This is a genomic window from Haloarchaeobius lipolyticus (assembly GCF_051208015.1).
GTDB lineage: Archaea > Halobacteriota > Halobacteria > Halobacteriales > Natrialbaceae > Haloarchaeobius.
On record NZ_JBPKGF010000002.1, the window covers coordinates 886,886 to 942,032 of the forward strand.

53 protein-coding genes (2 of these 53 cut by a window edge) are annotated in these 55,147 nt (G+C 66.9%); 34 read left to right on the plus strand and 19 right to left on the minus strand.

The features are described from left to right. From ACSC1Y_RS07485 to ACSC1Y_RS07495, 3 genes are all read left to right on the plus strand, one after another. Positions 1–55, plus strand: partial view of a methyl-accepting chemotaxis protein gene (locus tag ACSC1Y_RS07485; RefSeq protein ID WP_435334122.1) — the 3' end only. It extends 2,375 nt beyond the left edge of the window; the window shows 55 of its 2,430 coding nt (coding positions 2,376–2,430); its start codon lies off the left edge, out of view; its stop codon occupies positions 53–55. A gap of 45 nt (positions 56–100) precedes the next feature. Beyond that, complete coding sequence (locus tag ACSC1Y_RS07490) at positions 101–943, plus strand: polyprenyl synthetase family protein (RefSeq protein WP_435334123.1); 843 nt, start codon at positions 101–103, stop codon at positions 941–943. Between the two features lie 362 nt (positions 944–1,305). Continuing rightward, entirely contained in the window at positions 1,306–1,782 is a 477-nt protein-coding gene (locus tag ACSC1Y_RS07495) for a hypothetical protein (protein WP_435334124.1), read from the plus strand. Positions 1,783–1,788: 6 nt separating this feature from the next. On the opposite strand, the gene ACSC1Y_RS07500 is transcribed toward ACSC1Y_RS07495, so the two are convergent. Beyond that, a complete protein-coding gene (locus tag ACSC1Y_RS07500) occupies positions 1,789–2,877 on the minus strand; it encodes a DUF373 family protein (protein ID WP_435334125.1) in 1,089 nt (362 codons plus the stop codon). A 419-nt stretch (positions 2,878–3,296) separates the two neighbouring features. Here ACSC1Y_RS07500 and rio1 point away from each other — a divergent pair, with 419 nt between their 5' ends. Further along, complete coding sequence (rio1, locus tag ACSC1Y_RS07505) at positions 3,297–4,190, plus strand: serine/threonine-protein kinase Rio1 (RefSeq protein WP_435334126.1); 894 nt, start codon at positions 3,297–3,299, stop codon at positions 4,188–4,190. A 38-nt stretch (positions 4,191–4,228) separates the two neighbouring features. Here rio1 and ACSC1Y_RS07510 read toward each other — a convergent pair whose 3' ends face one another. Continuing rightward, positions 4,229–5,665, minus strand: a complete 1,437-nt coding sequence (locus ACSC1Y_RS07510; protein ID WP_435334127.1) for a DUF7282 domain-containing protein — start codon at positions 5,663–5,665, stop codon at positions 4,229–4,231. A gap of 345 nt (positions 5,666–6,010) precedes the next feature. On the opposite strand from ACSC1Y_RS07510, the gene ACSC1Y_RS07515 reads away from it, so the two are divergent. From ACSC1Y_RS07515 to ACSC1Y_RS07525, 3 genes are all read left to right on the plus strand, one after another. Beyond that, the gene (locus tag ACSC1Y_RS07515) at positions 6,011–7,246 is read left to right on the plus strand and encodes a tryptophan--tRNA ligase (protein WP_435334128.1); all 1,236 of its coding nucleotides are present in this window, start codon (positions 6,011–6,013) and stop codon (positions 7,244–7,246) included. A 59-nt stretch (positions 7,247–7,305) separates the two neighbouring features. Beyond that, a complete protein-coding gene (locus tag ACSC1Y_RS07520) occupies positions 7,306–8,211 on the plus strand; it encodes an ArsR/SmtB family transcription factor (RefSeq protein WP_435334129.1) in 906 nt (301 codons plus the stop codon). A 95-nt stretch (positions 8,212–8,306) separates the two neighbouring features. Next, complete coding sequence (locus tag ACSC1Y_RS07525; protein ID WP_435334130.1) at positions 8,307–9,668, plus strand: MFS transporter; 1,362 nt, start codon at positions 8,307–8,309, stop codon at positions 9,666–9,668. An 82-nt stretch (positions 9,669–9,750) separates the two neighbouring features. Here the strand turns inward: ACSC1Y_RS07525 and eif1A are convergent, their stop codons facing one another. Then, positions 9,751–10,041 (minus strand): translation initiation factor eIF-1A, encoded by a 291-nt coding sequence (eif1A, locus tag ACSC1Y_RS07530; RefSeq protein WP_435334131.1) that lies wholly within the window; start codon positions 10,039–10,041, stop codon positions 9,751–9,753. Positions 10,042–10,132: 91 nt separating this feature from the next. Between eif1A and ACSC1Y_RS07535 the strand changes: the two genes are divergently transcribed. After that, positions 10,133–10,366 carry a DUF7470 family protein gene (locus tag ACSC1Y_RS07535; RefSeq protein WP_435334133.1) on the plus strand — a complete coding sequence of 78 codons (234 nt, stop codon included), beginning with the start codon at positions 10,133–10,135 and terminating at the stop codon, positions 10,364–10,366. 75 nt (positions 10,367–10,441) lie between these two features. Here ACSC1Y_RS07535 and ACSC1Y_RS07540 read toward each other — a convergent pair whose 3' ends face one another. Beyond that, the gene (locus ACSC1Y_RS07540) at positions 10,442–12,424 is read right to left on the minus strand and encodes a DUF460 domain-containing protein (protein WP_435334134.1); all 1,983 of its coding nucleotides are present in this window, start codon (positions 12,422–12,424) and stop codon (positions 10,442–10,444) included. A 571-nt stretch (positions 12,425–12,995) separates the two neighbouring features. On the opposite strand from ACSC1Y_RS07540, the gene ACSC1Y_RS07545 reads away from it, so the two are divergent. Next, on the plus strand, positions 12,996–13,463 hold the full coding sequence (locus ACSC1Y_RS07545) for a rhodanese-like domain-containing protein (RefSeq protein ID WP_435334135.1): 468 nt from the start codon (positions 12,996–12,998) through the stop codon (positions 13,461–13,463). A gap of 36 nt (positions 13,464–13,499) precedes the next feature. Here ACSC1Y_RS07545 and rnz read toward each other — a convergent pair whose 3' ends face one another. Next, the gene (gene rnz, locus ACSC1Y_RS07550) at positions 13,500–14,429 is read right to left on the minus strand and encodes a ribonuclease Z (protein ID WP_435334136.1); all 930 of its coding nucleotides are present in this window, start codon (positions 14,427–14,429) and stop codon (positions 13,500–13,502) included. A 183-nt stretch (positions 14,430–14,612) separates the two neighbouring features. On the opposite strand from rnz, the gene ACSC1Y_RS07555 reads away from it, so the two are divergent. The 3 genes from ACSC1Y_RS07555 (at position 14,613) to ACSC1Y_RS07565 (ending at position 17,582) form a co-directional block, all read left to right on the plus strand. Further along, positions 14,613–15,860, plus strand: coding sequence for a DUF4382 domain-containing protein (locus ACSC1Y_RS07555; protein WP_435334137.1), 1,248 nt, complete (start codon positions 14,613–14,615; stop codon positions 15,858–15,860). A 248-nt stretch (positions 15,861–16,108) separates the two neighbouring features. Beyond that, positions 16,109–16,489, plus strand: a complete 381-nt coding sequence (locus ACSC1Y_RS07560) for a hypothetical protein (protein WP_435334138.1) — start codon at positions 16,109–16,111, stop codon at positions 16,487–16,489. Between the two features lie 85 nt (positions 16,490–16,574). Beyond that, on the plus strand, positions 16,575–17,582 hold the full coding sequence (locus tag ACSC1Y_RS07565) for an AAA family ATPase (RefSeq protein ID WP_435334140.1): 1,008 nt from the start codon (positions 16,575–16,577) through the stop codon (positions 17,580–17,582). A 249-nt stretch (positions 17,583–17,831) separates the two neighbouring features. Here the strand turns inward: ACSC1Y_RS07565 and ACSC1Y_RS07570 are convergent, their stop codons facing one another. Further along, positions 17,832–18,203, minus strand: coding sequence for a DUF7473 family protein (locus ACSC1Y_RS07570; RefSeq protein ID WP_435334141.1), 372 nt, complete (start codon positions 18,201–18,203; stop codon positions 17,832–17,834). A gap of 34 nt (positions 18,204–18,237) precedes the next feature. Further along, a complete protein-coding gene (locus tag ACSC1Y_RS07575; RefSeq protein ID WP_435334142.1) occupies positions 18,238–18,798 on the minus strand; it encodes a TATA-box-binding protein in 561 nt (186 codons plus the stop codon). A 248-nt stretch (positions 18,799–19,046) separates the two neighbouring features. Between ACSC1Y_RS07575 and ACSC1Y_RS07580 the strand changes: the two genes are divergently transcribed. Beyond that, the gene (locus ACSC1Y_RS07580; protein WP_435334144.1) at positions 19,047–20,105 is read left to right on the plus strand and encodes a methyltransferase domain-containing protein; all 1,059 of its coding nucleotides are present in this window, start codon (positions 19,047–19,049) and stop codon (positions 20,103–20,105) included. Between the two features lie 4 nt (positions 20,106–20,109). Here the strand turns inward: ACSC1Y_RS07580 and ACSC1Y_RS07585 are convergent, their stop codons facing one another. Continuing rightward, positions 20,110–20,553 (minus strand): acyl-CoA thioesterase, encoded by a 444-nt coding sequence (locus tag ACSC1Y_RS07585; RefSeq protein WP_435334145.1) that lies wholly within the window; start codon positions 20,551–20,553, stop codon positions 20,110–20,112. A 120-nt stretch (positions 20,554–20,673) separates the two neighbouring features. On the opposite strand from ACSC1Y_RS07585, the gene ACSC1Y_RS07590 reads away from it, so the two are divergent. Continuing rightward, on the plus strand, positions 20,674–20,997 hold the full coding sequence (locus ACSC1Y_RS07590; protein WP_435334146.1) for a hypothetical protein: 324 nt from the start codon (positions 20,674–20,676) through the stop codon (positions 20,995–20,997). Positions 20,998–21,002: 5 nt separating this feature from the next. Here ACSC1Y_RS07590 and hisG read toward each other — a convergent pair whose 3' ends face one another. Next, positions 21,003–21,848, minus strand: a complete 846-nt coding sequence (gene hisG / locus ACSC1Y_RS07595; protein ID WP_435334148.1) for an ATP phosphoribosyltransferase — start codon at positions 21,846–21,848, stop codon at positions 21,003–21,005. A gap of 68 nt (positions 21,849–21,916) precedes the next feature. Then, complete coding sequence (locus ACSC1Y_RS07600) at positions 21,917–22,597, minus strand: stage II sporulation protein M (protein ID WP_435334149.1); 681 nt, start codon at positions 22,595–22,597, stop codon at positions 21,917–21,919. A 401-nt stretch (positions 22,598–22,998) separates the two neighbouring features. Between ACSC1Y_RS07600 and ACSC1Y_RS07605 the strand changes: the two genes are divergently transcribed. Continuing rightward, positions 22,999–24,282, plus strand: a complete 1,284-nt coding sequence (locus ACSC1Y_RS07605) for an amidohydrolase (RefSeq protein ID WP_435334150.1) — start codon at positions 22,999–23,001, stop codon at positions 24,280–24,282. Positions 24,283–24,731: 449 nt separating this feature from the next. Here ACSC1Y_RS07605 and ACSC1Y_RS07610 read toward each other — a convergent pair whose 3' ends face one another. After that, complete coding sequence (locus ACSC1Y_RS07610) at positions 24,732–27,122, minus strand: PAS domain S-box protein (protein ID WP_435334151.1); 2,391 nt, start codon at positions 27,120–27,122, stop codon at positions 24,732–24,734. Positions 27,123–27,472: 350 nt separating this feature from the next. Between ACSC1Y_RS07610 and ACSC1Y_RS07615 the strand changes: the two genes are divergently transcribed. Together ACSC1Y_RS07615 and ACSC1Y_RS07620 are read left to right on the plus strand one after the other, a co-directional pair. Next, positions 27,473–28,756 carry an adenosylhomocysteinase gene (locus ACSC1Y_RS07615; protein ID WP_435334152.1) on the plus strand — a complete coding sequence of 428 codons (1,284 nt, stop codon included), beginning with the start codon at positions 27,473–27,475 and terminating at the stop codon, positions 28,754–28,756. 292 nt (positions 28,757–29,048) lie between these two features. Further along, a complete protein-coding gene (locus ACSC1Y_RS07620; protein ID WP_435334153.1) occupies positions 29,049–31,148 on the plus strand; it encodes a hypothetical protein in 2,100 nt (699 codons plus the stop codon). Between the two features lie 15 nt (positions 31,149–31,163). Here ACSC1Y_RS07620 and ACSC1Y_RS07625 read toward each other — a convergent pair whose 3' ends face one another. Then, positions 31,164–31,970, minus strand: coding sequence for a formate/nitrite transporter family protein (locus ACSC1Y_RS07625; RefSeq protein WP_435334154.1), 807 nt, complete (start codon positions 31,968–31,970; stop codon positions 31,164–31,166). A 106-nt stretch (positions 31,971–32,076) separates the two neighbouring features. Between ACSC1Y_RS07625 and hjc the strand changes: the two genes are divergently transcribed. Then, on the plus strand, positions 32,077–32,505 hold the full coding sequence (gene hjc / locus ACSC1Y_RS07630; RefSeq protein ID WP_435334155.1) for a Holliday junction resolvase Hjc: 429 nt from the start codon (positions 32,077–32,079) through the stop codon (positions 32,503–32,505). Positions 32,506–32,828: 323 nt separating this feature from the next. On the opposite strand, the gene ACSC1Y_RS07635 is transcribed toward hjc, so the two are convergent. Continuing rightward, positions 32,829–34,910 (minus strand): DUF5059 domain-containing protein, encoded by a 2,082-nt coding sequence (locus tag ACSC1Y_RS07635; RefSeq protein ID WP_435334156.1) that lies wholly within the window; start codon positions 34,908–34,910, stop codon positions 32,829–32,831. A gap of 183 nt (positions 34,911–35,093) precedes the next feature. Continuing rightward, the gene (locus ACSC1Y_RS07640; RefSeq protein WP_435334157.1) at positions 35,094–35,630 is read right to left on the minus strand and encodes an SWIM zinc finger family protein; all 537 of its coding nucleotides are present in this window, start codon (positions 35,628–35,630) and stop codon (positions 35,094–35,096) included. Between the two features lie 301 nt (positions 35,631–35,931). On the opposite strand from ACSC1Y_RS07640, the gene ACSC1Y_RS07645 reads away from it, so the two are divergent. From ACSC1Y_RS07645 to ACSC1Y_RS07665, 5 genes are all read left to right on the plus strand, one after another. Then, on the plus strand, positions 35,932–36,279 hold the full coding sequence (locus ACSC1Y_RS07645; RefSeq protein ID WP_435334158.1) for a DUF7471 family protein: 348 nt from the start codon (positions 35,932–35,934) through the stop codon (positions 36,277–36,279). After that, positions 36,272–36,784, plus strand: coding sequence for a winged helix-turn-helix transcriptional regulator (locus tag ACSC1Y_RS07650; RefSeq protein WP_435334160.1), 513 nt, complete (start codon positions 36,272–36,274; stop codon positions 36,782–36,784). The genes ACSC1Y_RS07645 and ACSC1Y_RS07650 overlap by 8 nt, the downstream gene beginning before the upstream one ends. Positions 36,785–37,024: 240 nt before the next feature. Further along, a complete protein-coding gene (locus ACSC1Y_RS07655; RefSeq protein ID WP_435334161.1) occupies positions 37,025–38,326 on the plus strand; it encodes a DUF7405 family protein in 1,302 nt (433 codons plus the stop codon). A 126-nt stretch (positions 38,327–38,452) separates the two neighbouring features. Continuing rightward, positions 38,453–39,505 carry a DUF7350 domain-containing protein gene (locus tag ACSC1Y_RS07660; RefSeq protein ID WP_435334162.1) on the plus strand — a complete coding sequence of 351 codons (1,053 nt, stop codon included), beginning with the start codon at positions 38,453–38,455 and terminating at the stop codon, positions 39,503–39,505. Between the two features lie 46 nt (positions 39,506–39,551). After that, positions 39,552–39,767, plus strand: coding sequence for a DUF7472 family protein (locus ACSC1Y_RS07665; protein WP_435334163.1), 216 nt, complete (start codon positions 39,552–39,554; stop codon positions 39,765–39,767). Between the two features lie 57 nt (positions 39,768–39,824). On the opposite strand, the gene ACSC1Y_RS07670 is transcribed toward ACSC1Y_RS07665, so the two are convergent. Together ACSC1Y_RS07670 and ACSC1Y_RS07675 are read right to left on the minus strand one after the other, a co-directional pair. Next, positions 39,825–40,871 carry a DNA primase regulatory subunit PriL gene (locus ACSC1Y_RS07670; protein ID WP_435334164.1) on the minus strand — a complete coding sequence of 349 codons (1,047 nt, stop codon included), beginning with the start codon at positions 40,869–40,871 and terminating at the stop codon, positions 39,825–39,827. Between the two features lie 80 nt (positions 40,872–40,951). Then, positions 40,952–41,407 carry a MaoC family dehydratase gene (locus tag ACSC1Y_RS07675; RefSeq protein WP_435334165.1) on the minus strand — a complete coding sequence of 152 codons (456 nt, stop codon included), beginning with the start codon at positions 41,405–41,407 and terminating at the stop codon, positions 40,952–40,954. A gap of 190 nt (positions 41,408–41,597) precedes the next feature. On the opposite strand from ACSC1Y_RS07675, the gene ACSC1Y_RS07680 reads away from it, so the two are divergent. After that, positions 41,598–42,410: an alpha/beta fold hydrolase gene (locus tag ACSC1Y_RS07680; RefSeq protein ID WP_435334166.1), complete on the plus strand. Its 813-nt coding sequence runs from the start codon at positions 41,598–41,600 to the stop codon at positions 42,408–42,410. Continuing rightward, positions 42,400–44,001, plus strand: a complete 1,602-nt coding sequence (locus ACSC1Y_RS07685) for an AMP-binding protein (RefSeq protein WP_435334167.1) — start codon at positions 42,400–42,402, stop codon at positions 43,999–44,001. Before ACSC1Y_RS07680 ends, ACSC1Y_RS07685 begins: the two co-directional genes overlap by 11 nt. Positions 44,002–44,025: 24 nt before the next feature. On the opposite strand, the gene ACSC1Y_RS07690 is transcribed toward ACSC1Y_RS07685, so the two are convergent. Together ACSC1Y_RS07690 and ACSC1Y_RS07695 are read right to left on the minus strand one after the other, a co-directional pair. Next, positions 44,026–44,394, minus strand: coding sequence for a DUF7994 family protein (locus ACSC1Y_RS07690; protein ID WP_435334168.1), 369 nt, complete (start codon positions 44,392–44,394; stop codon positions 44,026–44,028). A gap of 38 nt (positions 44,395–44,432) precedes the next feature. Further along, positions 44,433–45,182, minus strand: coding sequence for a DUF429 domain-containing protein (locus tag ACSC1Y_RS07695; RefSeq protein WP_435334169.1), 750 nt, complete (start codon positions 45,180–45,182; stop codon positions 44,433–44,435). Positions 45,183–45,320: 138 nt separating this feature from the next. Between ACSC1Y_RS07695 and ACSC1Y_RS07700 the strand changes: the two genes are divergently transcribed. The 9 genes from ACSC1Y_RS07700 to ACSC1Y_RS07740 all read left to right on the plus strand — a co-directional run bounded on the left by ACSC1Y_RS07700 (position 45,321) and on the right by ACSC1Y_RS07740 (position 54,516). Next, positions 45,321–46,025, plus strand: coding sequence for a helix-turn-helix domain-containing protein (locus ACSC1Y_RS07700; RefSeq protein ID WP_435334648.1), 705 nt, complete (start codon positions 45,321–45,323; stop codon positions 46,023–46,025). A gap of 99 nt (positions 46,026–46,124) precedes the next feature. Continuing rightward, entirely contained in the window at positions 46,125–47,507 is a 1,383-nt protein-coding gene (locus ACSC1Y_RS07705; RefSeq protein WP_435334171.1) for an ABC transporter substrate-binding protein, read from the plus strand. Between the two features lie 16 nt (positions 47,508–47,523). Then, positions 47,524–48,339 (plus strand): ABC transporter ATP-binding protein, encoded by an 816-nt coding sequence (locus tag ACSC1Y_RS07710; RefSeq protein ID WP_435334649.1) that lies wholly within the window; start codon positions 47,524–47,526, stop codon positions 48,337–48,339. Further along, positions 48,336–49,046 carry an ABC transporter ATP-binding protein gene (locus tag ACSC1Y_RS07715; RefSeq protein ID WP_435334172.1) on the plus strand — a complete coding sequence of 237 codons (711 nt, stop codon included), beginning with the start codon at positions 48,336–48,338 and terminating at the stop codon, positions 49,044–49,046. Before ACSC1Y_RS07710 ends, ACSC1Y_RS07715 begins: the two co-directional genes overlap by 4 nt. A gap of 5 nt (positions 49,047–49,051) precedes the next feature. Continuing rightward, positions 49,052–50,065, plus strand: a complete 1,014-nt coding sequence (locus tag ACSC1Y_RS07720) for a branched-chain amino acid ABC transporter permease (RefSeq protein WP_435334650.1) — start codon at positions 49,052–49,054, stop codon at positions 50,063–50,065. Between the two features lie 205 nt (positions 50,066–50,270). After that, the gene (locus ACSC1Y_RS07725; protein WP_435334173.1) at positions 50,271–51,428 is read left to right on the plus strand and encodes a branched-chain amino acid ABC transporter permease; all 1,158 of its coding nucleotides are present in this window, start codon (positions 50,271–50,273) and stop codon (positions 51,426–51,428) included. After that, positions 51,425–52,468 (plus strand): 3-oxoacyl-ACP synthase, encoded by a 1,044-nt coding sequence (locus tag ACSC1Y_RS07730; RefSeq protein ID WP_435334174.1) that lies wholly within the window; start codon positions 51,425–51,427, stop codon positions 52,466–52,468. The genes ACSC1Y_RS07725 and ACSC1Y_RS07730 overlap by 4 nt, the downstream gene beginning before the upstream one ends. Positions 52,469–52,538: 70 nt before the next feature. Further along, positions 52,539–53,855: an MFS transporter gene (locus ACSC1Y_RS07735; protein ID WP_435334175.1), complete on the plus strand. Its 1,317-nt coding sequence runs from the start codon at positions 52,539–52,541 to the stop codon at positions 53,853–53,855. A gap of 64 nt (positions 53,856–53,919) precedes the next feature. Next, the gene (locus ACSC1Y_RS07740) at positions 53,920–54,516 is read left to right on the plus strand and encodes a DUF7474 family protein (RefSeq protein ID WP_435334176.1); all 597 of its coding nucleotides are present in this window, start codon (positions 53,920–53,922) and stop codon (positions 54,514–54,516) included. Between the two features lie 288 nt (positions 54,517–54,804). On the opposite strand, the gene ACSC1Y_RS07745 is transcribed toward ACSC1Y_RS07740, so the two are convergent. Then, positions 54,805–55,147: the final stretch of a DNA polymerase sliding clamp gene (locus ACSC1Y_RS07745; RefSeq protein ID WP_435334177.1), read on the minus strand. 401 nt of this gene lie beyond the right edge of the window; only the last 343 of its 744 coding nucleotides appear in the window; its start codon lies off the right edge, out of view; it ends in the stop codon at positions 54,805–54,807.

Genomic DNA, 55,147 nt, shown 5'->3' on the forward strand with positions numbered 1-55,147 from the left:
CCAGGAACCGCAGACGGACGGCCAGGGCCCCGAGTTCCGCTTCGGCGACCACTGACGCGTTCCGTCACCTACTTTTCGGGGCGTTCCCAAGCCGACTGTGATGGAGTTCTTGAAGCGCCGGCGCGGGCTCGTCGACGACCGGTTAGTCGAGGTGCTCGACGCCGTCGAACCGTCGGCTCTCGCCGAGGAGCTGCGACACGTCTCGCTCTCCGGCGGCAAGCGCGTCCGGCCGACGGTCACGGTCCTCGCGTGCGAGACCGCAGGTGGGGACGCGGAGGACGCGGTCGACTTCGGGGTGGGTATCGAACTCGTACACAACGCGAGTCTGGTCGTCGACGACATCATCGACCAGTCCGCGGTTCGCCGGGGGACCGCCGCGGCCTGGTCGGAGTACGGCTACGGCCCGGCCATCGTCGCCTCCGACGGCCTGCTCGGCGAGGCGTTCGCCCTGTTCTCGTCGAACCCGCAGGCGATGCAGGTCGTCGCCGAGGCGATGGTCGAACTGAGCGAGGGCGAGGCGACAGAGCTCGTCTCCCAGCCCACGAACGAGGAGGAGTACATGGAGCTCGCCCGCCGGAAGACGGGCGCGCTGTTCCGCGCCGCGGCCGAACTCGGTGCCATCGCCGCCGAGGCCGACGCCTACACGGTCGAGGCGCTGGGCGAGTACGCCGAGCGCGTCGGCATCGCCTTCCAGATTCGCGACGACGTCCTCGACGCCACAGCGGACGCCGACGACCTCGGCAAGCCGACCGGACAGGACGAGGAGATGGAGCGGCCCTCGGTCGTGCAGGTCACGGAGCTCACGCCAGAGGAGGCCAACGAGCGGGCGAAGGCCGAGGCCGAGGCCGCCCTCGACGCCCTGGCGAAGGTCGACTCCGGCGACTCGCAGGCCCGGGAGTACCTCCGCGACCTGGCGCAGTTCGTGGTCGTCAGAGAGCGGTAGACGGCGAACGACTGTTTCTGAACACTCACTCTGGCGCGTGCGGAGAGTCGATCCGAGCGATAGCGAGGGGCGGCTGTCGAAATCGCGCGAGGGGCGAGGTGTGAGCCGGAGGCGAGCACCGAGTCGGCTGGGGAGGAGAGCGAGGCGACGCAGTCGCCTCGTGGCGAACGGCTGGTTCACCAGCCGTGAGCAGTGGTGCGAGGCTGTGCGAGGCTGTGCGGGGCGGTTCTCGTTTCCATCGTGATTCGGACCAGTGTCCCGGCACTGCCAGTCACTCCGACGCTCCCACGCTCACCTCTCCCACGCTCACCTCCACGACACGCCACAGAAGAGATTTATCCCGATACATCGACACGTCAAGTATGCCGACCAGCCCTCCCTCCCGCGCCGAGCAGGCACTGGTCCTGCTCGGGTCGATACTCACGGCCTACGGGTCCTACGGCCCGTGGGTCCGGGTGAATCCGACGCTCCCACCGGACGCAGCAGTCCCAACCATCGGTCTCTTCAAGATGTGGCCCGGCTTCACCCCGCTCGACTGGCTCCCGGTCGCCGCCGCCCTCCTCGGGACCCTCGCCGTCGGCCGGAACTGGCACGCGAGGAGGCGGTGGGGCCTCTCCGCCGGTGCCGGGCTCCTCACCTGCACCTGGGGGCTCTACTACGGCGCGACGATGATTCGCGGCTACTCCGTCCTCGCGCCGTTCTCCGGGACCTTCGTCCCGACGCCCCAGTGGTACCTCACGCTTCTCGGCGGCCTCCTGCTCCTCGGAAACGGCCTCCGGCGACTGGCACGGATGCGGCTCACCAGCCGAACCCAGCCGCGAGAACCGACCGCAGAATAACCGTCCTCAACTCGTCCGTCCCTTCGCCGAGTAGTGCGTCTCCACGATGGCGAACGCGAGCGTGCTGACCAGCCCGAGCAACGTCCCGCCCGTGAGCACCGCCGCCAGCACCGACAGCGAGAGCTGCTCGAGGAAGAAGGCGGCGACGGCGTGCAGTACCGCGCCCATCGCGACCACGTAGAACGGCGCGTTGAGGTAGCGCCACTCCAGCCGGCCAGCAATGTACTCGTCGGTAATCTGGCCGAGGCTAGTCGTCACGCCCGCGGCGGCGAACCACCGGACCGCGCCGAAGGCCAGCGCCGCGAGTACCTGCGACGCGCTCAGGTTGCCCGCCGTCTCCGCCTGCAGGGCCTCGAGGTACTCGATGCCGCTGACGCCGCCGACGACCAGTAGCGCGGCGGCGACCACGTACGAGATGAGCGTCATCCGCCCGGCGTAGAGCCCGGAGCGACCGCGTTCGACCGCGGCGTCGAGCTTCTCGCCGAGCCCCAGCCCCCGCGAGAGGACGTACAGGCCGAGCAACGCGGAGGCGAGCCCGAGCACCGTCCCGACCGTGACGTTGAGGAACGTCGCCGCGATGGCGAGCGGGTAGACCATAAGCAGGATACCGAGCGGGACGAGGATGGTCCCGCGGGTCTCGGGGTCGTTGAGCACCTGCTTCATCGTGTAGTATATCGACTCGAGGTCCTGCGCCTGCCGGACGACGACCCGACGGACGCCGTCGACGCGCACCCGGGAGCGGATGACCGGGATGACCGACTCGTCCTGGGCCCCGTCGGTGACGATGAGCGCCGTGACCTCCTCGCTGGTCGACAGGCTGGCGAGGACCTCGTCGACCTCGGCGCCCACCTTCCGGTTGGCGCTGACGTCCGACTTCTCGTTGCCGGCGACGGCGGCGACCTCGACCGTCTCGTCCGTGATGGTGTCACACAAATTGACTCCCTGGAAGAGGACGTTCACGTCCGAGTCCTCGGGGTCGACGGTTGCGAGTTTCACCGCGGCGTCCTCGACGTTCTCACGGCCGACGACGGGCGTCCGGACGCCCGCCTTCCGACCGATGTCGTCGTCGAGGTCGACACACAGCACCAGGAGCATTCACCCCGAGAGTTTGCAGGACTGGTTTAACTGTGTTTGGTTGCTGGACGTATGCACCTGGGCATGGGTGGACGGTATCGACGGGCCTACCCCCAGCGTCGAGAAGCAGTTCACGAATCACGACGGAAGCGAGAACCGCCCCGCACAGCCTCGCACAGCCTCGCACCACTGCTCACGGGCCACCATGTGGCCCGTTCGCCGCGAGGCGACTGCGTCGCCTCGCTCTCCTCCCCAGCCGACTCGGTGCTCGCCTCCGGCTCACACCTCGTCCCTCGCGCGGCTTCGAACTCGTCCCCTCACGTTCGTTCGGCGACGAGCTCAGCGCGCGCCAGGGCGACCGTCCGGAATCGACGACGGTCGTCGGCCCTGAATCGCTCGATACCCACGCTTATACGCCTCCACCCCCTTGCACCCACTAGATGACAGAGGAGTACGGACTGGTAGAGCTCGAGGCCGCAGAGACTCCCGGCGATGAGTGGGAGGAGATAGACGTCTCCGACACCGAGGCAGATCGCATCGCCAGGAAGCGCGACCGAAAGTTCCAGCAGTTCCGGAAACGCATCAAGGACGCCGACCAGTTCAAGGTCGAGGCGTCGGTCTTCGACGACGCTACCTATGCGGCCCTCTACAAACTCGTCCAGGACGGCTGGATAGACGCCCTCGGCGGCCCCATCTCGACGGGGAAGGAGGCGAACGTCTACACGGCCCTCGGCGGCGAACGCTCCGGCAAAGCACTGGGCGGCGACGAACCGAACCCTGAGGTCGCCATCAAGGTCTACCGGGTCAACGCGTCCGACTTCCGCGACATGCGCGACTATCTCGTCGGCGACCCCCGCTTCGAGGGCATCGGCTCGAAGAAGTCACAGGTCGTCCTCGCGTGGGTCCGCAAGGAGTTCGCCAACCTCGAGCGCGCCCAGAAGGCCGGTATCCGCGTTCCGAAACCGCTCGCCGTCGAGCGGAACGCACTCGTCATGGAGTACATCGGCGCGGAGGACGGGCGGGCGCGCCGACTCACGGAGGTGAACGTCGAGAACCCGCAGACTGCGTACGAGGTCGTCCGTGAGTACATGCGCCGACTGGACAAGTCGGGTCTCGTCCACGGCGACCTCTCGGAGTACAACATGGTCATCCACGACGGCGAACTGGTCATCATCGACCTCGGACAGGCCGTGACGGTTCACCACCCGAACGCGGAGGACTTCCTCCAGCGCGACTGCGAGAACGTCGCGAACTTCTTCTCCCGGCAGGGTCTCGACGTGACCGGCGACGAGCTGTACGAGTTCGTCACCGAGCACAGGGACGACGAAGAGTAGACAGCTGGCGACGCGCGCGAGCGCGAAAGAGGTCCGATTCAGCGGTTTCTGACAGCGAACGCTACCGTGAGCATCGCCAGCAGGGCCCCGAGCGGTCCGAACCCGGGCGTGCTCGCACCGGCATCGGTCTCTCCAGCAGCATCGGTCTCGGTCGTCGCCGTCTGTTCGGCTGTCGATTCGGTGGGACTGCTGGTCGCCGTCGCCGTCTTCGACTCGACCGTCGTGGTCGCTGGCGGGCCGACGGTCGCCGAGTCGGTCACGAGCGCACCCGAGCGACGGTAGGGGACGTCGCCGTCGTCGATCTCGCCGTTCCCGTTCACGTCGCGTATCGCCGTGACGGTGAACTCGGAGTCGGCGTCGATGCGGGAGACGAGTTCGAACGTGACGTTCCTCGTCTCACCGCGGTCGAGGAAGTCGGAGACGGCGACGAGGTTCCCGTTCTGCCGGAGGGAGACGAAGCCGCCGTGTGAGAGCGTCGCCGACGCGAGGGTGATCTCCGTCGTCGCCGTCTGGTTCTCCAGCGTGAGCGAGGCGGTCCGCGGGACGAACTCGACCGGGACCGGTTCGCTCACGGGCTCGCCGTCGTGGACGACCCGGACCGTCAGTCGGTCACCGACCGAGAACGACGAGCCGTCGAGGCCGGTCGCGAACGCCGAGCGAGCCCCTCCGTCCCCGGGTGCCGCGAGGGTCAGCGACCGCTCCTGGACGACGGTCGACCCGTTGTCGTCGAGCAGCTGGACGGTCGCCTCGTCGCCGGGGGCGAGCGTCGTCGTTCCCGTCACCTCGAACGTGGCACCCGGCGGGTAGAGGAGGGCTCGTTGCTCGTCCCAGTCGTGGTAGTTCGTCTCGACGTGGGCGGTCGGGCTCACGGCCTCTATCTGCCCACTGCGGGCCGTCTCTGTCTCGCCTTCGTAGCTGGCGACGAACCGCTGGCCGGCCTGGAACGTTTCGGCGCCGACGGACTCGTCGCCGGCCTCGCCCCGGCTGACGTCGACGGCACCCGTGTCGACCACGACGTGATAGGTGTCTGCCGTCTCTCCTTCGACGACGGTCAGGTTCGCGGCGTCGGAGAGGTCGACGGTCAGGGGCCGCTGCGAACTGCCGGGGTTCGACTGCTGTACCTGGACAGACGTTCCGTCACCTTGCGTCGCGACGAACTTCTCGGTGAGGTCTCGGCCCTCGGCCGCTGCCAGTTCATCGGCGAGGCCGGACGACCGTATCGTCACGACGAGTCGGTCGCCGGGGACGAAACAGGCGTCACCCTGCCTGTCGAGTGCCACTCGCTCCGGTAGCTCGGCCGACCCCGGAGCCACCGAGTGCAGTCTGAGAACGGTCCCGTCGCCGACCGCCACCTCGGCGTTCACCCCGCCGCAGTCCGGCGTGTCGGCCGACCCCTCGGCCCCCGCAGGTACCGTGAAGAGGGCGACCGCACCCAGACAGACGAGAACGAAGAGAACGAATGCGGTCCGTGTCATGGGCCCCTATCGTACCGGAACCGTGAAAAAGCACGTCCCAACGTACGATGGCACCGGCGTTCGAGCAGCCGATGGAACCGTCGACGGTCAGCCCCGCGATTGAACCGTCGACGGTCAGCCCCGCGATTGAACCGTCGACGTCCGCGACCCCATGGAAACCGTGAAGTCCTTCGGTACGCTACCACCTGTTGATGTACTCCGCTCCCGCCTGGTGCTGGCGCCCGTCATCGGGAGCGGACAGTATCGCGTACCTCGTCGGGTCGGCGTAACCGGGCTGGCGGCGTCGCGGTGCTCCCTTCGTTCTCTCTTCGCACCGCACGATAGCCGCCAGTCCATCCGACACAGATGACAGACGACCACACGACGACAGACGTATCGAACGCGAACGACACTACCGATTCGACCCACACCTCGGACGCGAACGCACCAGACGACGGCTTCAACGTCACCCCCTACGCCGTCTCGGGGACAATCGACTACGAGAAGCTGCTCGACCGGTTCGGCGCCGACCGCCTCACCCCGGAACAGGTGCGCCGCTTCCCCGACCACCCGATACTCCGGCGTGGCATCTACTACGCCGGCAGGAGCGTCGATTCCTACCTCGACGCGGCGACCGGTGGGAAGACCCACTCCATCGTCACGGGAATCGGCCCCTCTGGCCCGATGCACGTCGGCCACCTGCTCGTGTTCACGCTCGCGAAGCGGCTGCAGGACGCCACGGGAGCCACGGTCTACATCCCCCTCTCCGACGACGAGAAGTACTACGCGAAAGAACTCGACTACGCCGAGATAGGCAGCTACACCCGCGAGAACCTCCGCGACCTCCTCGCGTTCGGCTTCGACCCCGACCGGACCCGCATCGTCGTCGACACGGCCGATGCCGACGTGGTCTATCCCGTCGCGAGCGCGTTCGCGAAGCACATCACGCAGTCGACGGTCGACGCGACCTACGGCGAACCGGAGAACGTCGGACTCTCGTTCTACCCGGCCGTCCAGACCGCACACCTCCTGCTCCCGCAGCTGGTCCACGGCGAGCACCCGACGCTGGTCCCCGTCGCCGTCGACCAGGACCCGCACGTCCGGGTCTGCCGGGACGTCGCCGCCAAACGGCGGTTCCCGGTCCGCAAGCCGGGCGCGCTGCTCGGGAAGTTCCTGCCCGACCTGACCGGGCCGGGAAAGATGTCCACCAGCGAGGGCGACGCCACGATATTCCTCGACGACGACGCCGAAACGGTCCGCGAGAAGGTCCTCACCCACGCCTATTCGGGCGGGCGAAACAGCCTGGAGGCTCACCGCGAGCACGGCGGCGACCCCGAAGTGGACGTCTCGTTCCAGTTCTGCCGGTTCTTCTTCGAACCGGACGACGACGAACTGGCACGGCTCGAACGAGAGTACCGGTCTGGTGAATTGCTCTCGGGTGAGCTGAAGGAGCACGCCGCAGACCGGATTGCGGCGGTCCTGACGACACACCAGCAGCGGAAGGCAGAACTCGGGCCACTCGAGGAGGAACTGCCGCCGTACCGTCTGACAGCCGAGGAACGACGACGAGCCCTTGCCGCCGTCGGAATCGAGGGGCTCTGAGGACCGGAACGACAGACTGCGCGACATCTAGATATCCGCTCGCGTCCTCTCAGACAGACATGACAGGCAGCGAGATTCCGGACGAGCACGCATACGGGCAAGCGTTCGCCCTGCTGGGCAACGAGACGCGAGTCGCCATCCTCCACGAACTCTGGCGCTCGCTGGGCGAGGGGCCGGTCTCCTTCTCCGACCTTCGCGAGCGCGTCGGCATGCGCGACTCCGGACAGTTCAACTACCACCTGACGAAGCTCACCGACGCGTTCGTCCGGAAGACGGACGACGGCTACAGTCTCCGGTTCGCCGGGATGGCCGTCGTCGGGTCCATCCTCTCGGGCCACTACGAGCAGGCAGGGTTCGACGAGCCCATCCCCGTCGAGGGAGCGTGTGCGTCCTGTGATGGCCCGCTCCGGTTCACCTACGTCGACGAGCGGGCAACCATCGACTGTGCCGACTGCGGGAGAGGAGTCTCGAGTGCCTCGGTGCCCGCTGGCGTGTTCGCCGGTCGCGACCGCGAAGATGCCCCGGAACTGTTCGACCGCTGGCTCCGTGCGCAGGTCGACCGGGTCGCCGCCGGCTTCTGTATGGCGTGTACCGGCCCCACGACGCCGCAGGTCGCCGCCGAGAACCCGCCCTCGGAGACGCCCGCCGGGACCAACTCGCCCCAGCAGCCGTTCGTCGTCTACGAGTGCGCACGCTGCAACGAGCGCGTGACGTCCAGCGTGACCGAGGCGGTGACGCGACACCCCGCGGTCGTCGCGTTTCACCACGAACACGCCATCGACCTCCGGACCGAACCGACCTGGGCGCTCGACTGGCTCCACGTCCCAGTCGAGATTCTCGCAGCCGACCCGCTCCGGGTCGCGTTCGACGTCACGCTCGACGACGAGACGCTCCGACTGACGGTGGACGAGGACCTCGTCGTGCTCGCCGAAGAGAGACGAGCCGCCCGGACCCTCGAGCAGTAGATGTCGAGTCCCGAACAGAAGCGCAGTTCTGTCCACCCTCGTACAGAAATGAAATTCTGATTACAGTTAATGGGCAGCCCATCCTCTCTTCGACCATGCGAGCCCTCTTTCGAAATCCCGACTTCGTCCGGCTGTTCGCCGGTCGAGTCGTCACCAACGTCGGCGACAGTCTCTACTTCGTCGCCGCGATGTGGCTGGTGTACGACCTCACCGGCAGCGCGACCTACTCCGGTATCGCCGGCTTCCTCGTCATGGCCCCCGCGGCCCTCCAGGCGTTCTTCGGCCCCCTGGTCGACCGCTGGAACCTCCGGCGCATCATGGTCGGGACCCAGCTCGTCCAGGGCGTCGTGATACTCTCACTGCCCGTTGCCGCCCACTTCGGCTACCTCTCTGTCTGGCTCGTCCTGACGGTCATGCCCCTGCTCTCGCTGCTCAACCAGCTCGTCTACCCGGCCCACAGCGCGCTCGTCCCGCGAATCGTCGAGGACGACGAACTCGTCTCCGCGAACTCCCTGTTCGCGCTGGCCTACCAGGGCGTCGACTCGGTGGCGAACGCGGCAGGTGGCGTGCTCATCGCGCTCGTCGGCGCGACGACGCTGTTCCTCGTCGACTCGGTGACGTTCGCGGCCGCCGCGCTCCTGTTCGCGACGGTTCGGGTACCCGAAGCCGAGCCGAACCGGGCGGCTTCCCCGAGCGAATCCGCAGACAGCGTGGCTGTCGCAGACGGGGGCGTCGCAGATGAGGCCGTCGACGACGACAACTCCGGTGACGGGGGCGTCGACGACGACAACTCCGGTGACGGGAGTGCCGACGACGACTCCAGCTACCTGACCGACCTCCGCGAGGGAGTCGACTTCGTGCGCGGGACCGTCCTCGTCCCCATCCTGCTCGGCTCCGCACTCGTCAACGTCGCCGCCGGCGGCGCAATCTTCGCGTCGATGCCCGCTTTCGCCGACACCTTCGGAGGGCCACGCGCGTACGGAACCATGATGGCCGCCTTCGGGGTCGGCAGCTTCCTCGGAGCGCTCGTCGCCAGCCGGGTCGACGACCGTCCGTTCGGCCTGCTCTCCATCGCCTGCTTCGCCTCGAGCGGGGTCGTCTGGATCGGCAGCATCCTGCTGGCGATGTTGACCGGGGACCTCCTGCTCACGGCGAGCGTCTTCGCCCTGTCCGTGGTCCCCATCGGCGTCAGCAACGTCCTGCTCGGCGCGATGACCCAGTCGATCGTCCCCGAGGCCCTGATGGGCCGCGTATCGAGCGTCCTCGGAAGCGCCGCCACGGCGTCCATCCCGGTCGGTGCGCTGTTCGGCGGCGCCCTCACCGATGCCCTCGGCCCGTACCCCATCTTCCTCGCGACCGGGGGCGGCCTCCTGTTGCTCGCCGGCTACTGGCTGACCGATTCTCGGCTCCGGTCGCTCGGTGCCGTGGAGTCGGCCGAGACGCTGTCGGCCGCCTGAATCGGGGACTGGGCGTCGGGAGACCCTGGCCAGCGCCGCCGCTTCCGGCAGCTGTATCGACAGAAACGGGCGAAAATCGAGCTTACTGGATGTGTCCTTCCTGGCGGAGCTGGTCGGCGTCCTGCTTCTCGTAGCGCCACGTGATGTCGGCCTTCTCGTCCTGCCACTCCCAGGGCTCGACGAGCACGACGTCGTCCTCACGGATCCAGACGCGTTTTTGCATCTTGCCCGGGATGCGGGCCGTTCGCTCGACGCCGTCGGCACAGCGTACCTTGACGCGATTCGCACCCAGCATGTTCGTGACCGTCGCGAACACCTCGCTGTCGTCGGGCATACGAAGGTTCTTCCGGCCGCCTCCGTCGTTGTCGCTCATGTGCGGGTGTATGGTGGGCGACGGTTTTTAATTATCTGGTCTTCGGCCCCGAACCACGGGCTTTAATCGGGTCGCACTCGGATTCGCGCCCATGGCAGCAGATTCGCGCAACGAGTCGAGCGGGTTCGGCGGAAAGTTCGGTAGCATGCTCGGACTCTCGGGCTTCCTCGGCCTCGTCCTCATGCTCGTAGGCATCGCCGTCGTCGCAGTCGCAGATCCGGTCGTGGCGGCTGGCCTCGCCGTGTTCGTCGTGGGCATCGCCCTCGTCGTGAAGGCACTCCTCGGCAACATGCTCTCGATGTTCGGCATGGGCGGCATGTTCTAGACGGCCGTACGTTCCGTTCTCGTCTCCCTCCTCGACCGCTTCAGCAGAAAACGTTCTGTCACCAGTACGTACCGTTCAGAACCGCCCGGTCCCGCGCTCTGCCCGGTGCTCGCTGATGAGCCGGTCGACCATCTCCGACTTCTGGTCCTTCTTACGCTGTTCGGCCAGCTCCTCCCACTCTGCGATGACGGCCGCGACGTCGTCCTCCCTGGCGACCGCGAGTTCGTCGACCTCCTGCATCGCCACGTCGGCTGCGGGACCGACCGGAACTCGATGCTCGAACAGCACCTCGTCGGCGACCTCAGAGATGCCGCCCGCGCCCGTCAGGACGACCCGCGGCTCGTACCCGACGAGCTTCTCGGCGGTCGTCCGGCCCGCCCCGGACGCGTCCCGGAGGAACACCACGTCGTCCTTCGCGATGCCGTAGCTCTCGTGGGCGGCGTCGATGGCGCCCTTCGTGAACTTCTCGACCGGCTTGACCGGGACGAGCCCCTTCTGCTTCTCGGAGACATCCGCGAAGTTCGAGTGGTCGAGCTTCCACAGCTCCTTGAGTCGGGCCAGCTTGCCCTCGAGCTTCTCGATCTCCTCGTCCTTCTGCTCGAGGTCGCGCTCCAGCGCCTTGTTCCGGCGCTCCAGTCGCGTGACGAGCCGGGTCTCGCGGGCCTTCTGGCGCTCCTGACTGCGTGCCCGGTCGAGGTCGGACTGCAGGTCCGAGATTCGCTCGTCCTTCGCCGCGACCGTCTCCTCGAGGTCGTCGACGTGGTCCTCGAGGCGCTCGACCTGCCGTTCGAGCGTCCTGATGCGCTTCTCCTCGGCAGTGAGCTCCCGTGGGTCGTGCGCGGTCGACTCCTCCTCGCCGTCGTCCGACTCCGTCATCGACTCGACGACGGCCTCGACGCCACCCTCGCCCGAGAGCACCTTCGCCGTCACCTCGCCGCGGTCGAGCCGCGGTGGCGTCTTCCGGGCGATACGGTCGAACTGGTCCTCGTGGAAGTCGTAGGCGAACAGCGCCGCCGCGAGGGCGTCTCGCTCGTGGTCGTTGTCGTAGCCCGTCTCGCGGGTCCGGTGCTGTTTCTCGTCGATGGGCAGGTCCGAGTCCGGTTCCCAGCCGACCGCGTCGAAGCTGGCCCGGACCTTCCCGACCGTGTTCGGCATCGGCGTCACGTCGGCAGCGACGACGACGGGACGGCCGCGCTCGACGATCCACTCGATGACCGCCGAGGTGTCGGCGGTGCGAGTCGAGAGCACGTCGAGCACCTGCCCGTCGAGACTGACGATGGCGACGGCCGTCGTCGTCCCCGGGTCCATCCCGACGATGACGTGGTCGCGGCGCTTCGCCAGCGGCTCGAACTCGATGCCGTCGCGACGCTCGCGCTCTATCTCGACGCGGGTGTCGCCCGACCGGTTCCGCGAGACGGGGATGTCCTGCGGTCGAGCGTGGACCGAGAACAGCGCCTGCGAGTAACCACCGTACTTCTCGGTTACCTCCAGCTCGTAGTCGATTCCCGCCTCGTCCAGCGCCGACTCGACCTCGCGGGCGCGCCGTTTCACGTTCCCGTGGATGCGCCGGGTGTACCGGTCCTGGCTCCAGCCGCCCTTCCCTGTCGACCGGCCGCGAGAGACCTTCACCTGCGTCGTGTCGGTGAACGCCGACACCTCGTGGCCGACGTTCCCGGCAGCGAGCCGAGCTGCCGCCTCTGCCTCCTTCATCGGCTCCTTCCCGTAGGGGACGCCGTGTCGAGACGCGACCCGCGAAAGGGGTTCCGGCTGCTCGGCCCCTGTCACCTGCACGAGCCGTGTCTCGTCCGGGAGGCTGCCGAGGAACCGGACGAGGTCGTCCTTGTCCTCGGCGAGTTCGTACATGTTGTCGGTCGCGACGATGGCCGGCTTCACGGACTCGATGGTCCGGCGGAGCTTCCGGTAGGTGACGACGTCGCGTTCTATCTCGTCGCCGTCGAGGACGACGAGTGCGTAGGATGGACTGTCACCGCGGACGTCCCCGCTCTGGATGTCCACGCCGAAGACGACCGCGTCGAGGGCGGTGGTACGCGCGCTCACGGACGCGGATAAGCACGGCGCGAGTATAAATTCCGTGGCGAGTGTGACACGGTGGAATCGGCCCGCTTCGGTACCCGAAACACCGACTGGCGCGTGCTGAAGCGGCAGGCGAACAGTGTGAGCCGGGCGCTTCGAAATCGCGCGAGGGGCGACTGACGCGAGTGAAGCGAAGTGGAGCGAGCGGAAGGAGTCGGCTGGGGAGGAAAAGCGAGGCGACGCAGTCGCCTCGCGGCGAACGGGCCACGAGTGGGAGATGCGAGCGAAGCGAGCATCTCCACCTGAACGGGGAGCGATGCGAGACGCGACCGCAGGGAGCGTCTCCAGAACTGAACGGCGAGCGAAGCAAGCCGTGAAGGAGCGACCCGTGAAGGAGTGGCCCGTGAGCAGTGGATGCGGTGCGGTGGCGGTGCGGTCTCAGTTCCATCGTGATTCGCGGACTGTTCCCCGGCCGTCTTCTCCGGCGACGGTTGCTGAAACGCTTCCTCCAGACAACCGCCTCACCCCCACGAAACCACGAACGGTAAGGGAATCGGCTATCTCCGTTCGGGCCCTCTATCCGACCGAGAATCACATGTCGAGAGAGGTGTCGAACCTGGAACGCGGCGGTGACGGCGGTGTGGCGATTCGTGGCTACCGGGACCTGCTGGCCGACGCCACAGCCACCGTCCCGTCCTACGACCCGGCGACGGCACTCGCGCGACTCGGCACCCCGGACGTGGTGTTCGTCGACGTACGCGACGGCGATGAACTCGCCCGCGAGGGGAAGATACCCGGGGCAGTACACGCAGCACGTGGTCAGCTTGAGTTCCACCTCGACCCCGCGAGCCCATACTTCGTAGAGGGGCTCTCCCCCGCCCACGAACTCGTGTTCTACTGTACCGATGGCTCTCGGGCGGCATTCGGGGCACAGAGAGCGATGGAAATGGGATACGACCGGGTCGCCAACGTCGTGGACGGACTGGCCGGCTGGCGTCGCGTCGGCGGACCGGTCGTGCCGGCCTCCGCGACGGTACGGTCCCGGCCCTGTTCGTCCAGCTGAACGGCCGTTCTGACCAACTCGTTCTGACCGACTCTCTTACTCGTTGTCCGGGAACGGTATCTCGACCGTATCACCGTCCTCCGGGACGAAGCACTCGCCGTCGAACACCTCGCGTGCTTCGCGCTGGTGGTCCGAGGCGTCGCCCGCGTACCGCGAAGAGATGTGCGTGAGTGCGAGCCGACGCACACCGGCGCGCCGGGCGATCTCTGCCGCCTGTTTCGCCGTCGAGTGACCGGTCTGTCCGGCTCGCTCGCGGTTGTCCTCCGCGAAGGTCGCGTCGTGAACGAGCAAATCCGCGTTCTGGGCGACGTCGACCGTCGCCGCGACGGGTTCGGTGTCGCCGGTGTAGACGAACCGTCGACCCGGACGGGGCTCTCCGACGACCTGTTCCGGTTCGACGACCGTCCCGTCGTCGAGTTCGACCGACTCTCCACGGTGGAGCGCGGAGAACTTCGGTCCGACGGGCACGCCCAGTTCCTCGGCGTGCTCGCGGTCGAACCGACCTTTCCGGTCGTCCTCGACCAGGGCGTACCCCACCGCGTTCGTCCGATGTTCGACGTCGAACGCGCGAATCTCGTACTCCTCGCCCTCGAAGACGACGTCACCGGCGCGAATCTCGTCGATGTGGACGGGGAACGACGGTCGGGTCCCGGTCGCCTTCACCAGGCCGTCGATGAGACCGCGCTCCCCCGCCGGACAGTGGATGGAGAGCGGTTCGTCGCGTTCGTTGAAGTCCATCGTCTGCAGGAGGCCGGGAATACCGAGTACGTGGTCCCCGTGCGTGTGCGTGACGAATATGTGGTCGACCCCGAAGCCGGTGCCGAAGCGCATCATCTGACGCTGGGTTCCCTCCGCACAGTCGAAGAGGAAGCCTTCGCCCTCACGCTGGCAATAGAGGGCGGAGGGATTCCGTTGCGTCGTCGGCACGGCCCCACTCGTTCCGAGGAACGTCACGCTCAGCGACATGGCAAATGCTGGTCGCCCGCGCGATAAACCGGTGTCGAATCGCGCGAACTCGGTTCAGTCGCCTCACCCCGACGTTCACGGTATCGTTCATAACCGTTCAATACGGCCGAGAACGGCCGAATCGAGAAAACTGACGGGAACGGAGTCGCCGCTTTATGTCGGCTCATTGCCGAAGATAGAGTGATGATTCGACGCAACGTCTTCACAGCAGTCGTCCTGTCGGTGCTGCTGGTTACCGCCGGTTGTCTCGGCGGAGCCGGTACCACCGCGACCACGAACGATGACGGGACGGGCCCGTCCAGCGGCGGTAGCGGTTCCAGCGACGCCACGATGTCGTTCTACGTGAGCGACCGCCCGGGTGCAATCGAGGATTTCGAGTCCCTCAACGTCACCATCACGAAGGTGGGTATGCACCGGACCGGCGACGCCGAATCGAGCGACGCTGACACCGAGAACACGACCACGAACGAGACCGACGACGGTAACGAGACCACGACGGTCGAGGAGCCGAACGAGACCACGGTCCAGTCGGCAACCCAGACGACCGCCGACCAGTCGGTCAACGCGAAGCAGGAAGGAACCGAGAACGAGACGGAAACGACGACGACCACGGACGAATCGACCGAGTCCACGACTACCGAGGAGACCGAGACCGAATCGACGTCCACTAACGAAACCGAGTCCACGACCAACGAAACCGAAGCTGGCGAATCCGGTGAAGCCGAGGCCAGTGCAAACGGCTGGACCGAGTACGACGTCGACTCCCAGACCGTCGACCTGACGAAGCTGCAGGGCGCGAAGGCGTCCAAGCTCGCGGACTTCGAGGTTCGCTCCGGCGAGTACGACAAGGTGTTCGTCTACGTCAGCGAGGTCGAAGGGACGCTGAAGAACGGCGAGAAGGTGAACGTCAAGCTCCCCAGCGGGAAGCTCCAGATAAAGAAGGACTTCACCGTCGCGGCGGGCTCGAACACGAAGTTCGTCTTCGACATCATGATCCACGAGGCCGGCAAGTCCGGCAAGTACGTCCTCCGGCCCGTCATCAGTGAGTCCGGTACGAGCGAGCAGGTCGAGATCGAGGACGTCGACGAGGACGAGACGGAGTCCGAAGACGAGTCCGACAGCGAGGAGAACAACGCCGAAGGCGACCTCTCCGCGTCCATCAAGGGCGCAGTCCGCGCCGGTGAGACGGCCACGCTCAGCGTCTCCGGGGGCGACGGCCCCGTCGAGGGTGCGAACGTCACCGTGAACGGTGAGCTGGTGGGCCAGACGGATGCCGACGGCACGATCCAGTTCACCGTCCCCGACGCCGACGAGCTCGAGATAACGGTCACTGATGGCGAGGCCGAGGTCGAGGTCGAGCAGAAGGTGACCGGTGGAAACGGCAAAGGGAAGGACAAGAACAAGGACGTCGTCGCCCTCGCAGCGTACTGAAGACGGCACTTTTATCCGAATTTCGAGCGCCCGAGTGGCGGGTATCTGCCGCCCGTCTAGCGGCCACCTCGAACGCGAAGAGCGTCACGTCGACCCGTCACGACCAGACGGTTTCTGGTCACTCTCTCGCAACGAACGGACCGTGAAACCGTTCATCGCGGTTCAACGCGACGGATACGCGGTTTCGAGCCGGAACGGTAAGAAACGGAGTCGACGGTTTATCCTCCCCGCCAACTCAGAGTCGCGCGATGATACGACGGCGCCACGTCACGGTCATCGCACTGACGGCACTGCTCGTGACTGCCGGCTGTCTCGGCGGCGGAGACGACACGACCACCAGTGCAGGAACCGATCCAGGCAGCGAGTCCAGTCCCGACTCCGAACTCGACGTCCGGCTCCAGGGGGACGCACAGCCCGGCGAGACGGTCACCGTCATGGTCGCGACTCCGGGTGGGCCGGTCGACGGTGCAGCCATCTCTGTCGACGGTGAATCCGTCGGTGAAACCGGGGCGGACGGGACGCTCGAGGTGCAGGTTCCCGACGACGCCGATACCCTGACCATCACGGTCGAGAAAGACGGTGCCAGCACCGAGGTCGAGACGACGGTCGAGGAGAACGCCAAGTCGTAGCGACGCCTGAAACTGCCCCGTCCCCGCTGACTTCGCGTTCCGCGAATCGACCGATTCTTAGGCGGCGCTCGCGTACTCGGCGACGATGGACGCGCCGCTGTGGACGGACGCACACGCCCCGGCTCTCGCAGACCTCCCACAGACGGAGGCTCGCGAGTATCTCGAGAAGGCCGTATCCAACCCCATCAATCTCGTACTACACGGGCCACCGGGGAGTGGCAAGACCGCCGCAGTGCGCGCACTCGCCCGCGAGGCACACGACGACCCGGACAACGACCTCGTCGAGATCAACGTCGCCGACTTCTTCGGCCGGACGAAGACCGAGATAAAGAACGACCCCCGGTTCGAGTCGTTCCTCGTCGGCAAGTCCGACCTCTCGAAGCGCGACATGATCAACCACGTGCTCAAGGAATCCGCGAGCTACGCGCCCGTCGCCGGGAACTACAAGACGGTCGTGCTGGACAACGCCGAGGACATCCGGATCGACTTCCAGCAGGCGCTCCGACGGGTGATGGAACAGTACCACAAGACGACGCAGTTCGTCATCTGCACGCGCCAGCCGACGAAGCTCATCCCGCCGATCCGCTCGCGCTGCTTCCCGGTCTCGATGCGGGCGGCGACCAACGAGGAGACGGTCGCGGTGCTCCGGCACATCGTCGAGGCCGAAGGGGTGGCGTACGAGGACGCCGGGCTGGAGTTCGTCGCGGGCTACGCGGAGGGCGACCTCCGCGAAGCCATCCTCGCGACCCAGACCGTCCACGCGACGGAGGGTGAGGTGACGATGCAGAGCGCCTACGAGACCATCGGGGACGTCGGCGACGAGGAGACCATCCAGTCGATGCTGGACGACGCGGAGTCGGGCGAGTTCCAGGACGCCCGGAAGACGCTCGACGACCTGCTCGTCGACGAGGGATACAGCGGTAACGAGGTACTCGACTCGGTGCTCCGCGTGGCGAGGAAACGCTACAGCGGCGACCGGCTCGCCAAGCTCCACGAACTCGCCGGCGAGATCGACGTCGAGATGAACACGGGGACCTCCGACCGGGTCCACCTCTCACACCTGCTGGCGGAGCTCGGACGCGATTCGCTGTAGGGTCGGGCCACGGTGTAAATTCGAGTTACAGCGGGGCTCGAGGTACAGCGTGACGACTCAGGACTGTTACTGACAGGCGGCTCGTGGTCCTCCCGCCGGGGGTGAACCGCGCACCCGCCTCGGCCACCCGACGGCTATCTATCGAAGATGCCGCTTCTGGCCGCTCCTTCGTACTTGAATGCTGGTGCGATCTCGACGCGCGGGTTTTCGGGACGGCAGGACGTCCTGCCGTTCCGGGCACTGCGTGCGCTACGTCGGCGCCGTCGACAGCAGCGCCACGAGGTTGTACAGCGTGAACCCGAGGATGACGGCGATGGTGTAGTGGATGACGGCGACGAATGCGGTCAGTTTCCGGTCGAGCCCGTAGACGACGTGGATGGCGAACGCGTCGACCAGCAGGGTCACCGCGATAGCGACCGCCGGACCCCACTGCTGGAGCAGGAGCGAGACGAGCCCGAGGACGGGGCCGACGACGAAGGCGCGGCTGACGGGCACGTCACCGAGGACGTTCCGCGCGGCCATGTGTAGTGTCACCGCGTAGAAGAGTGCGGCGAGGGCGAACGTGCCGGCGTACGCGAGCAGCCCACCCGAGGTGGGCGCGAGTTGCGCGGGAACGAGCATACCGGCGCTTGGAGTCGCCGCGATTTGTGCGTGACTATTCGAGCAGACCGAGGTCCTCGAGCCGCGAGACGATCTTGTCGACCGCGTGCTCGGCGTCGACGGGCTTCTTGCCGCCGGTGATGACGAGCTTACCGGAGCCGAACAGGAGCGCGACGACCTTCGGTTCGTCGAGACGGTAGACGAGGCCGGGGAACTGCTCGGGCTCGTACTCGATGTTCTCGAGGCCGAGACCGATGGCGATGGCGTTCAGGTTGAGGTTGCGGCCGAGGTCCGCCGAGGTAACGATGTTCTGGACGACGATCTCCGGGTCGTCGTTGACCTGGATGTTGAGCTCACGGAGCTTGTCGAAGACGATCTCGAGACTCTCGTGGACGTCGGCAGTGCTTTTCGCGCCTGTACAGACGATCTTACCGGAGCGGAAGATGAGCGCAGCGGATTTCGGCTCCTGGGTGCGGTAGACGAGTCCGGGGAACTGCTCCGGGTCGTAGTCTGCACCTTCGAGGTCCATGGCGACACTCTGCAGGTCGAGCTCCTGGCCGATGCCGGTGGACGCGACCACGTTCTCGATATTGATGGTCTCCTTGGGGTCGGTCATGTTTCGACTTAAAAGTTGTATTTAAGGCTTATAAAGGTTGGTGCTGTGTGCGCTCGTAGCTCGAAACTCGGTGCCATATCTCGATTATCGCCGTCCGATACCCCGGATTCTTGCCGGTATAAGTCGGACTTGAACGATTTCAGCGGGGGTTCTGACACGTCACTGGCGTGGCGCGCGGGGCGTAGGAGGTTACGTCGCGGCGACGGCGCATCACAACCGTATTGGCACCGTCCCGTCTATCGGACGCCGTGTACCTGCTGGAACTCGGCGGCGAGGACGACGCCTTCGCCGCGTGCGAGGCGCGCAACGCCGCGACCGGCGTCGAACGGATCGCGACCGGTCTCGCGACGGCCGGGAGCGTCGCGACCGACCGCGCCCGCGGGCTCGCCTACACCCACCGCGTCAGCGATCTGGTCGGACGGACCGACGCCGCTATCGACAGTGCAGTCGCCCTGCTGGATGCGGCACCGGTAGACCGCGCGGGTACGGTCGCCGTCCGGGCACGCGACGTCCGCGGCGAGACGGGAATCTCGACCAGCGAGGCCGAGCGTGCCCTCGGCGGCGTCCTCGTCGACCGGGGCTTCTCGGTCGACCTCGACGACCCGGACCACGAGCTCCGCGCGGTGTTCGCGAGCCTCCCGGACGACGAAAGAGCCGACGAGGAAGCCGGTTCGGACGCGACCACAGAAGCCGGCGAGGCGGGCGTCTGTGCGCTCGGCTGGCTGACCGCCGAGTCGGTCCGCGACTTCGGCGACCGGATGCCTACGGACAAACCGTTCTTCCAGCCCGGCAGCATGGATCCGCTCTTCGCCCGCGCCGTGGTGAACATCGCGGGTGCTGGCCCCGGCCAGACGCTCCTCGATCCGATGTGCGGCACGGGTGGCGTTCTCGTCGAAGCCGGCCTCGTGGGCGCAGACGTGGTCGGGACCGACGCCCAGGAGAAGATGGTCCGTGGCGCGGCGACCAACCTCTCGCACTTCCTCGACGACGACGGTCACGCCATCGGGACGGCCGGCGACTGGCACGTCTGCCGGGGCGACGGAACCGCCCTCCCGCTCCGGGACGACACCGTCGACGCGGTCGTCTTCGACGCACCATACGGCCGTCAGTCGAAGATAGAGACTCACGCGCTCGACGATCTGGTTGCGGGCGCACTCACGGAAGCCCGACGCGTCGCAGAACGGTGCGTCGTCGTCGCGGACCGGTCCTGGGTCGAGCAGGCCCGCGACGCCGGCTGGTCGGTCGACGCGACCTTCGAGCGTCGGGTTCACCGTTCGTTGACCCGGTACGTCCTCGTGCTGACGTAGCGCGTCAGCTCCCGTCTGACTGCGGCCTCGCTCTTTCTCGCATCTCGAACTCCTCCTCGCTCTCGACCGTCAGGTCCGGAACCGGCGTCGGCTTTCCGTCCTCGTCGAGCGCGACGAAGGTGAAACAGGCGTTCGTCGTCTCCTCGCGCTCGCCCGTCCGGGGGTCCTCGCGGAAGGCGCGCAAGAAGACCTTCACGCTCGTCCGGCCGGCCTCGAAGACGTAAGCCTCGACGAGTGCCGTGTCTCCGACCGGAATCGGCCGTTCGAAGGAGAACTCGTCGACGCCCGCCGTGACGCAGGTTGAGCCGGAGAACCGCATCGCGGCCATCGCGCCGACCTCGTCCATCCACTTCATCAGGTTCCCCCCGTGAACGACCCCGTAGTTGTTCGCGTGGTTCGGCTGAACGCGCTGCCGGTTCAGGATGTACGTCTCGGAGAGACTCGCCATGAGAATCAGTTCGCGGCGAGCGGGAATGAGTACTCGCCAGTGACCACGGCGAGAACCGGGTGAGCTGACCCGCCGACACACGAGCCCGGTCTTTTTCTCGGCACGCCGCGGACTGGGTGTATGGAACAGGAGAAACGGACCGGCATCGCCCGCGGCGGCGTCTCCTTCATCCTCGCCGCGGCGGTCGTCTTCGTCCTCGGCGTGACGAACACGCCGACGACGACGGGACTCGCGGCGGCGCTGGCCGTCCTGGGTGTCGCCATCGCCATCGGTGCGCAGGTGCTCGACAATCCGGTACTGGCAGCGGTCTGGCTCGCACCCGTCGTCGCGGCGGTCGTGGTCTTCCTCCACCAGGGCAGCTCGGGGCAGGATCTGCTGACGCAGGCGTTCGTCGTCGGGGCTATCGGAGTGGCGCAGGTGTTCTTCTCGCAGGTCGGGAAGTAAGAGCTCTACTCGACCAGCCGCTCTATCTCGGTGACGAGCACGTCGCTCGCCCCCTCCTGCTTGACGCGATTTATCGTCTCGAAGATGTCCGCTTCGTCGACGACCGCGTGGACCGCAACCTTGTCCGAGCCGGCGATGTCCATGACGGTCGGGCCGCCCATCCCGGGGAGCACCTCGCGGATGCGCTCCAGCTTCGACTCGGGGACGTTCATCATCAGGTAGCGCTTGCCGTCCGCCGAGAGCACCGACTGGAGCGCCATCCGTATCTGGTCGACCTTCTCCGCGTCGGCCACGTCCGGCCGGGCGAACAGCCGCACCGAGGACTGGAGGACCTCGTCGACGATGGCGAGCCGGTTCATCCGCAGGGTGGTTCCCGTCGAGGTGATGTCGACGATGGCGTCGGCCATGTCGACGTGGGGCGTCAGTTCGGTCGCGCCCGTGACCTCCGCGATCTCCACGTCGACGTCGAGTTCTGAGAAGTAGTTCTTAGTGACGTTGGGGAACTCCGTGGCGACGGTGCCGCCTTCGAGGTCGTACGGCGTCTCTATCTCGTCTTCCTCCGGCGCGGCGAGGACGAGCCGGCACTGCCCGAAGCCGAGGTCGAGCAGCGACTCCGCCTCGACGGCGGCCTCGCACATCTGGTCGTAGCCCGTGATGCCGAGGTCTGCCGCCCCGTCGGCGACGTATTCCGGGATGTCCGCGGCCCGGGCGAACAGCAGCGAGACCTCCGGGTCGACGGTGTCGGCGTAGAGTTTCCGCTCCGCCCCGTCGACGACGTGGAGCCCGGCACGTTCCAGCAGGTCGATGGTCGGGTCGTGCAGCCGGCCCTTGTTGGGAACCGCGATGCGCATTTGCCGGGGATTGGCGGGCAGTGGGCAATTGCCTTTCCCTCCGGGCGAGCGATGACGGGACCGAGAACTCAGGCCGCCGCGCCCCGCGCCGCCGGGAAGAACTGCTCCAGTAGCCACGTCGTGACGTGCATCTCGATGACCGCGGCGACGCCGAGCACGAGGATGCCGAGGACGACCAGCAGCCCCGCTCGCTCCAGTTCGCCACGGGTCCACAGCGACTCTCGCGACCCGAGCAGGTAGAACAGCGGCACCGCGATGAGCCGGAACCCGATGGCGCTCCCGACGAACAGCGCCGGCAGTTCGAGGATGCCGTGGGGAGCCAGCGCCAGCAGGACGAATCCGAGACCCACCTGTCCCGTGACGCCCGTCGCGACGTACCCCACGAGCACCCCGTTGAACAGCAGGCCGGCGACGGTGAGCAGTATCCCCAGGACCGTGATTGGTGCGAGCGCGAAGATGAGGAAGACACGAGCGTTGTTGAGGAAGATGGTCGTCGCCGTCGGGTTCTGGGGAAGGACGTCGCCCAGGGACTCGAATCCGAGCGCGGCGAACAGGTCGACTCGCCCCCAGATGACGACGCCGAAGACCACGCCGAGGAGGAACAGGACGGTCGAGGCGAGGACGTAGGGGCGGTGCTCGCGCCAGGCGAGTCGGAGTCCCTGCTCCGAGAACGTCGGCGGGTCGGCTGGTGGTGGCGCCGTCGCCGGCCCGGAATCGGAATCGACCGCCGCGTCGCTGGCTGCTGTCATAGTCCACGGGTTGGCAGAGCAGGTGCAAAAACCGTGCGGCGGGAGTGAGGTCTGGGTGCCGTCGACGACGGGCCGGGCACTCTGGCGCGCGCTGGCGAGGGTGACGAACGGCAGTGAGTCCCCGAGTCGAAAGTGCGCGAGGGATGACGAGGGAGACGGAGCGAAGCGGAGTCGAGTGAGGAATCGGCTGGGGAGGAGAGCGAGGCGGCGTCGCCGCCTCGCGGCGAACGGCTGGTCCACCAGCCGTGAGCAGTGGTGCGGTGCGGGGCGGTCTCTCGGTTCCGTCGTGAGTAGTGACCTGCTCGGTTCCACTAGCACCACTCGCTGAATCCACCCAGTCTCCAGCGCACAACACGACCGGTCCCGGTGGAGTCTTGTCTCCCGGCCCAGAACCGCCAGCCATGGAACTGGTCGTACGCGGTGGGCAGGTCTTGCTGCCCGACATGACGGTGCAAGAGACGGACGTGCTCGTGGACTCGGACGAGGGGACCATCCTCGAACTCGGCGACAACCTCGCCGGCGACGAGGAACTCGACGCCACCGGCGGTCTCGTCGTCCCCGGCCTCGTCAACGCCCACACCCACGCCGCTATGACGCTCTTGCGCGGCTACGCCGACGACAAACCCCTCGACGCCTGGCTGCAGGAGGACATCTGGCCGGCCGAGGCACAGCTCGAACCCGACGACGTCCGGGTCGGCACCGAGCTCGCCCTCGTGGAGATGATCAAGGGCGGGACGACCGCCTTCGCGGACATGTACTTCCAGGTCCAGGAGGTCGTCGACGCGGTTGACCGCGCTGGCCTGCGTGCCCGCCTCGGCCACGGCGTCGTCACCATCGGTCGCGACGCCGAGGACGCTCACGCCGACGCACAGGAGAGCATCGACGTGGCTGCGGAGTTCGACGGGGCAGCAGACGGTCGCGTCCGGACCGCCTTCATGCCGCACTCGCTCACCACAGTCGGGAGCGAGTACCTCGACGAGTACGTCCCCAAGGCACGGGAGCTGGGCGTTCCGGTCCACCTGCACGCGAACGAGACGCGCGACGAGGTTTCCCCCATCGTCGAGGAACACGGCGTCCGACCGCTGGAGTACGCCAGAGAGCGCGGTCTCCTGGACGAGAGCGACTTCCTGGCCCACGGGGTCCACACCGACGCGACCGAGCACGAACTGCTCGCCGAGGCGGGTGCGGCCGTCGTCCACTGTCCCGCCTCGAACATGAAGCTCGCCTCGGGAATGGCCCCGGTGCAGGAGATGCTCGACGCGGGCGTGACCGTCGGCCTCGGAACCGACGGCGCTGCCTCGAACAACGACCTCTCGATGCTGGACGAGATGCGCGACGCGGCCATGCTCGGGAAACTCGCCGCGGAGGACGCGAGTGCGGTCGACGCGGCGTCGGTCGTCAGGATGGCGACCGAGGGCAGCAGCGAGGCCATCGGCCTCCCCGGCGGCCGCATCGAACCGGGTGCTGCGGCGGACCTCGCGGTCCTCGACCTCGGCGGGGCACACCTCACGCCCGCTCACGACCTCGTCAGTCACCTCGTCTACGCGGCCGCAGCCGCGGACGTCCGCCACACGGTCTGCGACGGGCAGGTACTCATGCGGGACCGTGCGGTGCTGACGCTCGACGAGGACCGGGTGAAGCGCGAAGCGAGAGAGAGAGCGGCCGCGCTGGTCGACCGGGCCTGAACGACCCGACCCGCACAGACAACGCACCCATCTTATATATTCTCGGTGACGTAATACAGCCCGCAGGGGTGTCCCTCTCCCAGAGGTCACACCGAGGTCCCACGCTTCTCGGGACCGGGACCGTCGTGGTGGGGGGGCCACGACACGACAGATAGCGCTCTGTCGGGGAGTCCGGGACCGAGGAATCCCGGGCGAGACGTGAAACCGAGACAGGGCGACCGACGGGGGGCGACTGTCAGTCGCACCCGTCTACGGTCGTTGATTCTCTTCGGCACGGAGCGTTGTCGAGACCATCGAATCTGATAGCGATACGTCTACGCATTCTCGTCGGACGGTGAACGCAGAGCGACGGAGACGGAGAACCGTCGGCGGAAGCGGGGTTAACGAAGGGAGGCAGAGCGGACGAAGAGAAGACGACGGGGAAGGACGGACGAAGGGAAGACGAAACGTTACGCCCGCGGCAGGACGATGGTGAACACCGCGCCACCGTCCTCGGAGTTGTAGACCCGGACGTTGCCGCCGTAGGACTCGATTATCTCACGGACGAGGTAGAGACCGAAGCCGGTTCCGGGGCTGTCGAAGCCCTTTCGGCCCTTCTCGAACACCGCGTCCATGACCTCCTCGTCGATACCGGGCCCGTTGTCGGAGACGCTGACGACGACCTCGTCGTCGCCAATCTCGGTGTCGATGTGGACGATGGCCGTCGGTTTGTCGTTGTGCTGGACCGCGTTCGTCAGCAGGTTCTCGAACACCTCCGGGAGGAGGTCGTCCGCCAGCACGTCGATGGCGGGGATACCCTCGCACTCGTAGACCGCGTCGTCGTAGGCGTTGCTCGCCTTCATTATCTCGTCTTCGAGCACCTCGCCGAGCGGCACGGGTTCGGGTTCGTGCTCCTCGCCCTCGACGATGGCCTTCATGAACGCCCGCATCGTCTCGATAAGGTCGATCATGTCCTCGACGCGGTTCTCGACCGTATCGAGGTGCGTTGCCATCTCCTCGTCGACGTGGCCCTGCAGGAGTCCCGCCCGGGCGTGAACGACGTTCATCCCGTTGAGCAGGTTGTGCCGGATGATACGGTTCATGAACTCCAGCCGTTCGCGCTCGTGTTCTATCTGCTGTTGCTGGGCACGGCGCTCGGTCATGTCACGCGTGACCTTCAGGTAGCCCCAGAGTTCGTCGTCGTCGCCGGTCAGTGCCGTTATCGCGACGTTCGCCCAGAAGTGCGAACCGTCCTTGCGGACGCGCCAGCCCTCGTCGACGGCACGGCCTTCTTCGGCCGCACGGTTGAGCAGTACGTCGGCGCGGCCTGCCTCGCGGTCCTCGTCGGTGTAGAAGGTGCTGACGTGCTTACCGATGATCTCGTCCGCGGTGTACTCTTTGATGGCTTCGGCACCGCGGTTCCAGCTCTCGACCTTCCCGTTCGGGTCGAGCCGGAAGATGGCGTAGTCCTCGACGTCCTCGACGAGCGACTCGAACTGCTGGCGCTGTTCCTGTATCTGCTGTTCCTGTTCGCGCTCGTACTTACGGTGCTCGAGCTCGTGACCCAGCGAGTTGGCCATTATCTCGAGCAGCGCGAGCTCCCACTCTGCGGTCTCGTCACGGGGGGCGGGGTCTGCGAATCCGAGAACGCCCTCGAGCTCTCCGTCGACGTACACTGGGATACCGGCGTAGTACTCCAGCCCGAACTGCTGGTAGGACCGGAGGTCCGTCATGTCGGGCCACTGCTCCGCGAAGTGTTCGACGTACTGGGGCTCACCGGTCTGTACGACCTTCTGCGCGTAGGTTCCCTCGGTCGAGATGGCCCAGCCACGTTCGAGGTCGACGTCCTCGAGCTTTGTGTCGACGGCGCGGACGATGGCCTCGCCGTCGGCGACCTGCGAGAACACGGCGTGTTCGACGCCGAGCATCTCGCGTCCCAGGCGCAGTAGCGAATCTATCCGGTCTTCCAGCGGCGTCGACCGGTCGAGCAGGACGTCGTGAACCGCTCTGAGGGTCGCCTCACGTCGTTCGAGCAGCTGGTTCGACTGCTTCCGCTCGGTGATGTCGGTGTAATGCTCGATTCGGCCGCCTCTGTACAGCCCCGATTCGATGGGCTGACTCCAGTGTTCGAGCCAGCGGTCGGCCCCGTCGACCGCGTGGCATTCGAACTCCTCCTCGTACGTGTTGTCCTCGTACGTCGAGAGCACGAGGTCGGCGAATCGGTCGCTGTCCTCGAACCGGTGCTTGATGTCCTTCTGGATGAGTTCGCGCTTGTCTCGACCGACCACCGCCTGCCGTTCGATGCCGAAGTACTCCTCGGTCGCCTTGTTCACCCAGACGACGCGGAAGTCGTCGTCCAGGATCCAGATACCGACGTCGGAACTGTCGAGAACGTCCTCGGTCAGCGAACGGTACCGCTCTTCGCTCTCCTCCAGCTGTCGCTGGTCTTCACGCTGTCTGGCGCTGTACAGGCCGATGGCGCTACCTGCGAGAAGCCCGATGAGTGCGGTATTCGTGACATCCGACGCGAAGTTTATCGTGCCGCCGGCCCGCAGAATCGCCGTCGTCCCGAGTACCCAGAGTTCGAGAATGGTCGTCGCGATGACGGCGCCCATCCCCCACTTCGCGATGTGAGTGACACGGTCTGCGGGCCAGCCTGCGAACCAGACCCAGACAGCGGCGAGGATGAGACCGATGGTCAGCAGGCCTGGAAACGCGAATTCCAGCGCAGCCGCCCAGACCGTCGCCCCGGTGAGCACCCATTCGTACGCGTCGAGAATCTGCACGACGAGGAGCACGATTCCGACGATGACGATGCTCCCCACCCCGAGGAGTCGTCGCTGTTCCTCCGAAACCTCCATGGCGGGGTGTTGGCGAGGAGGTATAAAAAGGGCCTCCCCTACATACTTCGTGTCTCGCGGCCACGTCACCGTGTTTTCGAGTACCATGCAACAGGTTCCATCTGCCACGACAGACGGCCGGGAACGGGGCGCTCGGACGTCGACGGTACGGATTTCGGTACGTTTTTTGGCGGTGTCTCCTCGCTGTCGAATCCCTCAGGTCACGCCCGCTTTCTCACCGGTACCGACCCACCCATCGCCGGTACCGCCGCACCTCATCGCCGGTACCGGCCCACCTCTTCTCGCTCTCATCATCACGCACACTATCCGACTTCGGTAGCGTTTTCCGCCTCACAGTCGTCGCCGTGGCTATGAGCACCTACTCGACCATCACCGAGCAGCTCGACGACGCCGAGGCAGCCCGTACTGAGGGTCGTCGCAAGATGGACTGGGCTCGACAGCATATGCCCATCCTCGAGGCGCTCCGCGAGGAGTACGAGGCCGACCAGCCCTTCGCCGGCCAGCGCATCGCCATGGCGATGCACGTCGAGGCGAAGACCGCCAACCTCGTCGAACTGCTCGCCGACGGTGGCGCAGAGGTCGCCGTCACCGGCTGCAATCCGCTCTCGACTCACGACGACGTGAGCGCCGCCCTCGACGCCCACGAACGCATCACGAGCTACGCCAAGCGCGGCGTCGACGACGAGGAGTACTACGAGGCCATCCACGCGGTCCTCGACATCTCGCCCACGATAACGGTCGACGACGGGATGGACATGGTCGCGGCCGTCCACGAGGACTACCCCGAACTCATCGACTCCCTCCTCGGCGGCTGTGAAGAGACCACAACCGGCGTCCACCGCCTCCGCGCCATGGACGAGGACGGTGCCCTCGAGTACCCCGTCTTCGCGGTCAACGACACCCCGATGAAGCGCCTGTTCGACAACGTCCACGGCACCGGCGAGTCCGCCCTCGCCAACATCGCCATGACGACGAACCTCTCGTGGGCCGGTAAGACCGTCGTCATCGCCGGCTACGGCGACTGTGGCCGTGGCCTCGCGAAGAAGGCAGCCGGCCAGAACGCGAACGTCGTCGTCACCGAGGTCGAGCCCCGCCGCGCCCTCGAAGCGCACATGGAGGGCTACGACGTCATGCCGATGGCCGAGGCCGCCGAGGTCGGTGACGTGTTCATCACGGTCACGGGCAACCGCGACGTCATCACGAAGGAACACTTCGAATCGATGAAAGACGGCGTCCTCCTCGCAAACGCGGGCCACTTCGACATCGAGGTCGACCTCGCCGCACTCGACGACCTCGCCGCCGACCGCTACGAGGCTCGCGAGGGCGTCGAAGCGTTCGAACTCGACGACGGTCGCCGCCTGAACGTCCTCGCAGAGGGCCGGCTCGTCAACCTCGCGTCGCCCATCGCACTCGGCCACCCGGTCGAGGTCATGGACCAGTCGTTCGGCGTCCAGGCCGTCTGTGTCCGCGAACTCGTCGACAACGCGGATGCCTACGAGCCGGGCGTCCACGACGTCCCCGACGAGCTCGACAAGCGCGTCGCGGAGATCAAGCTCGCGGCCGACGGCGTCGAGTTCGACGCCCTGACGGACGAACAGCGCGAGTACATGGGCTCCTGGGAACACGGAACCTGAAACCGGGGCTCCACTCCGCCACCTGCTACTTCTGGGACCCGGCACCGACCGGTTGTTTCTCGTGGTCATCCGATCGCTTCTCGTAGCCCTCCTTGTCCGCGCACCACGCCATCGACGCCGAGACGAGGGCGGTCGGACCGACAATCCGGGAGCAAAACCCTTACGGCCGGCTGCGTCGGCGCCTCTGATGGAAATTTCCACTCCGCCAGCAGCCGAAACCGAGAGGGAGAGCGGCCATAACTATCGATTCCACAACATTTTCCGATACCGTCAAATGCGTGTACGATGAGGTATGGGCAACGTGACCGAGGACAGCGAACTGACGACTGAAGACGAGGCGGTCGACTGGCCGCCCGCCGACGGCGAGGCGGTACTCGTCGCCGAGCGTGGTGTCCGGGTCAGAAAGTGGGTGACGGAGCGCGGGTCGACGGTCCCCGTCGTGAACTACGACATCGCATCGATGCGGGACGAGACCGTGGTCCTGGAACTGCACGACGAGACACCTGAAGATCTCTCGCGTGACGACGTCGGCTTCCACGACGAGTACGAGGCCGAGAACTGGCGACGCATCGGTGAGAACGGCCTCCTGTTCCGGCGTCGGTTCGAACCGGGCGAATCGGTGACGACCGTCTACGGTGTACGGCGGTCGACGCTCGACGACACGGGCGCGTTCCTCTCGCGGCCCGTGGTGACGGTATCGTCGGTAGCGGACGCCGACATGAGCGAGGCGGGCGAAGCCGTAGAGACGCTCGACCTCGGCGGAGACGACCCGACGGTCGACGACCTGCTCGACGACGTGGACGATTCGGATGGCGTGGACGACACGGACGCCGCAGGGGACACGGACGACGAGCGGCCGCTCGAACGGTTCGACCTAGGCGGGACAGACGAGGCGACGACGGACCGACGGGGACCAGAGAGCGGCGACTCGACGGCCGACGGCACCGTCGCGGACGAACTCGCCCGGGAGTTCCACGAGGACGTGGTCTCGCCGGAGACCCGCGACCGACTCACACGGGAGCTCAACCTCGAGCTTTCCGAATCGACCGCGGCGTTCCTCGACCGGGTCCGCGGCCGAACCGACCAGCAGCGAGCGCGGCTCGAACGAGACATCGACGAACTCGAACGGAGCATCACCGAGCTGTACGGCCTGAAAGCGGACGCTGGAGACCTCCACGAGACGCGAGTCGAACTCGACGACCACGGCGACGAACTCGACGCCATCGAAGCGGCGGTCGAGGCACTTGAGGACGCCAAAGCGGAGGCGACACGACTCGACCGAGCCATCGAGCGACTGGACGATCTCGAATCGGTCGCGGCGACGGACGACCGCGTCGATGGAATCGAGGCAGAACTCGACGAACTCGACGAGGTCGCGGCCCGTGCCGACGACCTCGACGCGCTCGAAGACGAGGTCGCAGACCTCGACCGTCGGGCAGCCTCCATTCGTGGACTCGCCGAGGCCGAACGCGACCTGGCCCGACTCGACGAGGCGGCGGCCCGACTGGAAGCCCTCGACGCACTCGAGACCGACGTCGAGAGCCTCCGCGAGGAACGCGAGTCCGAGACAGCCTCACTCCAGGCTTCCATCGACGAGCTGGACGACGGACAGCAGTCGCTCGTCGAGCGACTGGACGAGACGTCGATGCGGCTCTCGGACGACCTCGACGCCGTCAGGCGCGAGCGAGAGGCCGCGACGGCGGACCTCCGGGACGACCTCGCAGCGGACATCGAGACCGCCCAGTCCGACCTCGAGTCCGACCTCGAGACGGTCCGAGACGACCTCGACGCCGAGGTCTCCGCACTCGAACGGCGGACGACGGAGGACGTCGAGGCGATCGACCGGCAGCTCGAATCCGAGTACGTCACGGAAGCCGACATCGACGCCGCCATCGTCAGACGCGTCGACAACAGCCTACAGGCACTGGTGTTCCTCGCCGTCGGTACCGGTGGCATCCTGCTCTCGCTCGTCCTCGCGGCGACCGGCGCTCCTTCGATGGCGCTCAGTTCGTTCGTCCTCGGCGGCGTCCTCCTCGGCGGCTGGTGGTATCTCCAGCCGGGCGACCTCGACCTGCACGGGAGCGACGAACCGGACGCGGCCTCGGTCGACGAGGCACTCGGGCTCGACGACGAGAGCGACGCTCCGGAGCTCGAGCCGGCAGACGTAGACGATTCAGGTGACGACGAGGCTGTCGATGCCGACGATGACGAGGCTAGCGGTGCCGCAGACGCAGGAGCTAACGGTGGCGGCAGCGAGACAGTTTCCATCGACGACGACGAAGCGGCTGCTGGCGGCGACGATGAAGCCAAAGCTGACGACGAGGCTGCCGCCGAAGCCAGCGACAACGAGGTAACTGCCGGCGACGAAAACGAAGCCGGCGACGAGAACTGACGCCTCTTCCACTCGTCAGTTCCCGCCGCGGACGACATGTCCGTACTTCAGCAGCCCGACGAATATCGAACCACCGACGGCGTTCCCGAGCGTCGCCGCCGTCATGAATCGGACGTACTGCATCGGGTCGACACCGCCGGTGAAGACGGCGGCGACCACCTCCACGTTACCGGCGATACAGTGGGGCAGATGTGCGACTCCGATGGTGACGGTGACGATCCAGACCATGAGCATCCGGCCTGTCGTCTCCTGTGCCGCAGTCACGAGCCACGAGAGAAGCCCCATCAGCCAGCCGGCGAAGATGGCCGCGACGAAGAGTTCGGTGAAGCCGTGGTCGACCAGCGGTTTCGCGACCTCCTCGAACGCGGCCAGGTCGACGATCCCGAAGGCTGGCGCCGCGGCGACGGCGAGCCCGGCGAACACGATACCGCCGACGACGTTGGCGACGTAGACGAGCGACCAGAGTCGGCCGAGCTGGCTCACGGACGCCCGGCCGTCGAGGACGGGCAGGACGGCCAGCGTCGTGTGTTCGGTGAACAGCTCGGAGCGGCCGAGGACGACGAAGACGAAGCCGACGGTGTAGGCGTTCGCGAGCAGGAGTTTCGTCGCGGGTTCACCCCACGCGTCACCGACGAGGGTCAAAAGGACGACCATCAGCAACGGCCCGAAGCCGATGTCCAACCCAGCCGAGAGGCCGGAGAGGAACAGGCCGTCCGTCGGACGGTTCAGTTCGTTGAGACCTTCCTCTATCTGTGCGGTGAGGATGGTCGACGACGAGGTCTGCTCGTGGGGGCCTCCCCCGCCGGGTGACTCGTCGCTCATTCGATACTCGAAGGGAAGCGTTCGGCGGCGAAGTAGCGTCGGCCTATCTATCTCGCGTGGGGTCGGTGTCGTCCGACTTAAGAACCATCGCCCCCGAGAGGGGATCATGAGTTCGAACCGGAAGGGCGACCGACGCGAGCGGGAACTCGTCAACAAGCTCGACGAGGCCGGCTTCGCCGTCATGCGTGCCCCCGCCAGCGGGAGCGCGACGGAGCGAGAGCTCCCCGACGTACTGGCCGGCAACGGCGACGTGTTCTACGCGATCGAGGCGAAGGCATCCGCGAAACGCCCCATCTATCTCTCCGGTGAAGAGGTCGAAGCACTGCTCTTCTTCGCGCAGAACTTCGGGGCGAAAGCACGTATCGCGGTCCGGTTCGACCGTGAGGACTGGTACTTCTTCCACCCGGCCGACCTCCACGTCACGGACGGTGGGAACTACCGGGTCAAGAAGGAGACGGCACTCGAAGAGGGAACCGACTTCGAAGAGTTCGTCGGCGGGTCGCGAAAGCGGTCACTGGCCGACTACGAGGACTGAGCGTCTGGTTTCTCCGACGGCGTCGCGGCTACGAAGTTGGCGAACAGGCGGCGCATTCCGACGACCGACGCTGCACCGCACACCCGCGAGACGCCGGCCGGTTGCCGTCAGAGCACACCGACTGTGGCCGCGTCTTCGGGTAAAAATGGTGGGACGACAGTACGGCGACCAGACTGGTCGCGCTACTCGGACTGGACGGCACTCTCGCCGTTCTCCCAGCCGGCGGCGGCCTTCGACTTGGACTCGAAGCCACCGGACGCCCAGTAGCTGGCATCCTCGGTGGCGTCGTCCTTCACGTTCGGACCGTCGGCGAGCGAACTGTCCTACTCGCTGGACTCGCCCTCCCCGCCCTTCACGGGTGCCTTATCCACGGCACCGACGACGGCGAACTGGGCTCGGAGCGTCGCCTTCGCGTACGCGGCGAGTTTCGCGTCGACCGCCTCGCCGTTCTCCAGCGCCTTCGAGTAGGCTTCGAGTGCGTGCTCGAACGACTCGTAGGCGGCGTGGTCGGCCTCCTCCAGCAGTTCGTGGACCTCTGCGTTCTCGAAGGTCTCGTAGACGCCGCCCGTGATGCCCTTCGCAGCCGCCGTGAAGTCGCCGCTGCCGGCACTGTCGACGAGGACGTACATCGCCTCGACGGCCTTGCCGGCGAACGACTTCACCTTCGCGTAGACGTCGCCCCCACCGACCGCCTCGATACCGCCCTCGAGTTCGTGCTCGAAGGACTCGTACAGTTCGTGGTTCGCGTGCTCCAGCTCCTCGTGGAAGCCGCCGGCGCCGTTCTCGAAGAACTCGTAGGATTCCTGCAGTGCGGCCTTCGCACGGTCGGACGCGCCGAGGGCTGCCAGGGCGGCCCCGTCGAAGGCACGCGCGGCCATGTAGCCGGACTCGGCGACGGAGACGTGCGTGGTGGAGCCGGCCGTCGTCTCGAAGCCAAGGAGCGACTCGAGGCAGGCCGAACCGTGGGTCTCGACCTTCGCGTCCGCACCGGCCGAGAACGCGTCGGTGAGCGACTCGAGGTGCCCCTCGAACGCCTCGTACGCCTCGTGGTCTGCGTGCTCGAACGCCTCGTGGAACCCAGCCTCGTCATTCTCGAAGCGCTCGTACAGCGAGGAGGTAATGGTGGCCGCCGCGTCGGCGGACCCCGACTCGTACCGGACGATGGCATCCTCCACACGGGCGCGGAAGAACGCCGATTCGAGGACGGCCGCCTCGGTCTCCGTCGCGAGCGTCGTGATGCCGGTGACGAGCGAGTCGTTCACCGTGGTCAGCGCCGCGTCGATTCCGGCGCTGTCACCGTTCTGGATGGCCGTCTTGAGGGATTCGAGCCCGCCCTCGAACGTCTCGTACGCCTCGTGGTCGGCGTGCTCCAGTGCCTCGTGCGCGCGGGCGCCCTCGAAGTGGGCGTAGATGTCGCCCGCCATCGTCGCGGCCGCCTCGGATTCGCCCTCGGCGGCGAGCCAGCCGGCGTCGAAGGCACGGTGACGGTAGACGTTGAGTGCAGCCGCGTGCGCGAAGTCGGTGCTCGGCCCGCCCATCCCGGCGAGAACGGACGCGTCGAAGCCCTGCGACTGCATCGTCGCGAGGTGCGCACAGCCTGCCGTCTCTTTCGACTCCGCGAGCGCGTAGGAGCCCTCGACGGCACCCTTCGTCGACGCCTCTACCTTCGCGTGGACGGTCTCAGCGTTCTCGTTCTTCGCGGCGTCACGGGCCTGCTTCAGCCCGTTCTCGAACAGCCCGTAGGCGTTCTCGTCGGCCGATTCGAGCGCGTCGTGGACCGCCGCGTCTTCGAAGTCGTCGAGGACCTCGGCGGCGACCGTCGCGGCGGCCTCGAACTCACCGGCGTCGGTCAGGAGCGAGACGTTCGTCGCGTTCGCACCCATCAGCTGGAGGTCGAGGACCGAGGCTACCGTCTCGCCTGTGAGGTTCGCCTGGGCGCTCCGGAGCGCCTGGTCCGCGTCGCGGGCGGCGACCTTCGCCCGGTCGAGTTCGCCGTGTTCGAGCGTCTCCGCGAGTTCTTCGAGCCCGCCCTCGAAGCCCTCGTAGCTCGACTCGCTCGTGTGTTCGAGTTTCTCGTGTGCGCCCCACTCGCCGGACGCGTGCTCGAAGGTCTCGTAGATGTCGGCGGCGACCGACGCGCCGCCGGAGAGGTCGCCCGCGATGCCGAGAGCGACCGCGTCCGCGAGGCGTGCGCGGTAGACGTTCAACTCGGCAGCGACGGCGACGTTCGCGGCCGCGCCGGCTCCGGACTTCGCGTTCCCGTCGCCGTCGGTCCCGTCACTGCCGGAACCGCCGTTCTTCGTCTCGTCGTTCCCACCGAGGTCCTGTGCACCACAGCCTGCGAGCGCCGCGGCCCCGGCCGTCGCACCGAGGGTCTGCAGCATCTCGCGTCGGTTCAGCTTCATACTCGGTTTAGGCCAACCTAAACGTAAAAGCACTTTCGATTTTTCGGCGGGCCTAAAAGCCATACTGGGGCCATCGAATAGCCTTCGTGCATGTGATTTGTCCTCGTCCCCCACCCCAAGAGACCGGCGTTCTCGATCAGAGCGGCTGCTCACCGGGACGAAGACCATCTCGCTCGTCGCCGCTCACTTCGTCGGCAACGCCAACCGCGTAAGTGGGAACGTGTAGACGCGAAGCGAACGGGGAGTAACGCCCGCGTTCGTGACGTCGACCGTCGGGAAGACCGCACTGACGACCGGGTCGTCCGGGGGATAGGATCGGTTGCTGGCGTACTCGGCGACCGTGCAGTCGTGCGCTGGGATACGGACCTCGTCGGCCCGCCGCGGCGACACGGCGAGTACGAGCACGGTTCCGCCGGTCTCACGGTCGACTGCGAAGTCGCCCGGTTCGAGCGCATGCTGCCGGCAGAGGTGCGGTTCGAGCGCGTCCGTCGGCTCGTAGAACGGGTCGCCACAGACGGCACAGGACACGCGAAGGTGTCCCGGCGGGGCCACGCGCCCTTCGGTTATCTCGATGGCGACTCGTCGCAGATGCTTGCACCGGGCGTCCCGGTAGGTGTGGTCGGGACAGCTACACTCTCGCGATTCGACGTCGACGAGGTAGGTGTGGCCGTGGTGCGTAACGACCTCGTAGACCGTGGTCCCGAGCGCCGAGACCGACATCGGTTCCTCCCTCGCACGGCGCGACCGCTCGTCGAGGTGGGAGCCTCGTGGAACGGGCAATACGCTCGGCTGTGACGCGGGTGTGTTTCTGGTGTGCGTCATGTGTTTCACTGCTGGAGCCGGCGCGTAGCCTGTGCTCCAGCCTCGACCCGAAATACGGGTCGAACGGTAGTAAGTGTTTCACCGGAATTCGACAGCATCACCACCCGAAGGCGACCGAATTCACGGTTGTTTCGGGGGGTTCGACCGCGCCCTGCACCAATCGAACGGTTGAGGTAGTCTCGGTCGCTACTTCGACGCGATGAACCCCCCGTTCGCAGGCGTCACGCTCCACGCGAGCGCGACTCTCGACCCGATGCTCGTCGGGATCCTCAGCGGTGCCGCGCTGGGGTCGGCGCTGCTACTGGGACTCGGGCTCGCGGCGTACATGCGGCGGCGGTCCCGCCCGTACCTGCTCGTCGCACTCGCGCTCGGGACCATCGCACTCCGGTCGGTCGTCGCCTGGGTGACGATGCTCGGAGCATTCGGGCCGACCGAGCACCACCTCGTCGAGCACGGGCTCGACGTCGTGATGGCCGCACTCGTCGTGGGTGCGGTCTGGTACGCCCGGGACGTCCGGCGGACGATGGGGGTCGAACGACATGACTGACGCACGAACCCATATCGAACGTGAGATAGTCGCACAGCCCGGCATCCACTTCAACGAGCTCGTCCGGTCGCTCCCGTTCGCAGCCGGACACGTCCAGTATCACGTCCGTGACCTCGTCGCGAGCGATGCTGTCGACCGCGAGGAGCTGTTCGGACGTACGCACTTCTACCCGCCGGGCTACGACGACTTCGAGCGAGCCGCCATCGCGCTCGTCCGCCGGGAGACCGCCCGAGACGTGCTCGCGACGCTGATAGAGGATGCGCCTGCCCGACCCGACGCCGTGGCCGAGTCCGTGGGCGTGGCCCGCTCTACGCTCGAACACCACCTCGACAACCTCTGTGCGGCGGGACTCGTGGTGAAAGAGCGCGACGCCCGCAATCGAGTGACGCTCGTGCTCGCGGAACCGGAGCGGACCGCCGACCTGCTCACCGACGTGACGCCGACGCTCCCGGACCGGCTCGTCGACCGGTTCACTCGACTCGTCGACGACCTGCTCGCGGAGTAGCGCCACCCGCGCCTTCTTGTCCGATGACGCGGCCAGAGCCTTCGTGACCTGACGAGAGGCGTGCAGTGTCCAGCGGGTGTGCGATACAGCACTGCACGAGAAGTCGGTCCGTCCCTGCCGGGCCACCAGCCGCGTATCGCCTGTCCGCCACTCACAGCCGTCAGCGTTCTACTCGCCGAGCGGCGCGTTTCGACTCCCGCACCACTCGGCTTTTTGCAGGGCGGTCCCTAGCGAACGCGCATGAAGCCCAGCGACAGCCGCGGCATCCCCCGCCGCGAGTTCGTCAAGTCGGCGGTCGCCATCGGGGGGACGGCCGCGCTCGCCGCCTGTCTCGACCGGGGCGAAGACGAGGCGACGATACCGACGGGTCGGGACGACCCGGGTACCCTGCCCGCTCGCCAGCACGCCTGGAACCGGTTCCTCTCGCGCGACGATCACGGCAACGTCGTCGCACCCCGACACCACGTCCTTCTCTTCCTCGATTACGCCGGTGATGGGACTCCCACCGACGAAGAACGAGAGACCGTCGAAGCCGCGTTCCAGAGCCTCGAACGCGCCTACGAACACTCCAACCGGGGACTGCTGTTCACGGTCGGCTACTCCCCCCGCTACTTCGACCGGTTCGATGAACCGCTTCCCGAGGGCGTCGACCTCCCCGAGCCGAAGGCGCTGTCGTCGTTCGAAGAGCCGGAGTTCGACACGAACGACGCCGTCGTCCACCTGGCGAGCGACCACGGCTCGGTCGTGCTCGAAGCCGAGGAGGCGCTCAAGGGCAACCGCGAGAAGGCGAACGGAGTGACGATGGACGCGAGTCTCGCCGACGTGTTCGAGCTGCCAAACGAGTTCCCCGGTCGCCGCACCGGCTTCGTCGGGTCGGGACTCCCCGCGAAGAACCAGGACGTCGAGGGCATCCCGGAGGAAGCCGACGTGCCCGAGGAGTCACCACTCTTCATGGGGTTCAAGTCCGGCTTCGAAAAGAACCAGGCCAGCGAGGACCGCGTGACCATCCAAGACGGACCGTTCGCCGACGGGACCACCCAGCACATCTCCCGCATCCGACTGCGCCTGGAGGACTGGTACGTCGAACAGGACCGCGAGGACCGCGTCGCCGAGATGTTCTGTCCCGCCCACGCGAAACAGGGCACGGTCGAGGGCGTGGGCGACAACCTCGGCGACTCCTCGAAGGTCGTCGAGAACGACTGCGTCGAGACCATCGAGGAGGACGCCCGGAGCTACGGCCGCGTCGGTCACACGCAGAAGACCGCGCGCGCTCGCGAGGACGACAGACCCATCATCCTCCGTCGCGACTTCGACTCGACCGACATGGGCGAGGCCGGCCTCCACTTCCTCGCGGTCCACCGCGAGATATCCGACTTCGAGAAGACCCGCGAGGCGATGAACGGGAGCGATCTGACGGAGAATCCCGCCGTCCGCCAGCGCGTCAACAACGGTATCCTGGAGTACACGTTCGTCAAACGGCGCGGGAACTGGTTGCTCCCACCTCGAACGTATCGCGCACTGCCGGCACCGCGCCCCGAGTAGAACGAGCGACCGCGTCCTGGGATTTCGGTTACGCCGATAGCTCGAAGCCGGGATTCACCGGTGGAACACACCGTTTTCGACAGGTAAACCAGAAGGCGTTTTTCCGGTACAGACACCACCTCACGTATGAGACGACGCACGTTCCTCGCCGCCGGCGCCAGCTCGGCTGCGGCCGGACTCGCCGGCTGCACCGGCCTGCTGGAGACGCAGACGGCAGGCATCCCGCCGGTCCTGGAGGACCGACCCGACGCCGTCTACTTCCCGACACACGTCGAGGGGATGGCGATGGCCGACATGACGATGATCGACGGCTACGGCATCGGCCTGATGTACAGCTACCCGCACCGGTTCTGGACGGTGAGCGGAAGCGAGGCAACCCTTCAGAAGATTCGGTCGAAGGATGCCGCCCACGTCATGGTCTCCGTCTGGGACCCCGAGACGAAGGTGGTCCTTCCCGACGTCGGCGTCAGCATCGAGATACAGAAAGACGGTGAACTCGTGTCCGAGGAGACCATCTATCCGATGCTCTCACAGCCGATGGGCTTTCACTACGGCGCGAACTTCCCGCTCGACGGGACCGCCACCTACCAGGTCGACGTCTCCGTCGGCGGCCTGACCGGGACCCGGACGACCGGAGCCTACGAGGGGAAGTTCGAGCAGGGAACCTCGGCGACGCTCAAACTGAGCTACAGCGAGGCCGAGAAGCAGAACATCATGTACAAGAAGACGCCCGACAGGGCGGGGAGCCGGGCAGCCGCCCAGCCGATGGACATGAAGATGCCACTCGGCGTCGCACCGCCGACCTCGGAACTTCCCGGTATCGCTCTCGGCGAGCCGACGAGCGGTGACGCCGTGCTCGTGACCCGTGCGGTCGAGGCGGAACGCTTCGGGAACGGAACCCACCTCGCCGTCTCAGCTCGCACACCCTACAATCGGATGGTCATTCCGCTCATGGGACTCGCTGCGACGGTCGAGCGCGACGGCGAGACCGTCTTCGATGGGCAGCTGAAGCCGACGTTCGACCCCGAGCTCCAGCACCACTACGGGACGACGCTCGACTCGCTCGAGTCCGGCGACGAGGTGACCATCCGCGTCACGACCCCACCACAGGTCGCCCGCCACGAGGGGTACGAGACGGCGTTCATGTCGTTCGAGCCGGTGACCATGACGGTGGAGTAACTACGACACGCTTTTGCCGGGCGCGGGGGAAGCGCGTCGTAACGACATGGACTCGGAGACCCTCAAAGAGATCGTCGTCTCCAGCAGTGCCGTCGGGGCCATCCTGCTCGGGATGGTGTACATCGGTATAACCTACGGCGACGAGAAAGGCGTCCTGACGATGGAAGGCGGGCAGATGCTCGCGATAGCGATCGCCTGTTTCGTCGTCCTGATGGCGCTCATCGGCTACACGCGGAAGTACTGGCTGGGCGTCGACGAGTAGCCGGGCTGGGCGTCGACGAGTAGCCGGGCTGGGCGTCGACGAGTAGCCGCGACCGACTCAGTTATCGCTCGTCTCGAGGCGCTGCTCGTAGTACGAGAGCGGATGCGATATCTCGGCGCAGACCTCGTCCTGGTTCACACAGTCGCCGTAGTCCTGTACCGTCGAACACGACGGTGGCGGATACTCGACGCCGTCTTCGCCCGCGAGTTTGTCGAGCTGGTAGCGGATGCGTTCTTCGACACCGTCGTCCGGTTGGACGAGCGTGACGAGTTCGTCGGCCGAGACGCCGACCGTCGCGCAGAACCCACAGAGCGTGTACCACGAGTGGTCAGGGATTTCCTCGCCCGCCCGTGCACGCTCCAGCAGTGCGGTCACGCACGGCGGGAACAGTTCGGGACGTGCGGCGTCGAACTCGGTCGGGAGCGGCGGGTCCGAGAGGACCTCCTCGATGGCGGCGATCTCTTCGGTCAGGTGGGCACCGATCGCCTCCGGAACCTCGAACGGGAGCCCCTCGGCGACCCGCTCTTCGACGGCGCCCCGGAGCAGGGTCAACAGCTCGGTACGACTAACCGGGACCCGTCCGTCGGCGAGGCTGCGTCGGGGGAGCCGCCACGCGTCTTCGTCTCGGTCGCCTGCGAGCCGCAGGTACGCGGTCACGGAGACGTGGTAGCGGTCCTCGCCACCTGTGCCAGCGCTGCCGTCGGCAGGCTGGACGTCGTCGGACAGGTCGAACTCGGAGAGCAGGCGCTCGACAGTGAGCGACGAGCCGCTGGTCGACTTGAGCTGTGAGCTGGTGTCGAGGTCGGCGACGATGCGTTCGTAGGCCGTCGCGGCCTCGGCGTTGGCGTAGGTTCCGGTGACGGCGTGGTCGTCGACGAGCGAGACGAGGACGCGCGCGACCGGGTAGGAGAGGAGTTCCGTCCGTGCGTCGCGTCGCATCTCGCCGGTCGAGTGTTCAGTGAGCGCGGCCGTGACGCGCTCGACGGCCCGGTCGACCGCGGGGTCGTCCTCGCGAGCGACGAGTTCGCCGAGGTCGACGGCCGCGGCGTCGACCGCCTCACGGGCGGCCACGAAGAACGGATACCGGGCGTGGAGACGGTCCATCGACGTGAGGTTCCGGTCGCGCGCTGATAAACGCGACGGTCGCCGACGTATCGGTTCGGCTGTGTTCAGGGCCTGGTCGCTCAGTCCGCGCCGACTTCCGTGTCGCTCTCGGCCTCGGCTTCGACGCCGATGCCGTCGTCGGTCTCGTGGGGGAGCGAGAGGACGACGGCTTCGCCGGAGAGGACTGTCGTTCCGTCGGCGTCCACGGTCGTCTGGACGCGGAGCCGGTCGTCGCCGACGTGCTCGACGACCTCGACGGCGGCTTCGACGGTGACGCCAGGTTCGACAGGAGCCTGGAACTGGAGGTCCTGTGAGAGGTATATCACGTCGCCCGGGAGGTCGGCGAGTGCGGCGCTCACCACGCCGGCGGAGAGCATCCCGTGCGCGATGCGCCCGTCGAACATCGTCTCTGCCGCGTACTCTTCGTCGACGTGAATCGGATTGTCGTCGCCGACGAGTTCCGCGTAGGCTTCGATCTCTTCCGTCGATACTGCCATTCGTGCAATCGCCGTATCACCCACCGAGGCTACAGGCATGTGCTCTCAACTTGGAGTAGAGCTTATTAAGGTATTGGTTAACATACCGCGGGTTTTCATACGTTTCGTCGGATTACGGCAACCATAATCCCCGGCAGGGACCCGGACCGGCGGTACGGGTCGCGCCGCAACAGTCGAAGGTTAACATGTGAAACGAGTGCTTTTCTATCCGGTCGGGCGAGGCTAGCGTATGCCACAGGTAGACAACGATGGGGTCCGTATCGACTACGAGGTCGACGGTCCCGCCGACGCGCCGGTCGTCGCGTTCTGCGAGGGACTCGGCTACGCTCGCTGGATGTGGTCGTTCCAGCGAGACCGGCTCGCCGACTACCGGACGCTCGTCTTCGACAACCGGGGAACCGGCGAGTCCGACGTACCCGCCGATGACGCGGCCTACAGCATCCCGGCGTTCGCCAGCGACCTCGATGTGGTTCTCGACGCCGAGGACATCGAGTCGGCCCACGTCGTCGGTGCGAGCATGGGCGGGATGACCGCCCAGCAGTACGCCCACGACTACGACCGGGCCGCGAGCCTCGTCTTGTTGTGCACCTCCCACGGCGGCGACGCTGCGGTTCCGACGCCCGAGTCGACCCAGCGGCGGATGTTCTCGGTTCCGGAGAGCTACGACGAGCGCGAGGCGCTCCGCTACAAGATGCAGCCCGCGATGTCCGACGAGTTCTGGGACGACAACGACGCGCTCGTCGAGGAGATGATCGACTGGCGGCTCACCTCCGACGCACCCGAACCGGCCCGGCTCGCCCAGGCGAGCGCGGTCGACGCCTTCGATAGCACCGCGTGGCTCGGCGAACTGGACCTGCCCGCACTCGTCATGCACGGCACTGCAGACCGGGTGCTTCCCGTCGAGAACGGAACGCAGCTGCACGAACGGCTGTCGAACAGTGAGCTTGACCTGTACGAGCACGGCTCACACCTGTTCTTCATCGAGAAGGCGGACCCCGTAACAGCCCGGATTCGGACGCATCTCGAGGACCATGCGCGTTAGGCGGTCGGACGGTGGTGCCGGCGTCGGTGGAGCCGCCGGTCGTCCGTACGACTGGGTCGGCGCGTGGTCCGAGCGGCGTGCCGCACTCTCGCCGGACTGCGTCGCCCTGCGCGACGCGAGCACGGGCGTGTCGTACACCTACGCCGAGCTGGAGAGACGGGCGAACCGGACGGCACGCCTGTTGCGAGCACACGGGGTCGAGCGCGATGCGACGCTGGAGCCGGGCGAGGCGGGCCCCCGCGTTGCAGTCGTCTCCCGGAACCGCCCCGAGCTGGTCGACCTGTTCTTCGCGACCGGCAAGACGGGTGGCGTCCTCGCGCCGCTCTCGCATCGGCTTGCATCGAGAGAGCTCGCCGAACTCCTGGCAGACGTCGACCCGGAACTGCTCGTCGTGGAGGGACCGTTCGACGAGCTGGTCCGCAAGGCGCTGGCGTGCGGGGGCTGTGCCTACGATAGCCGGGTCCTGGGGCTGGGCGAGTCAGGTTTCGACTCCTTCGAGAACGAGCTTCCCGACGACGGCAGCCGGGTCGACACCGCCGACCTGACGATGGACGACCCGCATCTCTTCCTCCATACGGGGGGGTCGACCGGGACACCGAAGGAGACCGTCCTGACACACGGGAGCATCGTCTGGAACTCGTTCAACACCATCACCGCGTGGGGGCTGCGCCCCGAGGACGTCACCCCGATGGTGTTCCCGATGTTCCACACCGGCGGCTGGAACGTCCTCACGGTCCCGTTCTTCCACCTCGGTGCCGAGGTCGTCATCGCCCGTGAGTTCGACCCCGAGCAGGTTCTCGCACTGGTCGACGAGCGGGACGCGACCGTACTCGTGGCGGTCCCGGCCGTCCTCCGGATGATGACCCAGGCCGACGGCTGGGCCGACGCGGACCTCGACTCGCTCCGGTTCGTCAAATCGGGCGGCGGGCCCTGCCGCGAATCGGTCATGGAGGAGTGGTGGTCCCGCGGCGTCGACCTCTCGCAGGGCTACGGTCTCACCGAGTGTGGGCCGAACAACTTCGCCATGCCGGACGGCTGGCCCCCCGAGAAGAGCGAGACGGTCGGGGTTCCGGCGATGCACGTCGACGTACGAATCGTGGACGCCGACGGGAACGAGGTACCAGCGGGTGAGATCGGCGAGCTCGAACTCGCCTCGCCGCACGTCGCGGCCGGCTACTGGCACGCTCCGGACGAGACCGCGGCGACCTTCGGAGACGGCTGGGTCTCAACCGGCGACCTCGCCCGCAGAGACGACGACGGCTACGTCTCCATCGAGGGGCGCAAGAAGAACATGTTCGTCTCCGGTGGGGAGAACGTCTATCCCTCGGAGGTCGAGGCCGTGGTCTCGAAGCACCCGAAGGTGGCCGAGGTGGTCGTCGTCCCGGTCCACGACGAGCAGTGGGGGCAGGTCGGGAAGGCGGTCGTCGAGGGCGACGAGAGCCTCACGCTCGACGAACTGACCGACTTCCTCGACGGCAAGCTCGCCCGGTTCAAGCGGCCGCGCCAGCTGGCGTTCGTCGACGAGATGCCGACCTCGGGTCCGTCGAAGATAGACCGGGAAGCCGTGAAGGAGCGGTTCGGCGTGGAGTGAGGGTGACGGTGGGCGGAACGCCGGTCACCATCCCCACTCGAGTCCGGCCTCGTGGACGCTCAGAGTGCGCCTGAGTCCGATCCAGAGGAGCGGAAGTGCAGTGAACAGCCCGAGGGCGGGGCCGAGCCACCACTCGTCGAACCGGTACACGCCCGATAGCGTCATCGCGAGGAGTGCCAGTGCGAGACAGACCTCTCCCAGCCCGACCAGCTGGTGACGCCCGACCCTCGGTAGCTCGACGGCGCTCGCCAGCAGTAACGCGCCACCGAGCCCGAACAGGGCGAAGCGGACCATCGCGACTGGCTCGGCGAACAGTGTGGGAGTGAACAGGACGGAAGCGCCGGAGAGCCCGAGGAGTCCGGCCCCGACCACGGGAGCGACGCGGCGGTTCATACGCTCCGATAGTGTTGGTAAATCAATACTTCTTCGGTTCAGTCGCCACCGGGGCCGGCGTAGACCATCTCCATGCGGAGGCCCTCGCCGTCCCTGTTCGGCTCCTCGGGGAGCGTCCTGTAGTCCCCTGCTCCTTCTCTCGCGGTGAGTGCCAGCACGAAGGCGTCGATGAGGTCGTCGTTCGAGAGTTCGGGGTCCGTCCAGTCGCGGACGGTCTTCCCTGCCTCCCGGAGCTGTCCGAGCACGTCGTCCTCGACCGTCTCGAGGACCGCGACGCGTTCCCAGAAGGCGGCCGCGGGCTGACCGGTCTTCGAGAACCGCATCGGCGTCCCGTCGTTGAAGGCCCAGAGGCAGACCTCGGGATGGGCCTCGCGAAGCACATCCTGTGTCGCGTCGCGGTCCCCGCGCAAGAGGACATCGACCTCGCGTATCTTCGGCGCGATGTTGAACGTCTGCTGCATGAGACCCTTGTCGATAGTCTCCTTCTGTTTCCGGTTAGCCTCGTGGTAGTCCTCCTCGTCGAGGACGGACCGAATCGGGACGTTGAACACGCTGCTGGTCCGCCCGGCGAGGACGCGCCGCGCCTCCCGTTCAGGCTCTCTGGCCGCCGCGTCGTCCGCAAGTCCGATGGGGACGTCGACGAGGATGGTCTCGGCATCCCGCCCGTCGTCCCAGAGTTCCGTGATGTCACTGTACCGGTTGACACCCACGAACCCCGAGTCGTCGTACCCGACCGCGATCCACCCGTCCGGGCTCCCGTCTGCGCCGACGAACTGCGCTGTATCCATGCTCGGTCTCCGACCCCGACCGGGAAGTACCCCTCGAAGAGCATGACAGTTCATGCCGACATCCATCCGCAGAGCCGGTACCACGACAACGTTTATCAGCTGATGAGTCTACTATCGTACACGACGATACTCAGAGCCATGATAGACATCTCGATGGACATGGAGCAGTACGACTGCCCGTTCATCGACACCACCGCGGACCACGACGTCGCCTTCGCCGCCGCGCACTGGGAGTTCAATCCGGTGGCAGAGGAGCTGGAGTGTCGGATGGTCGTCGAGGGAGCGGACAGGGGGGCGCTGGACAACGGGTTACACGCCCTGCAGGACCACCAGCAGATGCACGACATCGACCTGCTCGCCAAGCGCGAGAACGTCGCGCACCTGAAGACCGTGATGGGCCAGACCGACGCGATGGCGACCATCCGTCGGAACGACGGCTACGTCACCGGTCCCTTCTACATCGAGAACGGGAGCGAGCTGTGGCACGTCGGCTTCGACGACGCCGGCGCGGCAGACGGGACGCTCTCGGAACTCGAACGGGACAACGAGTTCGAGGTGGTCGCCCGCGACGATACCGCACTGCCGACGATGAACGACGTGGTCCAGAACGCGGGCGCGGCGATGGCGCTCATCGACGGCTGTCGCGATCTCTCGGACGTCGAGCGCGAGACGCTCGAGACGGCGGCCACAGAGGGCTACTTCCAGAGCCCACGTGACACCACGCTGGGCGACCTCGCCGACCAGTTCGGCGTGTCGAAGCCGGCCGTCTCGAAGAACCTCAGACGCGGCCAGCAGAAGATGGTCGACCGCGTCGTCGAGGCGCTGTCGGAACTCGACGAGTAGCTGCTTCTCACACCGAGGTTGATATGTTAACCTCGCAAACTTTGCCAGCCATCTGCCGATACTGCTACCATGTCGCGCGTGCACATTTCACGAAGGCGAATGCTGGGAACGCTGGGGACCGTCGGCGTCGGTGGTCTCGCTGGCTGTACGAGCGGAGGGAACCCTGACGAGAGCGGGAACGGACCGAACGGTGGGGGTACGTCGAAGACGACGAACCAGGCCGACGTATCGGCATCGGGAACCGTCAAGGTCGGCATCATGCAGCCGATGTCCGGCGACCTCCAGTACTACGGGATGCAGTCCATCTGGGGCTTCCTCTCCGGACTGGCCTACAGGACCGATACCGACCCGCTGACGGGCATCAAGACGGGGACGAAGACCGTCGAAGACGGTGACGTCACCTGGGAGCTGCACTTCAAGGACACCAAGTTCTCCGCCGATACGGCCCAGACCGTCGCGACGGACCTCGTCCAGAACGAGGGAGTCGACCTGCTGTTCGGCTGCTCGTCGTCGTCCGCCGCGACCCGCGTCATCGAGACGGTCGTCAAGACGCCGGCCGTGGACATCCCGTTCATCGCCGGGCCGGCCGCCTCGGCCGACATCACGTCGAGCGAGAAGACCTGCTCGAAACAGGTCTTCCGCGCGAACGAGAACACCGCGATGGACGCCCGCTCGGGCGGCACCTACGTCGCGAAGGAGACCGACGTGGAGAAGGTGTTCCTGATGGGGGCGGACTACTCGTTCGGCAAAGCCGTCGTCAACAACTACAAGAACGTCCTCGAGCAGAACGGCATCACCATCACCGGGACGAAGTTCGTCCCGCAGGGCTACTCCGAGTTCGACGGTCTGTTCCAGACCGCGGTCGACTCCGGGGCCGACGCCGTCGTCGGCGGCTTCACCGTCGCGACGCTGCCGAACTTCATGACGACCGCGGCGAACTACGACGTCCGCATCTTCGGCGGCTTCGCCACCGAGATAACCAACTCCGTCGTCGGAAGCGTCCTCCAGAACGTCCTCGGCAAACCCCTGAAGGAACAGATGATCAAAGACGCCGAGGTCGGGCCGTTCACCACTCGGTACCACTGGAACCAGTACGACAACGAGATCAACACCGCCTTCGTCGACATGTACACCAGTGCGTACGGCAAGGTCCCAGACCTGTTCACCGCCGGGACCTTCACCGCCGCCTCCTCGGTCCACCAGGCCGTCGACGCCTCCGGCTCGACCGAAGGCGCCGACATCGCGTCCGCGATGCGCGGCATGACGGTCGCGGACACCCCCAAGGGCAAAGACGGCTACGTCTACCAGGAGTACAACAACCAGGCGCGCTCCGAGATGACCGTCGCGTACCCCGTCCCGACGAGCGACGAGTGGTCGGACAACTGGGGAGCGGCCATCATGCCCGGCGAGCCGGTCGCCCGCGTCTCGGCCGACGAGGTCACCATCCCGAAGGATTCGGACCAGATGGGGTGCTCGCTGTAGGCCGATGGCCGCACAGGTGCTCAGAACGAGCGGCCTGACGAAGCGGTTCGGCGGGGTGACGGCGGTCGACGGCGTCGACTTCTCGCTCGACGACGACGAGTGCTGTGCACTCATCGGTCCGAACGGCGCCGGCAAGACGACGTTCTTCGACCTGCTGACCGGCACCCTGTCGCCGACCGCCGGCACCGTCGAGTTCCGGGTCGACGGCGACTGGTCCGACGTGACCCGGTTCGGCCCGCACGAGACCGCCTCGGCCGGCGTCCACCGCTCCTACCAGGTCACGAACGTCTTCCCGACGCTCTCCGTGCTGGAGAACGTCCGGGTCGCCGCGCAGGCCCACGGGAACGCGACGACCCGCTTCTGGCGGAACGTCGACGCCTTCCCCGAGTACGTCGCTGAGGCGGAGGCCATCCTCGACCGGGTCGGCCTCTCGCACCACCAGGAGACCGTCGCCGGGACGATGAGTCACGGCGAGAAGCGCCAGTTGGAACTCGCAATCGCGCTCGCGGGCGACCCGGACGTCTTGTTGCTCGACGAACCAGCGGCGGGCGTCTCGAGCGAGAGCGTCTCCGGCGTGGTCGACCTCATTCGCGACGTGGCAGCGGACCACGCGGTCCTCCTCGTCGAACACAACATGGAGGTCGTGATGGATCTCGCCGACCGCATCGCGGTGCTCCACCGGGGCAGCCTCATCGCCGACGGCGACCCCGAGACTGTCCGGGGAGACGACGCGGTACAGGAGGCGTATCTCGGCGGGTACGACCCCGACGCGGACCACGGGCTGGCAGCCGATGGTGAGACCGCGGCAGATTCCGAGGGTGGCACGGCATGACCGGAGACGGTTCCCACCTGCTCGAACTCACCGACGTCCACACCTACTACGGCGAGAGTCACATCCTGGAGGGCGTCTCGCTCCACGTCGACCCCGGCGAGACGGTCGCCCTCGTGGGACGGAACGGCGTCGGCAAGACGACCACCCTCCGAACTGCCCTCCAGCTCACCCCGCCACGCGAGGGAACCGTCCACTTCCGGGGGATGGACGTCACCCGGAATCCGACCCACGAGGTCGCGCGCGCCGGGATGGGCTGGATACCCGAGGACCGGCGGATGTTCTCCCAACTCACCGTCGAGGAGAACGTTCGCGTCGCCGTGAAAGGTGGCGAGAACGTCGAGGAGCACCTCGAGACGGCGTTCTCCGCGTTCCCCGACCTCGCGGAGTTCCAGGACAGGAAGGCGGGTAACCTCTCGGGCGGCCAACAGCAGATGGTCGCCATCGCCCGCGGCCTCGTCGGCGAGAACGACCTGTTGCTCGTCGACGAGCCGAGCGAGGGGCTGGCCCCGAAAATCGTGGCGGACGTGGCGGACGCACTGCGCTCGGTCTCGGCCGATACCTCGCTGTTGCTCGTCGAACAGAACTTCCCGCTGGCGATGGACCTCGCCGACCGGTTCTACCTGATGGACCACGGGCAGGTCGTTCACACGGACACGACCGAGGGCGTCAGTGCCGACGACGAGGAGATACGGAGGTACCTGACGTGAGTTCGATGCTCCCACTCGCGTCGCTGGTCGAGGCTGTCCTCCACTTCCTCGACCCCGGCGTCATCCTCCGCGTGCTCGTCGACGGGCTCTCGAAGGCCTCGCTGTACGTGATGATAGCCGCCGGGCTGTCCCTCATCTTCGGCCTGATGGGCGTGCTCAACTTCGCCCACGGCTCGCTGACGGCCATCGGCGCGTACCTCGGCGGGCTCGTCGTCCTGCTGCTCGTCTCGCAGATGACCGGAGACGTGGCCAGACTCGGCGCCTTCTTCGTCGCCGTCGTCGTCGTGTTCGCGCTCCTGACCGCCTTCGGGAGCCTGCTGGAGGTCAAACTCATCCGCCCACTGTACGACCGCCCACCGCTGTATCAGATACTGCTCACCTTCGGCGTCACGCTGGTGCTGGAGGAGGTTCTGCGGATGGTGCTGCACTTCTACGGCATCCAGCCGACGACCAAGTGGCAGGAGGCGCTCGGGACGAAGCCCTCGTTCCTTTCGCCGACCGAGAGTCTCTCCGTTCTCGGGACGAACGTCGCCGGACTCGACCTGTTCGAGATACTGTTCGGGGTGTGTGTCACCGCCGGCCTCTGGGCGTTCCTGACCCGCACCCGGTACGGGCTGTACATCCGCGCCGGGAGCGAGGACGCGGAGATGGCCGAGGCGCTCGGCATCGACATCCGGCAGGCGTTCACCGTCGTCTTCGGCGTCGGCGTCGGCGTCACCGGTATCGCCGGGACGCTCCTGATGTGGGACGTCGCCTGGGCCGCCACCATCGGCCTCGGGGCGGAGGTATTGCTCCCGGCGTTCGTCGTCGTCATCGTCGGCGGGCTCGGCACCTTCCGTGGCACGGTCGTCGCGGGCGTGCTGGTCGGGCTGGTCGACGCCCTCACGACGGAGCTGTTCACCAGCGACATCGTCGGTTTCTCCCAGCTCCCCGAGCTGGTCATCTTCCTCATCCTCGTGGTGATGCTCGTCGTCCGCCCGCAGGGACTCTACGGCGTCGCGGAGGTGGGGGGCCATTAGCGAATCGACCGCGGAACCGTCGGGTGGCGAGTCGACGCGCTCGGAGTCGGTCGCGAAGACGGCCACCGGCACCGCCTCGGACGAACACTACCTCGTCCGGTACGCCCGCGAGCAGTCGGTCCACCTCGCGGTCGTCCTGCTGCTCGGGCTCTACCCGTTCGTCTACGCCTTCCTGCTGGCGTCGCCCGTCGCCGCCGAGATGGCGATGGTCCTCCCTCGCGTCGACACCATGGTCGCGGTCTTTTACTTCGGACTGTTCGCCATGTCGTTCGACTTCATCAGCGGCTACACGGGTTACCTCTCGTTCGGCCACGCCGCCTTCTACGGGCTGGGTGCGTACTTCGTCATCCTCGTGGCGAACGGGAAGGTTCCCATCCTCGGCCCGGAGACGCCGTTCATGGTGAGCCTGCTCGTCGCCGGTCTCCTCGCCGTCGGCCTCGCCCTGGCCATCGGGGCGGTGTCGTTCCGGCTCTCGGGCGTCTACTTCGCGATGATCACGCTCGGCTTCTCCCAGATTCTGTACGTGCTGTTCGCCAACTGGGACTACGTCTCGCAGAACCCGCAGGACGGCGTCTCCGCGTCGGTCTCGGAGGGCTTCGCCGTGGGAATCCCCTACGTCGACGCCCTGAACATGCGCATCGGCCGACTGCTCGGCGACCAGTTCGTCTTCGGTTTCGACTTCGTTCAGCTGACCGGCCTCGGCTTCCTCTCGCCCATCAGCCACACCGTCGCGCTCTCGCCGACTGAGGTCTCCTACTACATGGTGGGCCTCGTCGTGCTGGTGAGTTACTTCGCGCTCCAGCGAATCGTCCACTCCCCGTTCGGCCGGGCGATGGTCGCCATCCGCGAGAACGAAGAGCGCGCTCGTGCGGTCGGCTACGACGTGTTCCGCGTGAAGATGGGCGCGTTCGCCATCTCCGGCTTCTTCGGCGCGGTCTCGGGTGGCCTGCTGGCCGGCTACCGCGGCTCTGTCGCGCCCGAGAACTCGTTCTACTTCCTCACCGCCGGGGACGCCCTCCTGGCGTCGATCATCGGCGGCTTCGGGACGCTCGCCGGGCCGCTGTTCGGTCGCCTGTTCCACGAGGGGCTGCACGAGTTCCTCTCGAAGGAAGGCGGCGGCCTGCTGCCGTACCTCCGCGGCCACCTCGGACAGGAAACGTTGGAGACCGTCCTCTGGAACGGCTTCACCGTCGCCGAGGCCATCGAGGTGTTCCTCAACGGCCGAGCCGGACTCTACATCGGCCTGCTGTTCGTCCTGTTCGTCCTCTACGTCCCGCACGGCCTGCTGGGCACGCTCCGCGAGCGCCTCGGTGGGACCGTCGCGAAGCGCCTCCCGGCTCACGTGGAGCGGTACCTGCGATGACGGGCTGGAAGACAGCTGGTTCCCCCGCTGACGTGGCCCTCACCGGTCTCGGCACGTACACGCCAGCCCCCACCGTTTCGGGTGCAGAAGTCGCCGACAGGAGCGGGATACCCGAGGAAATCGTCGTCGAGAAGATGGGGTTGCGCGAGAAGCACGTCTGTCCCCCCGACGCCGACCACTGCACCGACATGGCCGTCGAAGCCGCCCGCGACGCCCTCGACGACGCCCGCATCTCCCCCGCTGCCGTCGACCTCCTCCTGTACCACGGCAGCGAGTACAAGGACCACGTCGTCTGGTCCGCCGCTGCCAACATCGCCGACCGGCTCGGCTGCGAGGACGCCTTCGCCACCGAGAGCTACACGCTCTGTGCCGGCGCGCCGGTCGCCATCCGGCAGGCGAAGGCCCAGCTGCTCGCCGACCACGTCGACACCGCCCTGCTCGTCGCCGCGAGCCGCGAGGAAGACCTCGTCGACTACGAGAACGAGCCCGCCTCGTTCATGTTCAACTTCGGCGCGGGTGCGAGTGCGATGGTGCTGGAGTCGGACGCACCAGCAGAGCGAACCTGTGCCACTGTCCGCGAGAGCGCGGCCCTGACGGATGGCTCGTTCGCCGACGACGTGGTGGTGCCAGCAGGCGGGTCGAAACTCCCGCCGAGTGTCGAGACGGTCCAGCAGGGACTGCACTCCCTCGACGTGCCGGACCACGCCTCGATGAAGGAACGCCTCGCCGAGGTGAGCCTGCCTAACTTCCAGGAGGTCGCCCGAACGGCGATGGACCGGAGTGGGGTCGAATCCGTCGACTTCCTCGCCCTGACCCACGTGAAGCGGTCGTTCCACGAGCTGTTGTGCGACGACCTCGGCTGCGACCCCGAGACGGACGCCTACTACCTCGACGACTACGGCCACGTCCAGTCCGCGGACCAGGTGCTCGCCCTGTCCAAGGGGCTGTCTCGGGGGCGTGTCGAGGCTGGCGACGAGGTGCTGTTCCTCGCCGCGGGGACGGGCTACACATGGGCGGCGACGTGTCTGACGTGGCGGTGACGGCTGAGCCCCGAATTTCCCCCGCTACACTCACAACACCTAACCCGCCGCCACGAGTCAGCCAGACCACATGGCAGCCGCCCAGCAGCCCGCGACTGGAGACGCCGACGGGGATGCAGGAACCCCTCGCCGGCGGGCGATGGCGGTCGTGGTGCTGGTCGTCTTCCTCGACCTGGTCGGCTTCGGCATCGTCATCCCCATCCTCCCGTTCTACGTCCGCTCCTTCGGCGTCAGCGACTTCTACATCGGCCTGCTGGCGGCGTCGTACTCGCTGATGCAGTTCGGGTTCGCGCCGCTGCTGGGACGGCTGTCGGACCAGTACGGGCGGCGGCCCGTGCTCGTGCTCTCGCTCTGCGGGAGCGTCCTCGCGTGGACCGTCTTCGGCCTCGCCGGGGCGCTCTGGGTCCTGTTCCTCTCGCGGATGCTGGCTGGCGCGATGGGCGGGAACATCTCGACGGCGCAAGCGTACGTGGCCGACGTGACCCCGCCGGAGGACCGGGCCGGGGCGCTGGGTATCCTCGGAGCCGCCTTCGCCCTCGGGTTCATCTTCGGGCCGGCGCTGGGCGGGCTGTTCGCCAGCGACCCGGTCGTGGCGGCGGCGAAGGACCTGTTCCCCGCGTTCGTCCCCGCGACCGAGTTCTCGCTGCCGAGCTTCGCCGCGGCCGGGATGTCGCTGCTCGGCGTGGTCGTAGCGCTCGTGTTCCTGCCCGAGCCGGACCGTGAGCGGGGTGTGGCCGGTGACGGAACAGGGACGGCGAGCGCCCAGAACGTCGTCGCGCAGTTCCGGAGCGCGCTCGCCGACCCGAACCTCCGGGGGTTCGTCATCTCGTTCTTCCTCGTCTCGGTCGCCTTCTCCGGCGTGCAGGTCGCGTTCATCCCGTGGCTGGCGGACACCTTCGGCTACGAGGCGGAGCAGGCTGCGCTGTTTCTGACCTACGTCGGCGTCCTCGGCGTCGTCGTACAGGCTGGGCTGGTCGGCCGGGTTTCGCGCCGGCTGGGCGACGAGCGCATGGCCGTCACGGGCGGGGTCTCGCTCGCGCTCGCGCTCGCGCTCATCCCGTTCGCGCCCGAGCTGGCGCTCGTGCTCCCGTCGGTCGGACCGCTCCCGGCGGGCGCACTCGGCGTCGTGCTCGTCCTGCCGCTGCTCTCGTTCGGGAACGGGCTGCTCAACGCGGCGCTTGGCGCGCTCGTCTCGAGGTCGGCCAGCTCCGACCGGCAGGGGAGCGCCTTCGGGGTGACGCAGGGAGCCGGCAGCCTCGGTCGGACCGTCGGCCCGCCCGCGATGGCCGGGCTGTACGCCTTCGCCTTCGGCTGGGTGCCGTTCGTCGTCGGCGGGCTGCTCCTGCTTCCGGTGCTGGCGCTCCTGCTGGCGTTCGTGCGGGACTGACTCGTGGGTCGGAATCCGAACCAGAACCGTACAGGCTTTGACGCGCGACGTTCTGCCTCCACTCGTGGCGCGTCACTTCGAGTACCCCTGTCCGGACTGTCGCAGCACCAACGACCTGCACGACCCGGACTGCGAGTTCACCGGCGTCGCGTGGCAGGCCGTCGAGAAGGCCTACGCCGACGTGCTCGCCGCCCTCTCCAGCGGCGTCAAGAGCGACGACGAGCTCCGCGACGCCGTCGCCGAGTTCTCCGACTGGGACAGACTCCACCACGGCGCGCTCTCCTACCTCAGAAGCGTCCAGCGGGTCGAGGAACGTCGCGAGCGCCTCGAGCTGCTGGACCCCGACGAGTACCGCGAGCGGCTGTCGACCCCGCAGTACGAGCCCCTCAAGACGATATACGAGAAGGGCTCGGTTCCGGGCTGTCACGACAACGCCGTCTTCGCGATGGTCGCCTACTACGAGATGGTCGGCCTGACGTGGGAGGAGACCCGCGAACAGGTGCTCGACTGGCTCGACAAATCGGGCACCTGGAAACGCGGCGGCTTCGAGGAGGAGTCGCCCGAGGACCTCGTCGACTCGAAACGGCACGTCTACGAGGCCGGCTACGGCTGGAAGCAGGCCGCGCGAGAGGCGAAGGCGGTCATCGACCGGGTTCGCTGAGACGGAGTTTCTGGCGGCGACGATATCGACTCGGACAGTCTGGCGCGCGCTGAGACTGGCGTCGAACACTGTGAGACGCCAGTCTAGAAGTCGTGCGAGGGACGAGCGGAACGAAGTTGCGCGAGTCGGCTGGGGAGGATGAGGTTCGGTGCGGTGTGGTAGCGGCGCTGTTCTCGGTTCTCTCGTGATTCGTGGACTGCTCTGCCGACTCGGGACTCTCGGCGTCGCTGGAAGAGAGAACTCACGATGCGACAAGGAGAGAAAAGACGGAAAGAGAAAACGACTGACTCAGTCGCTCTGGATGCGCGGCGCGAGCACGAACAGGACCGTCCCCTGCCCCTCCGCGATGTCGAAGTGGATCATGACGGGGAACTCCTCGCCGAGTTCGAGCGTGACCTCGGCGTCCTTCGGGATGGCCTTGTCCATGTCCTTCAGGTAGTCGAGACTGAACAGCGAACGGGCGTTGCCCGCCTGCAGGTCGATGAGGTCCTCCTCGTCGAGTTCGAGGTGGACGTCGTCGGTGTCGCCCTCCGCGTTGACGAAGAACGTCTTCTTGTCGGCATCGACGCCCAGCGCGATGTGGTCGGAGACCATGTCCGCCGCCTTGACGGCGCGGTTGATGTCCTTGCCC

What these genes read in the sequence shown, in the direction of transcription:
- ACSC1Y_RS07545 (WP_435334135.1), top strand. Translation starts at nt 12,996, where the DNA reads ATGTCGAGAGAGGTGTCGAACCTGGAACGCGGCGGTGACGGCGGTGTG.
- ACSC1Y_RS07725 (WP_435334173.1), top strand. Translation starts at nt 50,271, where the DNA reads ATGGTCCTCCCTCGCGTCGACACCATGGTCGCGGTCTTTTACTTCGGA.
- ACSC1Y_RS07700 (WP_435334648.1), top strand. Translation starts at nt 45,321, where the DNA reads ATGATAGACATCTCGATGGACATGGAGCAGTACGACTGCCCGTTCATC.
- ACSC1Y_RS07720 (WP_435334650.1), top strand. Translation starts at nt 49,052, where the DNA reads ATGCTCCCACTCGCGTCGCTGGTCGAGGCTGTCCTCCACTTCCTCGAC.
- ACSC1Y_RS07605 (WP_435334150.1), top strand. Translation starts at nt 22,999, where the DNA reads ATGGAACTGGTCGTACGCGGTGGGCAGGTCTTGCTGCCCGACATGACG.
- ACSC1Y_RS07515 (WP_435334128.1), top strand. Translation starts at nt 6,011, where the DNA reads ATGACAGACGACCACACGACGACAGACGTATCGAACGCGAACGACACT.
- ACSC1Y_RS07570 (WP_435334141.1), bottom strand. Translation starts at nt 18,203, where the DNA reads ATGCTCGTTCCCGCGCAACTCGCGCCCACCTCGGGTGGGCTGCTCGCG.
- ACSC1Y_RS07660 (WP_435334162.1), top strand. Translation starts at nt 38,453, where the DNA reads ATGAGACGACGCACGTTCCTCGCCGCCGGCGCCAGCTCGGCTGCGGCC.
- ACSC1Y_RS07675 (WP_435334165.1), bottom strand. Translation starts at nt 41,407, where the DNA reads ATGCCTGTAGCCTCGGTGGGTGATACGGCGATTGCACGAATGGCAGTA.
- ACSC1Y_RS07640 (WP_435334157.1), bottom strand. Translation starts at nt 35,630, where the DNA reads ATGTCGGTCTCGGCGCTCGGGACCACGGTCTACGAGGTCGTTACGCAC.
- ACSC1Y_RS07650 (WP_435334160.1), top strand. Translation starts at nt 36,272, where the DNA reads ATGACTGACGCACGAACCCATATCGAACGTGAGATAGTCGCACAGCCC.
- ACSC1Y_RS07555 (WP_435334137.1), top strand. Translation starts at nt 14,613, where the DNA reads ATGATTCGACGCAACGTCTTCACAGCAGTCGTCCTGTCGGTGCTGCTG.
- ACSC1Y_RS07695 (WP_435334169.1), bottom strand. Translation starts at nt 45,182, where the DNA reads ATGGATACAGCGCAGTTCGTCGGCGCAGACGGGAGCCCGGACGGGTGG.
- ACSC1Y_RS07590 (WP_435334146.1), top strand. Translation starts at nt 20,674, where the DNA reads ATGGAACAGGAGAAACGGACCGGCATCGCCCGCGGCGGCGTCTCCTTC.
- ACSC1Y_RS07560 (WP_435334138.1), top strand. Translation starts at nt 16,109, where the DNA reads ATGATACGACGGCGCCACGTCACGGTCATCGCACTGACGGCACTGCTC.
- ACSC1Y_RS07535 (WP_435334133.1), top strand. Translation starts at nt 10,133, where the DNA reads ATGGCAGCAGATTCGCGCAACGAGTCGAGCGGGTTCGGCGGAAAGTTC.
- ACSC1Y_RS07680 (WP_435334166.1), top strand. Translation starts at nt 41,598, where the DNA reads ATGCCACAGGTAGACAACGATGGGGTCCGTATCGACTACGAGGTCGAC.
- ACSC1Y_RS07490 (WP_435334123.1), top strand. Translation starts at nt 101, where the DNA reads ATGGAGTTCTTGAAGCGCCGGCGCGGGCTCGTCGACGACCGGTTAGTC.
- ACSC1Y_RS07510 (WP_435334127.1), bottom strand. Translation starts at nt 5,665, where the DNA reads ATGACACGGACCGCATTCGTTCTCTTCGTTCTCGTCTGTCTGGGTGCG.
- ACSC1Y_RS07625 (WP_435334154.1), bottom strand. Translation starts at nt 31,970, where the DNA reads ATGAGCGACGAGTCACCCGGCGGGGGAGGCCCCCACGAGCAGACCTCG.
- hisG (WP_435334148.1), bottom strand. Translation starts at nt 21,848, where the DNA reads ATGCGCATCGCGGTTCCCAACAAGGGCCGGCTGCACGACCCGACCATC.
- eif1A (WP_435334131.1), bottom strand. Translation starts at nt 10,041, where the DNA reads ATGAGCGACAACGACGGAGGCGGCCGGAAGAACCTTCGTATGCCCGAC.
- ACSC1Y_RS07635 (WP_435334156.1), bottom strand. Translation starts at nt 34,910, where the DNA reads ATGAAGCTGAACCGACGCGAGATGCTGCAGACCCTCGGTGCGACGGCC.
- ACSC1Y_RS07645 (WP_435334158.1), top strand. Translation starts at nt 35,932, where the DNA reads ATGAACCCCCCGTTCGCAGGCGTCACGCTCCACGCGAGCGCGACTCTC.
- ACSC1Y_RS07525 (WP_435334130.1), top strand. Translation starts at nt 8,307, where the DNA reads ATGCGAGCCCTCTTTCGAAATCCCGACTTCGTCCGGCTGTTCGCCGGT.
- rnz (WP_435334136.1), bottom strand. Translation starts at nt 14,429, where the DNA reads ATGTCGCTGAGCGTGACGTTCCTCGGAACGAGTGGGGCCGTGCCGACG.
- ACSC1Y_RS07730 (WP_435334174.1), top strand. Translation starts at nt 51,425, where the DNA reads ATGACGGGCTGGAAGACAGCTGGTTCCCCCGCTGACGTGGCCCTCACC.
- ACSC1Y_RS07715 (WP_435334172.1), top strand. Translation starts at nt 48,336, where the DNA reads ATGACCGGAGACGGTTCCCACCTGCTCGAACTCACCGACGTCCACACC.
- ACSC1Y_RS07670 (WP_435334164.1), bottom strand. Translation starts at nt 40,871, where the DNA reads ATGGACCGTCTCCACGCCCGGTATCCGTTCTTCGTGGCCGCCCGTGAG.
- ACSC1Y_RS07585 (WP_435334145.1), bottom strand. Translation starts at nt 20,553, where the DNA reads ATGGCGAGTCTCTCCGAGACGTACATCCTGAACCGGCAGCGCGTTCAG.
- ACSC1Y_RS07735 (WP_435334175.1), top strand. Translation starts at nt 52,539, where the DNA reads ATGGCAGCCGCCCAGCAGCCCGCGACTGGAGACGCCGACGGGGATGCA.
- rio1 (WP_435334126.1), top strand. Translation starts at nt 3,297, where the DNA reads ATGACAGAGGAGTACGGACTGGTAGAGCTCGAGGCCGCAGAGACTCCC.
- ACSC1Y_RS07565 (WP_435334140.1), top strand. Translation starts at nt 16,575, where the DNA reads ATGGACGCGCCGCTGTGGACGGACGCACACGCCCCGGCTCTCGCAGAC.
- ACSC1Y_RS07495 (WP_435334124.1), top strand. Translation starts at nt 1,306, where the DNA reads ATGCCGACCAGCCCTCCCTCCCGCGCCGAGCAGGCACTGGTCCTGCTC.
- hjc (WP_435334155.1), top strand. Translation starts at nt 32,077, where the DNA reads ATGAGTTCGAACCGGAAGGGCGACCGACGCGAGCGGGAACTCGTCAAC.
- ACSC1Y_RS07690 (WP_435334168.1), bottom strand. Translation starts at nt 44,394, where the DNA reads ATGAACCGCCGCGTCGCTCCCGTGGTCGGGGCCGGACTCCTCGGGCTC.
- ACSC1Y_RS07600 (WP_435334149.1), bottom strand. Translation starts at nt 22,597, where the DNA reads ATGACAGCAGCCAGCGACGCGGCGGTCGATTCCGATTCCGGGCCGGCG.
- ACSC1Y_RS07610 (WP_435334151.1), bottom strand. Translation starts at nt 27,122, where the DNA reads ATGGAGGTTTCGGAGGAACAGCGACGACTCCTCGGGGTGGGGAGCATC.
- ACSC1Y_RS07620 (WP_435334153.1), top strand. Translation starts at nt 29,049, where the DNA reads ATGGGCAACGTGACCGAGGACAGCGAACTGACGACTGAAGACGAGGCG.
- ACSC1Y_RS07615 (WP_435334152.1), top strand. Translation starts at nt 27,473, where the DNA reads ATGAGCACCTACTCGACCATCACCGAGCAGCTCGACGACGCCGAGGCA.
- ACSC1Y_RS07705 (WP_435334171.1), top strand. Translation starts at nt 46,125, where the DNA reads ATGCTGGGAACGCTGGGGACCGTCGGCGTCGGTGGTCTCGCTGGCTGT.
- ACSC1Y_RS07655 (WP_435334161.1), top strand. Translation starts at nt 37,025, where the DNA reads ATGAAGCCCAGCGACAGCCGCGGCATCCCCCGCCGCGAGTTCGTCAAG.
- ACSC1Y_RS07500 (WP_435334125.1), bottom strand. Translation starts at nt 2,877, where the DNA reads ATGCTCCTGGTGCTGTGTGTCGACCTCGACGACGACATCGGTCGGAAG.
- ACSC1Y_RS07575 (WP_435334142.1), bottom strand. Translation starts at nt 18,798, where the DNA reads ATGACCGACCCCAAGGAGACCATCAATATCGAGAACGTGGTCGCGTCC.
- ACSC1Y_RS07685 (WP_435334167.1), top strand. Translation starts at nt 42,400, where the DNA reads ATGCGCGTTAGGCGGTCGGACGGTGGTGCCGGCGTCGGTGGAGCCGCC.
- ACSC1Y_RS07520 (WP_435334129.1), top strand. Translation starts at nt 7,306, where the DNA reads ATGACAGGCAGCGAGATTCCGGACGAGCACGCATACGGGCAAGCGTTC.
- ACSC1Y_RS07665 (WP_435334163.1), top strand. Translation starts at nt 39,552, where the DNA reads ATGGACTCGGAGACCCTCAAAGAGATCGTCGTCTCCAGCAGTGCCGTC.